Annotated in this window: 43 protein-coding genes (2 of these 43 running past the window's edge); 23 read left to right on the top strand and 20 right to left on the bottom strand. The window is 71.8% G+C overall.

The genetic code is table 11. The features are described from left to right. Positions 1-7,783 carry the 5' portion of a non-ribosomal peptide synthetase gene (locus HFV08_RS16840; protein WP_168540323.1) on the bottom strand. 5,696 nt of this gene lie to the left of the window's left edge, so 7,783 of the gene's 13,479 nt are visible here — the first part of the coding sequence; the start codon lies at positions 7,781-7,783; its stop codon lies off the left edge, out of view. Positions 7,784-8,660: 877 nt separating this feature from the next. Between HFV08_RS16840 and HFV08_RS16835 the strand changes: the two genes are divergently transcribed. From HFV08_RS16835 to HFV08_RS16810, 6 genes are all read left to right on the top strand, one after another. After that, entirely contained in the window at positions 8,661-9,152 is a 492-nt protein-coding gene (locus HFV08_RS16835; RefSeq protein WP_168540321.1) for a hypothetical protein, read from the top strand. 382 nt (positions 9,153-9,534) lie between these two features. Then, positions 9,535-9,744 (top strand): hypothetical protein, encoded by a 210-nt coding sequence (locus HFV08_RS16830; protein ID WP_168540319.1) that lies wholly within the window; start codon positions 9,535-9,537, stop codon positions 9,742-9,744. Positions 9,745-9,919: 175 nt separating this feature from the next. After that, the gene (locus tag HFV08_RS16825; RefSeq protein WP_376770647.1) at positions 9,920-10,939 is read left to right on the top strand and encodes an acyl-CoA dehydrogenase family protein; all 1,020 of its coding nucleotides are present in this window, start codon (positions 9,920-9,922) and stop codon (positions 10,937-10,939) included. Continuing rightward, positions 10,936-11,721, top strand: coding sequence for a PIG-L deacetylase family protein (locus HFV08_RS16820; RefSeq protein ID WP_168540315.1), 786 nt, complete (start codon positions 10,936-10,938; stop codon positions 11,719-11,721). Before HFV08_RS16825 ends, HFV08_RS16820 begins: the two co-directional genes overlap by 4 nt. Further along, the gene (locus HFV08_RS16815) at positions 11,721-12,344 is read left to right on the top strand and encodes a class I SAM-dependent DNA methyltransferase (protein ID WP_168540313.1); all 624 of its coding nucleotides are present in this window, start codon (positions 11,721-11,723) and stop codon (positions 12,342-12,344) included. Before HFV08_RS16820 ends, HFV08_RS16815 begins: the two co-directional genes overlap by 1 nt. Then, on the top strand, positions 12,341-13,075 hold the full coding sequence (locus HFV08_RS16810) for a glycosyltransferase family 2 protein (protein ID WP_168540311.1): 735 nt from the start codon (positions 12,341-12,343) through the stop codon (positions 13,073-13,075). Before HFV08_RS16815 ends, HFV08_RS16810 begins: the two co-directional genes overlap by 4 nt. 73 nt (positions 13,076-13,148) lie before the next feature. On the opposite strand, the gene HFV08_RS16805 is transcribed toward HFV08_RS16810, so the two are convergent. Continuing rightward, positions 13,149-14,348 carry a PP2C family protein-serine/threonine phosphatase gene (locus HFV08_RS16805; RefSeq protein WP_168540309.1) on the bottom strand — a complete coding sequence of 400 codons (1,200 nt, stop codon included), beginning with the start codon at positions 14,346-14,348 and terminating at the stop codon, positions 13,149-13,151. 401 nt (positions 14,349-14,749) lie between these two features. On the opposite strand from HFV08_RS16805, the gene HFV08_RS16800 reads away from it, so the two are divergent. After that, the gene (locus tag HFV08_RS16800; RefSeq protein WP_168540307.1) at positions 14,750-16,225 is read left to right on the top strand and encodes an FG-GAP-like repeat-containing protein; all 1,476 of its coding nucleotides are present in this window, start codon (positions 14,750-14,752) and stop codon (positions 16,223-16,225) included. Between the two features lie 27 nt (positions 16,226-16,252). Here HFV08_RS16800 and HFV08_RS31665 read toward each other — a convergent pair whose 3' ends face one another. Next, positions 16,253-16,525 (bottom strand): DUF3253 domain-containing protein, encoded by a 273-nt coding sequence (locus HFV08_RS31665; RefSeq protein ID WP_312885656.1) that lies wholly within the window; start codon positions 16,523-16,525, stop codon positions 16,253-16,255. 569 nt (positions 16,526-17,094) lie between these two features. On the opposite strand from HFV08_RS31665, the gene HFV08_RS16790 reads away from it, so the two are divergent. From HFV08_RS16790 to HFV08_RS16780, 3 genes are all read left to right on the top strand, one after another. After that, positions 17,095-17,274: an FDLD family class I lanthipeptide gene (locus HFV08_RS16790; RefSeq protein WP_040246880.1), complete on the top strand. Its 180-nt coding sequence runs from the start codon at positions 17,095-17,097 to the stop codon at positions 17,272-17,274. Between the two features lie 107 nt (positions 17,275-17,381). Next, positions 17,382-20,495 (top strand): lantibiotic dehydratase, encoded by a 3,114-nt coding sequence (locus HFV08_RS16785; protein ID WP_168540303.1) that lies wholly within the window; start codon positions 17,382-17,384, stop codon positions 20,493-20,495. Further along, positions 20,492-21,808 (top strand): lanthionine synthetase C family protein, encoded by a 1,317-nt coding sequence (locus tag HFV08_RS16780; RefSeq protein WP_168540302.1) that lies wholly within the window; start codon positions 20,492-20,494, stop codon positions 21,806-21,808. The genes HFV08_RS16785 and HFV08_RS16780 overlap by 4 nt, the downstream gene beginning before the upstream one ends. A gap of 145 nt (positions 21,809-21,953) precedes the next feature. Here HFV08_RS16780 and HFV08_RS16775 read toward each other — a convergent pair whose 3' ends face one another. Beyond that, the gene (locus tag HFV08_RS16775) at positions 21,954-23,591 is read right to left on the bottom strand and encodes a serine/threonine-protein kinase (protein ID WP_168540300.1); all 1,638 of its coding nucleotides are present in this window, start codon (positions 23,589-23,591) and stop codon (positions 21,954-21,956) included. A gap of 758 nt (positions 23,592-24,349) precedes the next feature. Here HFV08_RS16775 and HFV08_RS16770 point away from each other — a divergent pair. Then, complete coding sequence (locus tag HFV08_RS16770) at positions 24,350-25,228, top strand: universal stress protein (RefSeq protein ID WP_168540298.1); 879 nt, start codon at positions 24,350-24,352, stop codon at positions 25,226-25,228. A gap of 147 nt (positions 25,229-25,375) precedes the next feature. Here the strand turns inward: HFV08_RS16770 and HFV08_RS16765 are convergent, their stop codons facing one another. Next, on the bottom strand, positions 25,376-26,311 hold the full coding sequence (locus HFV08_RS16765; RefSeq protein ID WP_168540296.1) for an NADP-dependent oxidoreductase: 936 nt from the start codon (positions 26,309-26,311) through the stop codon (positions 25,376-25,378). Positions 26,312-26,361: 50 nt separating this feature from the next. Here HFV08_RS16765 and HFV08_RS16760 point away from each other — a divergent pair, with 50 nt between their 5' ends. Beyond that, on the top strand, positions 26,362-26,994 hold the full coding sequence (locus HFV08_RS16760) for a TetR/AcrR family transcriptional regulator (protein ID WP_168540294.1): 633 nt from the start codon (positions 26,362-26,364) through the stop codon (positions 26,992-26,994). A 145-nt stretch (positions 26,995-27,139) separates the two neighbouring features. Here HFV08_RS16760 and HFV08_RS16755 read toward each other — a convergent pair whose 3' ends face one another. After that, positions 27,140-28,789, bottom strand: a complete 1,650-nt coding sequence (locus HFV08_RS16755; RefSeq protein WP_168540292.1) for an MFS transporter — start codon at positions 28,787-28,789, stop codon at positions 27,140-27,142. Between the two features lie 445 nt (positions 28,790-29,234). On the opposite strand from HFV08_RS16755, the gene HFV08_RS16750 reads away from it, so the two are divergent. Next, on the top strand, positions 29,235-32,369 hold the full coding sequence (locus HFV08_RS16750) for a discoidin domain-containing protein (RefSeq protein WP_168540290.1): 3,135 nt from the start codon (positions 29,235-29,237) through the stop codon (positions 32,367-32,369). Here HFV08_RS16750 and HFV08_RS16745 read toward each other — a convergent pair. Next, a complete protein-coding gene (locus HFV08_RS16745) occupies positions 32,300-32,590 on the bottom strand; it encodes a hypothetical protein (RefSeq protein ID WP_168540288.1) in 291 nt (96 codons plus the stop codon). The genes HFV08_RS16750 and HFV08_RS16745 overlap by 70 nt on opposite strands. A gap of 902 nt (positions 32,591-33,492) precedes the next feature. On the opposite strand from HFV08_RS16745, the gene HFV08_RS16740 reads away from it, so the two are divergent. The 7 genes from HFV08_RS16740 (at position 33,493) to HFV08_RS31655 (ending at position 40,605) form a co-directional block, all read left to right on the top strand. Beyond that, complete coding sequence (locus HFV08_RS16740) at positions 33,493-33,984, top strand: Pycsar system effector family protein (RefSeq protein WP_168540286.1); 492 nt, start codon at positions 33,493-33,495, stop codon at positions 33,982-33,984. Positions 33,985-34,027: 43 nt separating this feature from the next. Continuing rightward, positions 34,028-34,687: a Crp/Fnr family transcriptional regulator gene (locus HFV08_RS16735; RefSeq protein ID WP_168540284.1), complete on the top strand. Its 660-nt coding sequence runs from the start codon at positions 34,028-34,030 to the stop codon at positions 34,685-34,687. 102 nt (positions 34,688-34,789) lie between these two features. Next, positions 34,790-35,605 (top strand): hypothetical protein, encoded by an 816-nt coding sequence (locus HFV08_RS16730; protein ID WP_168540282.1) that lies wholly within the window; start codon positions 34,790-34,792, stop codon positions 35,603-35,605. 334 nt (positions 35,606-35,939) lie between these two features. Next, a complete protein-coding gene (locus tag HFV08_RS16725) occupies positions 35,940-37,913 on the top strand; it encodes a hypothetical protein (protein ID WP_312885655.1) in 1,974 nt (657 codons plus the stop codon). A gap of 89 nt (positions 37,914-38,002) precedes the next feature. Beyond that, positions 38,003-38,611 carry a hypothetical protein gene (locus tag HFV08_RS16720; protein ID WP_312885654.1) on the top strand — a complete coding sequence of 203 codons (609 nt, stop codon included), beginning with the start codon at positions 38,003-38,005 and terminating at the stop codon, positions 38,609-38,611. Between the two features lie 1,026 nt (positions 38,612-39,637). After that, positions 39,638-40,123, top strand: coding sequence for a hypothetical protein (locus HFV08_RS32650; protein WP_246341800.1), 486 nt, complete (start codon positions 39,638-39,640; stop codon positions 40,121-40,123). A 299-nt stretch (positions 40,124-40,422) separates the two neighbouring features. Continuing rightward, complete coding sequence (locus tag HFV08_RS31655; protein ID WP_246341799.1) at positions 40,423-40,605, top strand: TIGR02679 domain-containing protein; 183 nt, start codon at positions 40,423-40,425, stop codon at positions 40,603-40,605. A 454-nt stretch (positions 40,606-41,059) separates the two neighbouring features. Here the strand turns inward: HFV08_RS31655 and HFV08_RS16705 are convergent, their stop codons facing one another. Both HFV08_RS16705 and HFV08_RS16700 read right to left on the bottom strand, forming a co-directional pair. After that, entirely contained in the window at positions 41,060-42,388 is a 1,329-nt protein-coding gene (locus HFV08_RS16705) for a class I SAM-dependent RNA methyltransferase (protein ID WP_168540278.1), read from the bottom strand. Between the two features lie 160 nt (positions 42,389-42,548). Then, positions 42,549-44,609 carry an APC family permease gene (locus HFV08_RS16700; RefSeq protein WP_168540276.1) on the bottom strand — a complete coding sequence of 687 codons (2,061 nt, stop codon included), beginning with the start codon at positions 44,607-44,609 and terminating at the stop codon, positions 42,549-42,551. Positions 44,610-44,905: 296 nt separating this feature from the next. Between HFV08_RS16700 and HFV08_RS16695 the strand changes: the two genes are divergently transcribed. Both HFV08_RS16695 and HFV08_RS16690 read left to right on the top strand, forming a co-directional pair. Further along, entirely contained in the window at positions 44,906-45,574 is a 669-nt protein-coding gene (locus HFV08_RS16695) for a potassium channel family protein (RefSeq protein WP_040247302.1), read from the top strand. Then, positions 45,574-46,251, top strand: a complete 678-nt coding sequence (locus HFV08_RS16690) for a potassium channel family protein (protein WP_040247305.1) — start codon at positions 45,574-45,576, stop codon at positions 46,249-46,251. The genes HFV08_RS16695 and HFV08_RS16690 overlap by 1 nt, the downstream gene beginning before the upstream one ends. A 98-nt stretch (positions 46,252-46,349) precedes the next feature. Here the strand turns inward: HFV08_RS16690 and HFV08_RS16685 are convergent, their stop codons facing one another. From HFV08_RS16685 to HFV08_RS16650, 8 genes are all read right to left on the bottom strand, one after another. Then, complete coding sequence (locus tag HFV08_RS16685; protein WP_168540274.1) at positions 46,350-47,174, bottom strand: DUF3159 domain-containing protein; 825 nt, start codon at positions 47,172-47,174, stop codon at positions 46,350-46,352. Positions 47,175-47,177: 3 nt separating this feature from the next. Continuing rightward, a complete protein-coding gene (locus HFV08_RS16680) occupies positions 47,178-47,588 on the bottom strand; it encodes an OB-fold nucleic acid binding domain-containing protein (RefSeq protein ID WP_078844757.1) in 411 nt (136 codons plus the stop codon). Positions 47,589-47,700: 112 nt separating this feature from the next. Then, positions 47,701-48,420, bottom strand: coding sequence for a response regulator (locus HFV08_RS16675; RefSeq protein ID WP_168540272.1), 720 nt, complete (start codon positions 48,418-48,420; stop codon positions 47,701-47,703). A 94-nt stretch (positions 48,421-48,514) separates the two neighbouring features. Next, the gene (locus tag HFV08_RS16670; RefSeq protein WP_168540270.1) at positions 48,515-51,058 is read right to left on the bottom strand and encodes an ATP-binding protein; all 2,544 of its coding nucleotides are present in this window, start codon (positions 51,056-51,058) and stop codon (positions 48,515-48,517) included. 233 nt (positions 51,059-51,291) lie between these two features. Continuing rightward, positions 51,292-52,530 (bottom strand): alginate lyase family protein, encoded by a 1,239-nt coding sequence (locus HFV08_RS16665; RefSeq protein WP_168540268.1) that lies wholly within the window; start codon positions 52,528-52,530, stop codon positions 51,292-51,294. 296 nt (positions 52,531-52,826) lie between these two features. Beyond that, complete coding sequence (locus HFV08_RS16660; protein ID WP_040247319.1) at positions 52,827-53,588, bottom strand: DUF3710 domain-containing protein; 762 nt, start codon at positions 53,586-53,588, stop codon at positions 52,827-52,829. Between the two features lies 1 nt (position 53,589). Next, entirely contained in the window at positions 53,590-54,147 is a 558-nt protein-coding gene (gene dut, locus HFV08_RS16655) for a dUTP diphosphatase (RefSeq protein WP_168540266.1), read from the bottom strand. Beyond that, a complete protein-coding gene (locus HFV08_RS16650) occupies positions 54,144-54,728 on the bottom strand; it encodes a PaaI family thioesterase (protein WP_168540264.1) in 585 nt (194 codons plus the stop codon). Before HFV08_RS16650 ends, dut begins: the two co-directional genes overlap by 4 nt. A gap of 183 nt (positions 54,729-54,911) precedes the next feature. Between HFV08_RS16650 and HFV08_RS16645 the strand changes: the two genes are divergently transcribed. Next, positions 54,912-55,370, top strand: coding sequence for a DUF3093 domain-containing protein (locus tag HFV08_RS16645; RefSeq protein ID WP_168540262.1), 459 nt, complete (start codon positions 54,912-54,914; stop codon positions 55,368-55,370). 18 nt (positions 55,371-55,388) lie between these two features. On the opposite strand, the gene HFV08_RS16640 is transcribed toward HFV08_RS16645, so the two are convergent. The 3 genes from HFV08_RS16640 to HFV08_RS16630 form a co-directional block, all read right to left on the bottom strand. Next, positions 55,389-56,318, bottom strand: a complete 930-nt coding sequence (locus tag HFV08_RS16640) for a hypothetical protein (protein WP_168540260.1) — start codon at positions 56,316-56,318, stop codon at positions 55,389-55,391. Between the two features lie 17 nt (positions 56,319-56,335). Next, positions 56,336-56,632: a DUF4193 domain-containing protein gene (locus tag HFV08_RS16635; protein ID WP_003951337.1), complete on the bottom strand. Its 297-nt coding sequence runs from the start codon at positions 56,630-56,632 to the stop codon at positions 56,336-56,338. Between the two features lie 393 nt (positions 56,633-57,025). Next, positions 57,026-57,671: the 3' portion of a sensor histidine kinase gene (locus tag HFV08_RS16630; RefSeq protein ID WP_168540258.1), read on the bottom strand. It continues 635 nt past the right edge of the window; 646 of the gene's 1,281 nt are visible here — the last part of the coding sequence; its start codon lies beyond the right edge, outside the window; it ends in the stop codon at positions 57,026-57,028.

Genomic DNA, 57,671 nt, shown 5'->3' with positions numbered 1-57,671 from the left:
GCAGGCCCAGCGGGATGTGGTAGGCGGCGGTGGGGCCCTCCAACTGGTGGATGAACCAGAGCCGTTGCTGGGCGTAGGAGAGCGGGACGGCCTCTGGGCGCGGCCCCGGCCGCAGGGCGGGCCGGGCCCGGCCCGCCGTGTCCAGATGGGGGATCAGCCGGGAGACCGAGGGGGCGTCGAACAGGCGGTGGATCGGCAGTTCCACGCCGAGGACCGACCGGATGCGGCTGACGAGCCGGGTGGCCAGCAGCGAGTGGCCGCCGTGGGCGAAGAAGTCGTCGTCGGCACCGACCGAGGCCACGCCGAGGATCTCGGCGAACAGTCCGCAGAGGATCTCCTCGGTCGCGGTGGGCCGGCGCCCCCGCGGGCCCATGGCGAGCGGTTCGGCGTCGGGTGCCGGGAGCGCCTCGCGGTCCAGCTTGCCGTTGGCCGTCAGGGGGAAGGCGTCCACGGCCGCGAACGCCGAGGGCACCATGAACCCGGGCAGCCGCTCGGCGAGGTGGCGGCGCAGTCCGCGGGTGTCCCGCCCGCCGTCGGCGAGGACCACATGGGCGATCAGCCGCCGGTCCCCCGCGCCGTGCTCGCGCACCGTGGCCACGGCCTGCTCGACGCCCGGTGCGGCACGCAACACGGCCTCGATCTCGCCGAGTTCGATCCGGAAGCCGCGCAGCTTCACCTGGTCGTCGGCGCGTCCGAGGAACTCCAGCTCCCCCGCGCTGTCCCGGCGCACCACATCGCCGGTGCGGTACATCCGGGAACCGGGCGGGCCGAACGGGTCGGCCACGAAGCGCTCCGCCGTGAGCGCGGCTCGGGCGGCGTAGCCGCGGGCGAGTCCGCCGCCGGAGACGTACAGCTCACCGGGGACACCGGGCGGGACCTGCCCCAGGGCGCCGTCCAGGACGTAGGTGTCCAGATCGGCCAGGGGCACGCCGATGCGGCTGGGTCCCGCCACCGCCTGCGCGGCGTCCAGGGACCGGTGGGTGACATGCACCGTGGTCTCGGTGATGCCGTACATGTTGACCAGGGCGGGACCGCCGTCGGCGTGCCGCTCGTACCACTCGGCCAGCCGTGCGGGGTCCAGTGCCTCGCCGCCGAAGACGACGGCCCGCAGGGCGAGTTCGCGCTCCAGCCGGGGGTTCTCCCGGCCGGCGGCGACGAGCTGGTGGAAGGCGGAGGGGGTCTGGTTGAGGACGGTGACCCGCTCCCGGACCAGGAGGTCGAGGAAGGCCTCGGCGGAGCGGGTGACCGGGCGCGGCACCACCACGAGCCGCCCGCCGTACCGCAGCGCGCCCCACATCTCCCAGACCGAGAAGTCGAAGGCGTAGGAGTGGAAGAGGGTCCACACGTCCTCGGGGCCGAAGGCGAAGGCGGAACTCGCCTCGAAGAGCCTGACCACGTTCGCGTGGGTGACCAGGACCCCCTTGGGCGTCCCGGTCGAGCCGGAGGTGTAGATCAGATAGGCGCCGTTCCGCGGGGAGATACGCCGCGCGGGGTCGGTGGCGGGTGCGCTCTCCAGCTGCCTCCGGAGTTCCGGATCGTCCAGGGCGAGGCACGCGACGCCGGGGGCCGGGGCCTGTTCCGGACGGGTGTCGGCGATCAGGCAGGCGGGCCGCGCGTCGGCCAGGATGAACGAGACGCGTTCCGCGGGGTAGCCGGGGTCGATCGGCACATACACGCCGCCCGCCTTGAGCACCGCGAGCACCGCCACCACCAGGTCGGGGGTGCGCTCCAGCAGCAGCGCGACGGGGGTCTCGGGGCCGACACCGCGGTCGAGGAGCAGGTGCGCCAGGCGGTTCGCCCGTTCGTCGAGTTCGGCGTAGCCGAGGGTACGGTCGCCCTGGGAGACGGCCACGGCCCCCGGTGCCCGCCGCACCTGGGCGGCGAAGAGTTCCGGCAGCGTCGCCGAGGGCGCCTCGGGCAGGGCGGGGTTCCGGTGGGCGGCCAGCCGCTCCCGCTCCTCGCGGGTGAACAGGTCCAGTCCGCTCAGGCGCCGGGCGGGGTCGGCGGTCGCCGCGCGCAGCAGCAGGACGAGGCGGGCGGCGAGGGACTCCGCGGTGCGTGCCGTGAACAGGTCGGTGCTGTACTCCAGCGAGCCGGACAGCTCGGCGGGGTCGTGGGCCGTCCCGGACCGCGCGTTCAGATGGAAGGTCAGGTCGAACTTGGCGAAGTCGGTGGCCACCGGCTGCGGTTCGACCCGTACCCCGGCCAACTCGGGCCCCGCCGAAGGCGTGTTCTGGAAGGCCAGCATGACCTGGACCAGCGGCTGCCGCGCGAGCGAGCGCGCCGGGCGCACGGCCTCCACGAGCCGTTCGAAGGGCAGGTCCTGGTGGGCGTAGGCGGCGAGGTCCACCGCGCGTACCCGCTCCAGGAGTTCGGCGAAGCTCGGGTCGCCGGAGGTGTCCGTCCGCAGCACCAGGGTGTTCACGAAGAAGCCCACCAGCTCGTCGAGCGCCTCGTCGGTGCGACCGGCGACCGGCGAGCCGATCGGGATGTCGGTCCCCGACCCGGTCCGCGTCAGCAGCGCCGCCACGGCGGCGTGCACCACCATGAACTCGGTGACGTCGTGGGCGCGTGCCGTCTCCCGGATCCGCGCGTACAGCGCGGGGTCGATGCCGAGCGGCACCGTTCGGCCCCGGTAGGTGGCCCGCGCCGGCCTGGGGTGATCGGCGGGCAGCGGCAGCTCCGCCGGTACATCGGCCAACTGCTCGCGCCAATAGGCCAGTTGACTGCTGACCAGGCTGTCGGCCGCGGCCTCCTCGCCCAGCAGCTCCCGCTGCCAGTCCGCGTAGTCGGCGTACTGCACGCGCAGCGGTGACCACGGGGGCTCGCCGCCCTGCCACCGCGCCGCGTAGGCGGTGCCCAGATCCCGCTGCAAGGGGCCGAGGGACCAGCCGTCGGCGGCGATGTGATGGAGCATCAGCAGCAGTACGTGCTCCTGTGCCCCCAGGCGGAAGAGCGTGGCGCGCAGCGGGAGTCCGGTGGCCAGGTCGAAGCCCTCGCCCGCCGCCTCGGCGAGCTGTTCCGCCAACGCGCCTTCGTCGGTGGGTACTTCGCGCAGGCCGAGGGCGGCGGCCGCCGCGGCGGGGTCCAGTACGCGGTACCGGGGGTCCCCGTCCTGCTCCTCGAAGAGGGTCCGCAGGCTCTCGTGCCGGGTGACGACGTCCTCCAGGGCGGCGCCCAGGGCCGGTACGTCCAGCGGGCCGTGCAGCCGGAAAGCGAGGGGCAGCGTATAGGTGGAGCTCTCGCCCTCCAGGCGGTGCAGGAACCACAACCGCTGCTGGGCGAAGGAGAGTTGCGCGTCCCCCGGGCGCGGCCGGGGCTCCAGGGCGGGGCGGGCGGGCGCCGCCGTGCCGAGCCGGCCGGCCAGACCGGCGACCGTCGGGGTGTCGAAGAAGACGCGGATCGGCAGGTCCAGACCCAGCGCGGAGCGCACCCGGGTCAGCAGCCTGGTCGCGAGGAGCGAGTGGCCGCCCAGGGCGAAGAAGTCGTCGTCGAGACCGACCTCCTGCCGCCCGAGCACCTCGGCGAAGAGATGGCACAGCATCTCCTCCTGCGCGGTCCTGGGCGCCCGCGACCGGCCGGAGGAGTGCGCCTCCGGTGCCGGAAGCGCCCTGCGGTCCAGCTTTCCGCTGGAGGTCCAGGGCAGCTCCCGCATCGGCACGAACGCGGCGGGCACCAGATAGCCGGGCAGCTGCTCCCTGGCGTAGGAGTGGAGCGCGTGGACCAGCTCGCCCCCGGCGTCGGCGGAGGACGGACTGTTCGTCAGCGGAGCCGAGGTGAAGCCCTCGGCGGGCAGATAGGTGTCCGTCCAGGGCGCCTCCCGGTCGGCCGCGCCGCTCACCAGGACCGCGTCGAAGCAGTCGTCCGCTCCCCGTGCGGACCAGGTGGCCGCGACCCGGTAGCCCTGGGCGGCGCCGAGTCGGTGGAGCGCCTCCGGGTCGACCGCGGCGGCGAGGGCCTCCTCGCCGCTCAGGTGGCCGAGGGCCGCCCGGACCGAACCGCTCACCCGCAGTTCGCGTGCCGCGCCCGCCTCCTGGACGAGCCGCCCGTTGGGGATGCCGACGAGACGCAGACAGGCGGGCCGCTCCCGCTCCAGCAGTCGGGCGATCTCGTCGAGGCCGCCGCTCCCGCCGGAACCGGTGAGTTCGCTCCACCGCCGTACGGGCACCTCGCGCAGTGAACGGAGCCGCCGGTCGGGGGACTTGTGCAGCACCACCTCGTACCGGTAGCGGGTCAGCTCGTTGTGGTAGTCGCCGCGCTTGAGCCTGATGTCGACACCGTCGACGCCCTCGACGGTCCCCACCAGGCCCGCGAAGAAGTCGGGGTCGACGAGCAGTTCCTTCTCCACCGTGAGCGCGTGGTCGATCCGTGCGCTCACCCCGGCCGGGTCCGCGCCGGTCTCCAGCCGGGTCAGTTCGACGGCCGAGTGCAGCGTGCGCAGCAGCCGCAGATTGCGGATGTCGCCCAGGAAGATCCGCCCGCCCGGGCGGAGCAGCCGCACCGCCTTGCGCACCACGTCCAGCAGGTAGTCGGCGCTGGGGAAGTACTGGGCCACGGAGTTGACGACGACGGTGTCGAAGTCCGCCGGCAGGCCGGTCGTGTCATGGGCGGGCCGGCAGCTGAACTCCACCCGCCCCGCCAGCTCGGGCATCCCGGCCACCCGCGCGCGCTGGGCGTCGACGGCGGCGGCCGAGAAGTCGGTCCCCCAGTAGAGCTCGCACTCGGGCGCCAGCTGCGAGACGATCAGGCCGCTGCCGACGCCGATCTCCAGGACGCGGCGCGGACCCAGGGCCCGGATCGCCTCCACGGCGGCGGCGCGCCACTTCTCCATCTGCGCCACCGGCAGCGGACGGCCGTCGTAGGAGCTGTTCCAGCCGGAGAAGTCCGTCACGAAGCCGCGGTCCCCCCGCGCCGCACTGCCCTCGTAGACCGACTCGTAGATGCTCCGCCACTCGTCGACGTGCCGGTCCTCCTGGCCCTCGTCCCGTGCGGTGCCGTCCTCGGCGCGCGGGACGACGTAGGCCACCAGCCGCCGTTCGCCGGACTCCTCCCGCCGCGCGACCACGGCCGCGCGGGCGACACCGGGATGCCGGGAGAGCGTGGCCTCGACCTCACCGGGTTCGATACGGAAGCCGCGGATCTTGACCTGGTCGTCCGCGCGCCCGAGGAACTCCAGGTTCCCGTCCGGGCACCGCCGCACCAGGTCGCCGGTCCGGTACATCCGCGCGCCGGGCGCCCCGTACGGGTCCGCCACGAAGCGTTCGCCGGTGAGCGCGGCCCGGCCGAGGTACCCGCGCGCCAGTCCGGTGCCCGACACGTACAGCTCGCCGGAGGTGCCCGGGTCGACCGGATGCAGATGCGGGTCGAGTACGTACAGACCGGTGTGCGCGAGGGGGTGTCCGAGGGGAGGCGCGGCTCCCGGGGACAGCGGCGCGCTCATCGTCACACAGGCGGTGCTCTCGGTGGGCCCGTAGGCGTTGACGAGGCGCAGGCGCCCGGCCCAGGTCTCCACCAGCTCCGGCGGGCACGGCTCACCGCCCACGACCAGGGTGCGCAGCCGCGGGAAGGCGGTGCCGGTGACGCTCGCCCACACCGTCGGCGGGATCAGCGCGTGGGTGACGCGCTCGCGCAGCAGGACCTCGGCGAGCGCGTCCCCGACCAGCGGCCCAGCGGGCGGCACCACCAGTGCCGCCCCCGCGGCGAAGGCCATCAGGGCCTCCATCACCGAGGCGTCGAAGCTCGGGGAGGCGAACTGGAGCACCCTGGCCTCGGCGCTGAGGGCGAAGTGCTCCAGCTGCGCGGCCGCCAGACCGGCGATCCCGGCGTGCGTGACGACGACGGCCTTGGGGCGGCCGGTCGAGCCGGAGGTGTAGATCACGTACGCGGGCGCGGAGGGGGTGAGCGGGGCCCGGCGCTCGGCGTCGGTCAGGTCCGCGTCCGGGTGCGGGTGCGGGTCAGGTGCGCCGCTCCTCTTCGGGTCCGTTGCGCCGTTCCCGTCCGGGTTCGGTACGTCGTCCCTGGCCGGGCCCGCCGCGTCGTCCATCAGGAGCAGGCGGGAGCGTACGTCGTCGTCCACCAGCTCGGCGGCCACCGCGGCGGACGAGACGAGGAGTGCGGGGGACGCGTCCGCGAGGAGGTAGCGGACGCGGTCCGCCGGAAGGCCCGGCTCGATCGACAGATACGCCGCTCCGGCCTTGGCCACCGCCAGCTGGGCGACCACGAGTTCCGGCGAACGCGGCAGGATCAGGGCCACGATGCGCTCCGGTCCGGCTCCCTCCGCGACCAGGCGGCGGGCCAGGCGGTTCGCGCGTGCGTTGAGCGCGGCGTAGGTCAGCTGCTCGCCGCCGCCGTCCAGGGCGAGGGCAGAGGGGTGGCGGGCGGCGGTGGCCTGGAACAGCTCGGGCAGGGTGGTGGGAGCGGTGGCCTCGTCCGCGTCCGGGCCGGCTGTCCCCTCGGCCGAGGTGGCGGCCTGCTGCGGCGCCCGCCTCTTGCCGCCGGTTCCGGTGAGGGCGACCCGGCCCAGCTTGCGGTGGGGGTCGGCGGCCATGACCGAGAGCAGCTCGGCGAACCGCTGCTGGTGCCGGACCAGGTCCGAGGCGGAGTAGAGCGTGGGGTTCGCGTCGAGGTCCAGGCGCAGCCCGCGCGGATCCGGTCGGTCGTAGAGCAGGATCGACAGATCGTCCGTGAGCCCCGCCGACATGTTGTGCGCCGTGGTCCGGCAATCGCCGAAACGTATGTCGTAGTCGAATGTGGTGATGTTGATGACCGGTCCGACGTACCGCCGGATGTCGTCCCGCAACGCCAGCCCCCGCGCCAGGTCTTCACCTCGGTAGCGCTGGTGCTCCAGCACTTCCCGGGTCCGGTGGGAGACCTCCGCGGCAAGATCCACAAGAGCCGTGTCAGGGCTGACGGACACCCGCAGCGGCAGAATGTTCGACATCATGGCGGGAATCCGCCTGCTCAACTCGGTGACCCGGGCCAGCGCGGGCAGACCGAGAATCACGTCCCGTTCACCGGTACCGCGGTGCACATAGCCCGCGGCGGCGGCGATCAGGAGGCGCGACCACCGGATACCGGCCTTGTCGGCGACGTCGCGGAGCCCGGCGACGACATCCCGGTCCAGATAGGCGGTATGCCGCAGCACCTGCCGAGGACGGATTTCGGGCCGCCCCGCGAGCCGGGGCGGGACAGGCCGGTCGGAGAAGGCCGAGGACCAGAATTCTCCGTCCCGCGTGAAATCCTTCGAGGACCGGTACCGGGAATCCTCTTCGAGCAACTCGGAGAACGCGGGAAGACTCACGTCTCCCGGACCGCCCCGAAGCAGGTCCGAGTAGACCTCGGCGACCTGACGGGCGATCAGCGAGAAACCGTACCCGTCCACGACGATGTGGTGGTAGGCCTGGAACCAGTAGAACTTCTCCTCGGACACGGTGAACAGCGCGTGGGTGAACAGCCGCTCGCCCAACAGGTCGACCGGCCGCGCCAGTTCCCGGCGCATCCAGGACTCGGCCGCCGCCCGCGGGTCGGCCTCACCCGAGACATCGACGACCGGAAGAGTCCAGCCCCTTTCCGTCTCGACACTCTGCCGCGGCCCCCCGGAGGTTTCCGCAATACGGATCCACAGCGAGTCGACGCCCTCGCACACCCCGCGCACAGCACGTGCGAACAGGGCCACATCAATGGCCCCGTGAATCTCCAGATACTCGCCGATCTTGTAGGCCGGGCTCGCCGCGTCGATCTGCTGCGCGTACCACACACCGAGCTGCGCAGCCGACAAGGGCATGGTCATACGATCGCGCATTGCTCCCCCTGGACCCGTCTCGCGGTTCATATCGTCTCTGGATGAACAACTCGGCTACGAGCGCATGGGGTCAGGCATGCACAACGACCGCGCAACCCAGTCTTCAAGAAACCGTAATCGCGCACGCTAGCAGGGCAGTTGCGACCCATCCGGCCCGTACGGGGAATGCGTAACAAGCACCCTTGTCCCACTGAAACCTGTAGCGCACAATCGATTACCCTGGGTGTCGCCGTCGGCTTATCGCGAACGGACGAACACGTCAAAGGGGATGCAATCGGCGGGTAAAGCGGGGCCCGCCGCTTCGGCAACCCCTAGACAGCCCTCTTTTCTTAGGGGTCGGCCCACTCGAAAGAAGGGTCACTATGAGAAAAGGCGTCAGCGAGAAAGGGCAGGACCGGCATTCAGCTGCCGCGGCCCGGGTGACACGTGTGTATACCGTGAAAGAGCTTCGCGAGCGCCGGCCGTTCCAAAGGGCGGACGCCTGACCAGGGCCGCCAACAGCACTGGTGCGAGAGCGAGTTCACCGAACTCCCCGAGTCCCCGAGGTTGAACGCGCCGTACTCCCGGGGAAGTCGACGCCCGTAGAGGGATCGGCCCCTCGGCCGACACGCTCATGCCGCCACGGCCTCACTCCGGTGTCTCCCCATGATTTTTTGCGTATGCGTAGTGCTCACCCTCCGGATGGGCGCGGGAGTTGACGGGGTCATAGCTTCCTGGCGATCGGCCGGTCGAAGCCTCACCTTCGTGGCCGGACAGCCGGAACGCCCCCTTCGTTCCCGGCCGGCGTGCGGTGGCCCGCAGTCTCCCGGACCGCGGGCGCCGGACGTGATTCCCCCCACCAGAACAAGGAGAACTTCTCATGATCAAAAGGCTCGGTACGGCCTTCGGGACGGCACTCGTCGCCGCGGTGGCATTCACGGCCCCGGCTTCGGCGGCCGAGGCCCCGGCCGACCACCAGGCACTGACGTCGCGGCCGGGAACCGCAGCCGAGTCCGCCGCGGACTGGAGTTACGACATCGACGGCTCGTGCGACGGCTACGAGGACTCGATCCGCGAGGGCGCGAACTACTGGGAAAGCGCCTCCGAAGGCGACGGCACCCCGGTCGACTGCGTCTCCGGCTACGTCGAGGGCTGCGAGGACAGTCGTGGCGGCGAGCCGGTGTACCAGGCCGGTGGAGTCATAGGCTGCAACTGGGGCCGGGGCGACAAGATCACATTGTCCACGGACGCGCGCGACTTCGCGCTGATCGCCGCCCACGAATTCGGCCACAACTGGTGGGACCACTCCGACTACGACTGCATGAGCTGGGACAGCCAGGACGAGGTCATGGCGCCGACCATGTGTGACTGACCACCACTCGTGCCGACCGCACCGGCCGAAGCCGTGAGGACGACGGACGGTGTGGCCGGGTATCGGCCGTCGGCCGTGGGGGCCATGGCGGATACGATCCGGCGTCCTCGCACATGCCCCCTGCGGAAATCCACTCGCAGGGGGCATGTGCACGCCTGGGATGCCGACAGAATTCCCCAGAAGGTTTTCCGGCTCGCTTCCCTTCGGGACGGTCGGAGCGCGGTACGCCCGAAGGGGATGTGTCACGGGCGGCGACATGGGCACCCGGATTCTCGCTCACCCGTGGGGCCATACGAAGGCCAAGATCACCCATGGGATTCGACAGGGTCGGTACACGGTAAGTGCATGGCCTTCAGCGACCCCGAAAGAGGGAGAGAGAACGGTGTCCGGATTCAACGGTTCCCCATCCGACAGGCAGCAGTCCGACAAGCAGCGGCCCGACAAGCAGCAGAGCAAGGAAAAGGCCGAGGACGAGCAGCATCCCCACACCGCGGACCGGGAGCCGGACGGGGACCGCGCTCCGCGAACGGAGGACGACGTGATCACCGAGGATTCGGAGGGTGCGGCCGAAGGCGAGGGGATGGAGCCGTAGCTCTCCGCCGCGGGGGCCGGACGCGCGCGGAAAGGCGAGGAGGACGGCGCAGGAATCCGGGCGCGAGGGAGCGGAAAGCCCTTGCGGCATCTGCTGCGGCGCCCGGGAAGAATCAGATTTCGACGTACCCCATTGACTCACCCATACGAAGAGGACGGGCACTGGAGCTGTGAAGATCGCAAGGCCCGATGACGCCTCGCCCGACGGCCGTCTGCTGCGGAGTACCGCTTCCGCACGGTTCGCCGCCTGGGTGGCGGACGAGGCCCGGGAGATGCCGCTGCCCGGTTCGGGCGCGACGCGGGAGCGCTTCGCCCTCCTGCACGATCTCGGTCGTACGGACCTTTCCCTGACCCGGCTGGCCGAAGGCCACGCCGACGCGACAGCGATCCTCCATGAGCTGGGCGCACCACCGCCCGCGCCGGAGGAACGCTGGGGTGTCTGGGCGGCCCAGCCACCCGGTGCCGTCCTGAAGGCCACGCAGGAAGGGAGAGGGGCGTGGCGCCTGGACGGGGTCAAGGCGTTCTGCTCCGGTGCCGGCAGCTGCACGCACGCCCTGGTGACGGCCGAGACCGACGCGGGACGGCGGCTCTTCGTCGTGGACACCGGGCACCCCGGCTGTGCGGCGGTGGCCGGGTCCTGGCAGGCGGTGGGCATGGCCGGCAGCGACACCCCCGACGTGACCTTCGCCGCGGTACCCGCCCTGCCCCTCGGTGAGGTGGAGGCGTATACGCAGCGCCCGGGTTTCTGGCACGGCGGTGTCGGGGTGGCCGCCTGCTGGCTCGGTGGCGCACGCGGCGTCGCCGAAACCTTGGTGCGTGCCGTACGGCGCCGAGAGCCCGATCAGCTGACAGCCGCGCATCTGGGGGCGGTGGACTCGGCTCTGTACAGCGCCGAGTGCGTCCTGGAGAGGGCGGCGGGTGAGATCGACGCCGACCCCGCGGACACCGGTGCGCAGGCGCTCGTGCGCGCGGCCAGGACCCGTGCCGTGGTGGCCGATGTCTGTGCGCGGGTACTGGACGTGGTCGGACGGGCTCTGGGTGCCGGGCCCCTGTGCCACGACGGTGAGCACGCCCAGCGCGTCGCGGACCTGGGCGTGTACATCCGCCAGCACCACGCGGAACGGGACCTCGCGGCTCTGGGGTCCGAACTGGCCGGGCGCCACGACCTGTTGAGCAGCTCCGAAGGGGCACGATGAGCGCGCGGGAGACCTCCCCCGGCGACCGCGAACGGGCAGCCGCGGCCATCGGCGCGGAGGGCACCGGCGAGGAGCTGTGGGCCTCGCGGTCGGTCTGGGACCACTGGCCCGAGCCATCCCTTCCCGACGGCCCCGTCCTCCTCGTGGCCGCACATCCCGACGACGAAGTCCTGGGATTCGGCGGCATGTTGGCCCAGCTCGCCCCCGACCGCGAGGTACACGTCCTCACCCTGACCGACGGGGAGGCCTCCCACCCGGGCAGTCGGCTGATGCCGCCTCCCGCGCTGGCCCGGGCCCGCAGGACCGAGCTGGAAGAGGCCCTGGACATCCTCGGTGTGGAGCGCACGGCGCGCCACCGGCTCGGACTGCCCGACACGCAGCTCGGCACGCACGAGGCCACCGCCACCGAGTGGATCGAGGAACTGCTGCGCACCCTCGGGGCACCTCTGTGTGTGGCGCCCTGGCGGGGCGATCTGCACGCGGACCACGAGGCGGCCGGCCGGGCGGCCCGGTCGGCCGCGGCCTCGACCGGCGCCGACCTGTGGCAGTACCCCATCTGGATGTGGCACTGGGCGAACCCGGACGATGTGCGGGTGCCCTGGGGGGCCTGCCGGCGTCTGCCGCTGACCGCCGCGGCACGCCTCCGCAAGGAGGAGGCCCTGCGCTGCTTCCGCACCCAGATCGCGCCGCTGGCCGATCACACCGCCGTGATCCTCCCGCCCGGCGAACTCGCCCACCACCGGCGCTCCTTCGAGACCGTGATCACCGAGAGGGACGCCTGATGGACACCCCCACGCCCAGCACGTACTTCGACGCGATGTACGCCCGTGCCGCGGACCCCTGGGACCTTGCGGGGCGCTGGTACGAGCAGCGCAAGTACGCGCTGACCCTGGCCGCCCTGCCGCGCCCGCGCTACCGACGCGCCTTCGAACCGGGCTGCTCGGTCGGGGTGTTGACCCGGCTGCTGGCCGACCGCTGCGACTCGCTGCTCGCCTCCGACCGGGTCCCGCGTGCGGTCGAGGAGGCGGCCGCACGCAACCGCGGCCTCCCCCATGTCCGTACCGAGCACCTCGTCGTCCCGGAGCAGTGGCCCGAGGGGACCTTCGACCTGGTGGTGCTGTCCGAACTCCTCTACTACTTCGACGAGGACGGACTGCGGGAGGTCCTCGACCGCACCGCGCGCTGCCTGGAGCCCGGCGGCACCCTCGTGACCGTTCACTGGGACCACCCGGTCGCCGAGCACCGCCTCACCGGCTCCCAACTCGCCTCCCGCCTGCGGCAGACGAACGGGCTGATCGAGGGATTCGGATTCCGCGATCCCGACTTCGTCCTGGGGACCTTCACCCGCCCCCTGCCGGACGGGGTGCTGCCGCCGACCCCCGCGGCCGCCGAAGGCCTGCTGTGACCACGGCGATCGACGCCCTCGTCGTCGCCGTCCCCGCGCACAACGAGGCGGCAAGCCTGCCCGGCGTCCTCCGTACCCTGAGGCGGGCGCAGGAGCACTGCCGCCGTGCCCTTCCCACCGCTCCCCCGCTGACGCTGGTGGTGGCCGCCGACTCCTGCACCGACGGCTCCAGGGCCGTCGCGGAAAGCTTCGGCGCCGACGTGGTGGAGGTCGGGCAGCGCTCCGCGGGCGGCGCCCGGGCCGCCGCCGTGTCCCGGGGCCTGGCCTCCTGCGGCGCGTCCTCGGAGACCACGTGGATCGCCACCACCGACGCCGACTGCCGGGTCCACCCCTCCTGGCTCCTGCACCAGCTCACCTGCGCCCGCGATAACTGGCAGTGCGTGCTCGGCACCGTCCGGCTCTCCGCCACTCCCCGGGTGAAACCGGCCGTACGGGCCCTGCACGACGCCCACTACTTCGCCGGACGCACCGGCCCCCGCTGGCACCACCCGCACGTCCACGGCGCCAACTTCGGCATCCGCGCCGACACCTATCTGCAAGCAGGTGGCTTTCCCGCCGTCCCGCACAGCGAGGACCACGCACTCGTCGACGCCCTGCCCCCGCACACCCGCATCCTGCGCACCGACGCCTGTCCCGTGGTGACCTCGGGCCGCACGAGCCACCGGGCACCCCACGGCTTCGGTGCCTTCCTGCACCACCTGGAGGGGCGTTCCCCGAAGGCCGAGCGGTAGCCGGGACGGCGACCAGGAGCGCGGCCCGGAGATCCGGTCAGGGGGACAGGCCCGGGCCCCGGCCCCGGGCGGGTCAGGTGCCAATGCCGCCGAAGGTGTCGCGGCCTTCGGTGTCGGGGCCGTGCCAGTCCAGGCAGATGACGGTGGCGTCGTCGACGAGGTCCTGGTCGGTGGCGTCGAGGACGGCGGCGACCAGGGTCCGGACGACTTCGCGCGGGTGCTCGTCGAGGGTGGCCTGGATCAGCCCGGGCAGATCGACCGAGGCCGCCAGCCGGTCCTGCATCCCGTCGGTGTAGAAGACGAACCGGTCACCGGGGCGGCAGTCCACGTCCTGTACGTGGAAGGGCCCGGGTGAGGCGACTCCGAAAGGGGTGTTGACCTTCAGTTCCACCTGGTGCACCTTGCCGTCGCGCAGGCGCAGGGGCCAGGGGTGGCCCGCGTTGACGAGCTGGGCACCGGAGCCGTCCAGGGCGATGCGTACGAGCTGGCCGGTGACGAAGACCGGATTCTCGCGGTACGCGAAGGCCTGATGGGTCTGATGGGCCTGCTCGGCGAGGTCGACGTGGTCGCGGCGGGCGCGGCGGGACGCGTTGACGGCAAGGGTGGCCAGAAGGGCGGAGTCGGTGTCGTGGCCCATGGCGTCGGTGATCGACAGATGCAGGGTGTCGTGGTCCAGGGCGTAGTCGTAGCTGTCACCGGCCACCACTCCGGCCGGGGCCAGGGCGCAGGCGAGGGTGAACTCGGCGGCTTCGCAGGAGGGGGCGGTGGGCAGGAGCTGGCGCTGGATCTCGCCCGCCAGGCTGACCGGGGTGGTGCGCTGGCCCCAGTGGTAGAGGTCGGTGAAGCGCCGGTCGGTGACGATGATGTACGCCAGCGCGTGCGCGGCCTCCTCCACCTGCTCCAGGATGCCGGCGGTGGCCTCGGACAGGAACAGCTCCAGCACTCCGATGGGGTCGCCCCGGTTGGTGACCGGGGCCAGCACCCGCCACCCGGAACCGCCGTCGGCGACGTGGACCAGCTCCTGGGTCCGCAGCACCCGGTCGTAGACGCTGCCGGCCAGCGGGATCTGCTCGGCCCGGCGCCCCTGGTAGGTGTCGGTCTCCTCGGTGACCCGCACCACCTTCCGGCCCACCACATCCGTGAACAAGAACGACACGTACCGGGCCCCGAACCGCTCCCGCAGGTTGTGTGCCACCACGTCGATCGACGCCACCGGCGAAGCGTTCTCCGCAGCGTCCAACAGGTCGGCCAACCCGAGTCGATCACCCGTCATCCTGTCCCCCTTAGGTTCCTGATCGCCTTCCCCGGCTCACCATCCACATCACAAGTCACCTCGACGCACTCACCTTCCGACGGCCCGCATACGGCCCCGGACCGCCTCCGCCCACGGCGGAAACGGTCACGTTCCCTCGCATGGGCACGGTGAAGTACGCGGAGGGCCGGGCCCGTTGAGGCGGTCCCCGGGGAAGGCGGGGAGGAGGCCGAGGGACGGGGTTCTCTGCCCGCCCGGCCAATGCCGCCTCCCCGCACGCCCGTTGCAGAGTGCGCGAGGCCGCGGCACATCCTTCGACCCGGCCCGGGAGTCCTCTCTGCGAAGGTGCGCGCCCGACGAGCGCACCACGGCGGGTTCCTGACCGAGGCCCGCGCGATCCCGGGTACGAGGAGGAGAACCCTGTGGCAGGCAAGGAACCGCGGCACACCGCACGACGACGCCGGTGGGGCCTGTGCGGCGCCGCCGTGCTGGTGGCCGGGACGGTGACCGGCGCCGGAGCGGCGAGTGCGGCACCGGCTGACCAGGCGCGGCAGTTGGCGCCCGCCGCCGTACCGGACTTCAACGGCGACGGCTACGGAGATCTCGCCGTCGGGGTACCGGCGGCCCGGGTCGGCGGGGCCGCGGAAGCCGGGCAGGTGGTCATCCACTGGGGCGGCCCCGACGGCCCGACCACCGGCGAGCGGACCACCGTACGGCAGGGCGCGGGCGGCGTGCCGGGCACCGCCGAGAAGGGGGACCGGTTCGGTGCCTCGGTGGACGCGGCCGATGTCGACGGCGACGGCCGCACCGACCTGGTCGTCGGAAGCCCCGGGGAGGACCACGGCGCCGAGGGACGCGGCATCGTCACCGTCGTCTGGGGCGGCGACGGCGCGCTGGACGGGGCGAGCACCCTCACCAAGGATGTCGCCCCCTACGGGCGGTTGGGCGCCTCCGTGATCGCCCGCGACTTCGACGGCGACGGCGCGGTGGACATCGCCTTCGACTCGCACACCGAGGAGAGCGGCGGACTCGCCTACGTACCGGGGCCGTTCGGGCCGGGCGACGCCGCACGTCCGGCGGAGAAGATCGTCCGGCTGTCGATGGGCGGCGGGGTGGCGCGGCTCGCCGCCGGGGACTTCGACGGGGACGGGGTCCAGGAGCTGGCCGCGACCGCCTCCGCGATGGACGTCCCCATCACCGCCGTCTACGACTGGAGGAGCGGCGCACCCGAGCGGCTCTGGGGCATGGCCAACCACGGCCTGTCGGTGGCCGCCGGGGACTTCGACGGCGACGGGCTGGACGACCTGGCGGTGGGCGGCTGCCGGGTGAGTGAGCAACCCGGGCTCTGCGGCGAGGGGGAGTCCACGGGCGGCCGGGTACATGTGCTGTACGGCGCGCGGGGGACCTTCGGCGAGCGGACCCAGACCGTGGACCAGAACACCCCCGGCCTGCCCGGCGACGGAAACGCGGACGACGACTTCGGCGCCGCGCTGGCCGCCGCGGACACCGACGGGGACGGCCGCGCCGAACTCGCCGTCGGAACCCCGGCCAAGGCGATCGGCAGCCAGCGCGCGGCCGGCCGGGTCGTCCTGCTGCACGGCGGTGCGGACGGTCTCCTGGACCCCACCGGCACCGCCCGAGCCGCCTTCTTCCACCAGGACACCCACCCGGTGCCCGGCAACGCCGAGGCCGGGGACGTGTTCGGCACGGCGGTACGCCTGCGTGACCTGAACCGGGACGGCGCCCCCGAACTGCTGATCGGCTCCCCCGGCGAGAACGAGGACTCCGGCGGCGTCTGGGTCCTCCCGGGAAGCAGCCGGGGCCCGGTCACCGAGGGGTCGGCGGCGCTGCACCCCGCGGCCGGCGCGGTCCGCTTCGGAGAGGTACTGGGAGGCTGAGTCCGGGGACGCGGGGCCGGGCGGGAGTCAGCGAAGGCGCCGGATGCGGATCGGACCGCGGGCTTCGGCCGACCTGACGGGGCAGCCGCCCTGGGTGATCTCCACCTCGCCCGCTTCGGCCAGCCGCTGGGCCGCGCGACGGGCTGGTTCCATCAGGGAACGCCAGCCGTCGTCGTCGCCCTGGTACACCTCGCGTGCCGCTTCCGAGGGGCAGATGGTGGCCGTGGGGCTCCGGCGCTCCAGGAGGTCGCGGATCGTCTGCTCCAAGCGCCTGTCGGTTCGCTGCTCGCCGCCGGTCACCCTGCCAGGATGACATCGGCGACCGGCCTGCGAAACCGGCGGATACCGGGCCCACTCGCGGCGAGCTGCCGGGACGAGCCCTGCTGTCCATTCCGGAGGTCCCGCCATTGCGGCCTGGATATTCCGGGCCTTCGCACAGGTCTGAGGGTGCGGCGATCAGGTCTGATGGTGCGGCGATCGGCAATCGGCAATCGGCAATCGGCAATCGGCAATCGGCAATCGGCAAAGCCGTATCGGAAAGGAAAACCAGAAAGAAGAAGACGTGCCACAATGCCGGATTCAGAAGGCGAATACGATGACACCGCGGTGCTTCTCGCCGACATCACCTGCCGCCACTTCCCCCGGTCCACCCAAGCGGGAAGCGACAAAACGGCACGCATCACGCACAGATGGGCGACAGCGAAAAGAAATTGAGGCTACTCATGGACAACCTGCCTGTCCAGTAGGCGAGTTGCGAACTAGAGCTTCTCTCAGGTACCACTCGCGCGTCTTTTGACGAGACACCCCTTGAGGTCAGACTGCTTGCCGCACGATTCACCAGACAAGGCATGTCGACCAGAGGAGGCCCCGTGCCCGGTATCGCGCTCGTAGAGCAGTGCGAGGACAGTGCGCTGCAGGAATTCGATCTGGATATCAAGGTGGAAGTCGCCGGTATCGGTGGAGCGCCCGCGTCCAGTGACCTTTCGGCTATCTGCTGGCTCACCACGGAACACTGTCCCACCGGTATCAGCGGCTGCTACTGCTCCTGATCCCGATTGATCCACTACGGGGCCCGGTATCCGGCCGGGCCCCGTCCTCGCGACCGTGGTACCGGCAGTCCCCCTCGGGACCGCACCGCGCTGACAGGGGAAGGCACATGCAGGTGGAGGCTTCGGGTTTCCGTGCGGAGCACACGGCGATGCTGCGGATGCCGTTGCTGCCGAAGACAAGCGCCGCGGCGACGTATGTGGACATCGGTTCGTTCGACCGCGCACGGACGGTGGCCTATCTCGACGAGCTGACCGCCGACAAGGGCTTCGCGGAGGCTCTCGCGGTTTCCAGCCCCTCCTTGCACCATGCTCTCGACTCGGTCCGCCGCAAGGCCGGGGAGGCCAGGCCCAAGGCCCTGCGCAAGCTCGCGGTTTCGGTGACGCGCTATGCCCTGAGAGCGGCGGGCCGCCCCACCCCCTTCGGACTGCTCGCCGGGGTGGCGCCGGTGACTTTCGCGGACACCTGCCAGGTACGTCTGGGCTCGTCGCACAGCAAGTCGGTTCTGCCGGACGGCGGTTGGCTTCGGGGACTCGTCGCCGGCTGGGAGAGCGATCTCGCTGTGCTGGGCAAGCTGCGCGTCGTCACCAACGATCTCGTCTTCGCGCGGGCGGAACGCTGGGTGCTGCCGGCCGGTGTCGAGCAGGAGGATTCCGGCACCGCCTCCTCGACGCGATCCGGCGGCAGCGGCGGCCGGACGGTCCAGGAGGTGTCGGTCAAGAACACCGGGGCGGTGGGCGCCATTCTGGAGGCGGCGCAGCATCCGTGTCCCGTGGCGGACCTCTTGTCCCGTCTGGACGCGGCGTACCCGACCGTCCCCGCCACGGCGAAGGGGAAGCTGCTGCTGCGGCTGGTCCAGCAGGGTTTCCTGCTCACGGAGCTGCGGCCGCCGCTGTCCGCGGCCGACCCGCTGTCCCATGTGACCACCGTCCTGGAGAGCATCGGCGAGCCGGACGCGGCTGCCCGGCTCACCTCGCTGTCCGCCCTGGTCGACGACTACCGCGAGGCACCCGTCGGGACGGGACTGCACCGATGGCACACCGCGGTGGAGGCCGCCCGCGCTCTGCACCCCGGCGAGCACCCGCTCCAGGTCGACTTGCGCGTCGACGCGGAGGTCGTTCTGCCCCGCGAGGTGCTGCGCGATGCCGAGCGGGCGGCACACGTACTGCAGCTGGTCGCACCCGAGAGCGTGCCGCCCGCCGCGCTCCGCGAGTACCACGCCGCGTTCACCGAACGGTACGGAACCGGGCAGGCCGTACCGCTGGCCGATGTCCTGGACCCGCACCGGGGCCTGGGCGCACCGGCCGGATATCCCGGCAGCGAGCGGCGCCTGCCCGGTGCCGATGCCCCCGGCCCGGGCGAGCAGGACCGCGAGGCGGTCCTCGCGGACCTCGCCCTCGGCGCCATCGCCTCGGCCTCGCCCGAGGTCGTCCTCGACGACGCGACGCTGGATCGGCTGGGAGGCGGCCGCCCCGCGCCCTCGACCGGCGTCGAACTCTGTGTGCAGCTGACGGGAACCTCGGCCGAGGCGGTCGGCCGGGGCGACTTCGCCCTCGTGCTCTCCCCGGTGATGGGTTCGTTCTCGCCCGGTTCGCTCAGCGGTCGCTTCTCCCACCTCGTCGGCGGCACCGCCGCACTCGGTGAGACGCTGCGCCGGGCCGCCGAGGCCACGCCCGACCGCGACGCCCTCCACGCGGACCTCGCATTCGCCCCGCGTTCCGGGCGGGCCGTGAACGTCACCCGGGTCCCCCGCACCAGGGACGAGCTGATCGCCGTGGGCTGCTACGCGGATCGTTCCTCCCCCGCGGTGCGCGGCATGCGGGACCTGGCGCTCGCCGCGGACCGCGAGCGGCTGTACGTCGTGGACGCCACCACCGGGCGCCCGCTCGTGCCGGAGTTCCCCTGCATGCTGCTGCCGTCGATGTCCCCGGTCGCGGTGCGGCTGATACGCGAGGTGTCGACCATGTCGCACGACACCTGGCCGCTGTGGCGCTGGGGCAGTCTCACCGCGGCCCCTCGGCTGCCCAGGGTCCGGTACGGCCGTACGGTGCTCACCCCGGCTCGCTGGCACCTGTCCGACCCGGCTCTGCGGGACAGTTCGCTCGACGACGCCGCCTGGGCGGACCGGCTCGCCGCCTGGCGGGACCGCTGGCACCTGCCCGACCGCGTCATGGTCGGCGACGGAGACCGCAGGCTGGAACTGGACCTCTCGGCCGCGCTGCACCGGACGCTTCTGCGCCGGGAACTCGACCGCCACTCGGGCCTCACCCTGTTCGAGACAGCTGAGGACGCGGGACGCGGGCAGGGGTGGCTGAACTCGGACGGGAAGCCCTTCAGCGGCGAGCTGGTGCTCTCACTGCTTCCCGCGCGCCCCGCCCCCGAGCCGTCCCGCACGCCTTCGTTCCGCGCGGCCACGGCGCCCCCGCCACGCCACGACCGCCACTGGCTGTACGGCAGGCTGTACGTCGCCACGAGCCGCCACAACGAGCTGCTGACCGAGCAGCTGCCGCTCCTGCTGGCCGCGCTGCCGTCCGGAGTGGACCGGTGGTTCTTCATCCGCTACATCGACTCGGAACCGCATCTGAGACTGCGCTTCCACGCCGAACCCGACGTACTGGCAGGGCAGTTGACGCCGCTGATGCTGGACTGGGTGGCCCAGGTGCGCCGCGCCGGTATGGCGGGCGGCTTCGTCCTGGACGGTTACGAGCCCGAGGAGGCGCGGTACGGCGGCCGGGAAGCGATCGCGGCGGCCGAGGACCTCTTCCACCGCGACAGCGTCGCGGTACTCGAACAGCTGAGGCTGCTCGAAACCGAGGCCCTCGATGCCAGTCCGCAGGTGCTGGCCGCGGCCAACTACCTCGACCTGCTGCGACGGGCCCGCGGCGACGCCTGGACGGACTGGTGCCTGGAGCGTCCCAGGAACGACAGGGCTCACGCGTACTTCCGCGAGCACCGCGCCGAGGCCTTGCGCCTGCTGGACGGCGACGGCTTGCGCGCCGTACTCCGCGCGGCGGGCGCGACCGCGGCACTGAACGCCCTCGACGCCCGGGACGAGGCCCTGGACGCGTTTCCTGCCGTGCGGCTCCCGCGCGTTCTCGCCAGTGTGCTGCACATGCACCACAACCGGCTGATCGGTACCCAGCGCGCCTCGGAGGAGAACACCGAGGCGGTGACGCGCGCCCTCGCGCAGATCGCCCGGGGACGCAGGAGGTTCCCGCGGTGACGCCCTCCCGCCCCGGTCACCGGGACCCGGACGCCGTCGTGGCGGAGATCGCCCACCGCGTACGGGCATGGTCCGGCGAGCTGCCGTCTGCCACCGGCCCCGGCCTCGCGGAGGGGCACTGCGGAACGGCGCTGCTGTTCAGCGAGTTGGGCAAGGACAGGCCGGTACTGCGGCACACCGTCCACACCCTGCTGACCGCTCAGGCCCGGGCGGGCTTCGGCACCGGCGGCCACGGCCTCCTCTCGGGTTTGACGGGCCTGGGCTTCGTCAGCAAGCACGCCGCCCGCACCCCGACCGAGTACGCCACCTTGCGCCACCAGGTCGACGCGAGTGTGCGCGCCACTTTCGACTCCGTCCTGACGGCGGAGCGGCTCCGTATCGCCAACGGCGCGGCGCCCGCGCAGCGTTCGCACTTCGACGCCGTCTTCGGCGCCGCCGGTCTGGGCCGGTACTTCCTCGCGGAGCCCGGCCGCGATCCCCGGGCCGTACGCGAGATCCTCGGGTACCTCGTCGCCCTCACCGACCCCGTCCAGACGCCGAGCGGTCTGCTGCCCGGCTGGCTCGCCCCTCCCTGGCCGGGCCAAGGAGACCCCGACGAACACGAGGACCGGCTGCTCGACCTCGGTCTCGCGCACGGAGCGGCGGGGCCGCTCGCCCTGATGGCCCTCTGCTGGACGCAGGACATCCGCGTACCTGGTCAGGACGCGGCCATGCGCCGCTGCGCGCGCTGGCTGCTGAGCTGGCACCACGACGACGGCCAGGGGGGCGGCTGGTGGCCGCGCCTGGTCAGCGCCCGCCAGGAGCAGGCCCGACCGCGACCGAGGGCAGGAGCTCCGATGGCGGCCTGGTGCTACGGGACACCAGGCGTCGCCCGCGCCCTGCAACTGGCGGGCGATGCCCTCGGCGAGGAGGAATGGGTGGCGTGCGCGCGCAACTCCATGACGGCGCTGCTGCGTTCCCCGGACGCGCTCGCCGGAGTCGAGGAGCCCGGCCTGTGCCACGGACTCGCCGGGATCATGCAGATCACCGGACGGATGGCCACCGATCTCGACGACCCCTGGCTCGCCGCCCGGGCGGACGAACTCGCCGACCGGTTGTGCGCGCGGTTCGACCCCAAGACCGCCTTCGGCTTCCCCACCCGGGCACTGACACCACAGCGCCCGGATCCCCTGGACACACCGACGTTCTTGGAGGGGGCGGCCGGCGTCGCACTCGCCCTGCACGACCGGACACGCACGTCGGACAGCCAATCGGCGGTCGCTGATGGGGAGTCGGCATCCCTGCCCTGGGACGCGGCTCTGCTGCTTTCCTGAACTCGACGGGGACCGGCGGGAGATGTGCCCGGCGAGCAGTACCTCCCCGACCTGTCGGCGCCGGACCCGCCACCCGACGCCTGACACCCGACGCCCGACACCTGACGTACTGGAATTGCCACCCGCATCGCCTACGGAGCCCCCGTCAGGTCGGCGGAGACCAGCCGGATCGGTCACGGGTGTAGTCCAGGTACTTGCCGCTGTCGTCCGCCACCCTGCGCAGCTTGCCGTTGGGCAGCAGCGTGAGCGTGGTGGCTTTGCCTGGGTCGCAGTGGGAAGACGGCCCGCTGACGAGAGTGGTCGGGCCGAAGTGCACCGGCTCGTCGGAGTTCGACGCACCCGTCAAGTCGCCTTTCCAGACACAGTGGAAGGCGGTCTCGCCGTCCTTCTGGAGGTCGTCACGGACGAGCGAGAGGATCCGGTCGCCCACCTCTCCCTGACGGATGGTCAGCTGGCGGGTGCCTTGGCCTGCTTCTTCGTTGAACCATTGACCCAGGAACGCCGTCGGTACCGAGCCGTGGTTGTCGTCCTCCTTCAGCAAGAGGTAGAGCAGGCTTCCGGCGCTCAGTGCGGCGACCAGGGCGCCGATCAGCAGCGCGATGCGCCCGCGCTTGCGGGAGGGCGGGGGCTGGGGGAAGGGAGACGGCTGCGGCCGGTGCGGGCTCTGGTCCGCGGTGCAGGCGGTGGGAGTGGGCCGGCGCGGCAGGGTGGCGCCCGCGGCCGGGCCCGCCCTCCGCGGTTCAGGCTGCGGCGGCAGGAGAGGGGGCGACGACACGGGGGCCGATTCCCCCACCGAGGCCGCCTCCGGGGCCGGCGCCCTTGCCGGGGGAGTATCACGGGGGAGCGGCGGAGGCACCAAGGTCTCCGGGGTCTCGGTGTCCAGGAGACTCACGGCGTGCCTGCCCAGCTGGACCACCAGGGGGCCAGGTAGCCACTGCTCGTGCGAGCGGCCGTCGGCCAGCGTGTCCTGCACGCCTGTGCGGCCCAGGACCTCCGCGAGATCCAGACGCGCCGCGGGGTCCTTCTCCAGGCAGTCGCGTACGAGACTCACGAGGGTCCCCGGCACGCCCTCCAGGTCGGGCTCCTCCTGTGCGATACGGAACATGAGCACGTGTGCTCCGGTCTGGGCGGTGCCGAAGGGCATCTTGCCGGTGGCCGCGTAGACCAGGACCGAACCGAGGCAGAAGATGTCACAGGCGGGGGTGATCCGCTCGCCGCGGACCTGTTCGGGGGCCATGAACCCGGGTGAGCCCAGGAGCGCGCCGGTGCGGGTGAGGCCGCCGTCGGTGACTGTCTCCAGGGCGCGTGCGATACCGAAGTCGATGACGCGGGGGCCGTCGATGGTGATCAGGACGTTGGCGGGCTTGAGGTCGCGGTGGACGAGCCCGGCGCCGTGGATGTCCCGCAAGGCGTGGGCGAGGCCGGCGGCCAGTGTGCGTACCGAGCCCTCCGGCAGGGGGCCGTGGTCGCGTCCGACGACCTGGCGGAGACTGGGACCGGCGACGTAGCCGGTGGCGACCCACGGCACCGCGGCCTCGGTGTCGGCGTCCAGCACCGGCGCCGTCCAGTTCCCGCCGACCCGCCGCGCCGCCTCCACCTCGTACCGGAACCGTGCCCGGAACTCCTCCTGCGCGGCCAGTTCCTCGCGCACCAGCTTGATGGCGACCATCCGCCCCCGGTCCGAGCGGGCGAGGTGGACGTCGCCCATGCCGCCCGCTCCCAGCCGGCCCAGTAATCGGTACCCGCCGATCTGCCTCGGCTCTGCGTCACCAAGCCCCTGCAAGTCGCGCCGCCTTCCCCGCCCGTGAGTCCGCGTGAACAACACAGCGAGGTTACTGCGGCACGCTCGCGCCATGGGGTGAACCGGTCCACGGTTCAGCAACAGAGGCGTCCACTCCCCGCAACGGCGGTCCGCGCCTCCGCCCCATCCGCCCTCTCGCCGAATTCCCCGCACATCGACTGCAGACGCGACCCTCTTCCGTGCAGCACCCGGGTGCTCACCGCAAGTCCGGGCCGGTGCGCGGTGAGTTCGCGGGCCTGTGCCTCCAGCACCGCGTGCGCCGCTGCGGTGAGGCGCCCCACCGCATCGTCCGACTGCCCGGCCGGGAGCCGATCCCGCAGGGACGCGCACACCAGATGCGGCGGCTCCCCTCTGCGCACCGCCTCCTCGGCGGCCCACCGGGCGGCGCCCCGTCCGAGCCGTCGAGCGCCGCCACCACTGGAGACACCGTGCGGACCTCCCTCTGCCCTGCCCCCGTGCCGGTCGCGGAGGCCTCGCCGAGTGGACAGGGTGCCCGCCCGGGTGCGACAGGCCGGTCGGACCCCTCCGGTGCCCGCGGGCGCCCCGTCCGCCGCTCTCCCGCACGGTGCGGGAGAGCGGACGACGCCCCCGGAACCGGGACCACCGGACCCGGCAGGGGGCTACTCGGCCCGCGCCGGGACCGCCCGCGTGTGTGACCGTGGAAGGCACAGGAGACGCGGCAGCCCGCCCGTCCCCCAGGCACCCAGGCACCCAGGCACCCAGGCAGAAGGCACACCACCATGTCCGGCATCCTCACCGTCGGCCTCGACGGCTCCGAGCAGTCCCTCGCCGCCCTCGACTGGGCGGCGCACGAAGCGCTGCGCAGCGGGCAGGAGCTGCGGCTGCTGCACGCCTGCTTCTGGCAGCCCACGGATGTGGCGCCGGTGCTCGCCGGGCGCGCCGCGGAAGAGGAGTGGGCGCGCGGCGTCCTCGCCGAGGCGGCGGCCCGCGCCCGCGGGCTCGGCCCCGGTCTGACCGTTTCCACCGAGGTCGTCACCGCGCCGCCGGTCGACGCGCTCCTGACCGCCTCCGTCGACTCCGACCTGCTGGTCCTCGGTTCCCGCGCCCTGGGCGCCCTCGGCGGTTACCTCGTCGGCTCCGTCGCCCTGCACGTACTGCGCCAGGTCACCCGCCCGGTCGTCCTGGTGCGCCGGCCGCGCGCCGAAGGCAGGAACCGGCCGGCGGACGTGGTCGTCGTCGGCGTGGACGACACCGAGGCACCGGGCGAGGAGGTCCTGGAGTTCGCCTTCGCCGCCGCGGCCGCCCAGGGGCTCCCGCTGCGCGCGGTACGCGCCTGGGCGCTGCCCACGATGTTCAGCGCCGAGCCCCTGGTGGCCCCGGCGGTGGACGCCGCGGGCGGCCTGGAGGCCTGGCACCGCCAACTGCTCACCGAGGCGCTGCGGCCCCTGCGCGAGAAGTACCCGCAGGTGGAGGTGGCCGAGCATGTCGAGATCGGCTCGCCCTCCCAGGTACTGCTCTCCCAGAGCGGCGACGCCGCGCTCCTGGTCGTCGGACGGCACCTCGCCGCCCACCCGACCCCGCGCCGGATCGGCTCCACCACCCACGCCCTCCTCCACCACTCCACCGCCCCGGTGGCGGTCATCCCCCTGTCCGCCTGAGTCCCCGCCTCGCGAGCGCCCCCGCTTCCCCGCTGCCCGGGCCACGACCGGACGGGGCGCCTGACCCGCGGCCCGCGCGGGCGCTCCCGGCACCTCGGCCCGGAGCGCCCGACGGCGCGACGGGCGTTCAGCGCACGCGACGGGCCTTCAGTGCACCAGCACCACCTTGCCGCGGGCGTGGCCGCCCTCGCTGAGGGTGTGGGCGGCGGCGACCTCGGTGAGGTCGAAGGTCCCCGCGAGCGGGATGCGCAGCAGGCCCCGCTCCGCGAGGTCGGCCGCGATCGCCAGGCCGTATGCGGCGGGCCGGTCCGGCGGGCCCAGCAAGACGCCCGGGGTGGTGTGCGAGAGGTGCACGCCGTGCCGGGCCGCGGTGACATCGGCGACCGTGACCACCTGGGCCGGGCCACCGGCGAGGGAGACGAGTTCGGCGAGCGCACCCCCGGCGCAGTCGAACACCGCGTCCACCCCAGAGGGCGCGAGCGCGCGGACCCGCTCGGCCAAGCCCGGCCCGTACGTGGTCGGTTCGGCGCCGAGGGAGCGCAGGAAACGGTGGTTGTGCGCGCTCGCGGTGCCGATCACCCGGGCGCCCCGCGCCACCGCGAGCTGCACGGCGACGGAGCCGGTCCCGCCCGCCGCCCCCTGCACCAGCAGGGTCTGCCCCGCGGCCGTACCGAGCCGGTCCAGTACGCGGAAGGAGGTCTCGATCGCGCCCGCCGCCCCGGCGGCCTCCGCCCAGGTCCACGCCGCCGGTCTGGACGCCCAGAGGGCGAGCACCACGTGGTCGGCGTTGGACCCGCGGCCGGTGAGCGAGGTCGCGCCGAAGACCTCGTCCCCGACGCGCACCCCGCTGACGCCCTGCCCCACCTCGTCCACCACTCCGGCGGCGTCGTAGCCGGTCCGGAAGGGGAAGACCACCGGCAGGACGTCCCGCATCGCGCCGGAGCGGACGCGCACCTCGCCCGGCGATACGGACGAGGCGCGGGCCGCGACGCGGATCTCCCCGGGGCCCGCATGGGGCTCCGGCGCCTCGACGATCCGCAGGACGCCGGGCGGGCCGTACTCGCTGAACTGCACTGCTCTCATGGCCCCGACCGTAGGACGCCCCGGTCCTCTCCCTGGCTAAAGTGAGAGAGGTGGGAACCGAAGTGAGGCGTCCGCGCACGGATGCCGAGGACAACCGCGACCGCATCCTGGCGGCGGCCCTGCTGGTCTTCACCGCGGAGGGCTCCTCGGCGCCGGTACGGGAGGTCGCCCGCCGCGCCCGGGTCGGTGTCGCCACCGTCTACCGGCACTTCCCCACCAAGCAGGCGCTGTTCGACGCGGCCTTCACCGAGGACATGACGCTCTGCACGGCGATCGTCCAGGAGGGCCTGGCGGCACCGGATCCCTGGCAGGGGCTGGCCCTGGCGGTCGAGCGGCTGGTGACCACCCACGGCGGCGCCGATCCCCGGGTGGCCGCGGTCCACGCGCACCTCGCGCGGAGCGCCGCGTTCGCCCCCGCGCGCGAGCAGGCGGTACGCGACCTGCGTGAACTGATCCGCCGGGCCAAGGAGAGCGGCGCGCTGCGCGAGGACGTCGGCCTGGACGACGTCGTGCTCACCATGCAGGCCGGCCGCGGCATCCGCGCCGCCTCCCCCGCGGCACAGGCGGCGGCGACGCGGCGGCTCGCGGAGCTGATCCTCCAGTCGTTCCGGGCAGTCCCCAGGACGTCGCCGTCCTCCGCCCCCGGGCAGCCGGCGTCCGGGAGAGGTGTCCGTACGCCCTGATCCCGGGGGCCGGTTCTCCGGCGCGGGGCAGGCGTTCACCGGTGATCGCGCCCTCGGCGGACGGTGCCCTCGGCCGCTGACGCAGCGGCGCCGGACTCCCGTCGTGACGAACCGTCAGCCCCCCGCCTCACGGGCCCCCTCCGCCTCACGGACCCCCTTCGCCCGCGAACTCGCCGGGCTTCCGCTCCCGCGGCGGGTCCGCGTCCGGGCGGGACGGAGCTGCCGCCGTGCCGGGTGCGCGGGCAGGCGGCTCCTGCTGCCCCGGTTCGGTCCGCGGCGGTGCCCCGGTGCGGGGCGGGAGTCCGCGCAGTACGACGGCGACCACCAGCACGACGGCTGCGACGCATCCGGCGGCGACCAGCATGCTGACCGTCTGCGCGTCGGCGAAGGCGGCGCGCGCCGCGTCGGCCAGCGCGCGCCGGTCGCCGGGGGCCAGCGACTCGCTGTGGCCGAGGGTCGCCGCCAGTCCCCCGCGGGCGTCCTCGGGGAGCCCGCCGGGCAGACCGGAGCGGTAGACGAAGGCCAGCAGGCTGCCGAGGCAGGCGACCCCGAGGGCATAGCCGAACTGCTGGTGGGTGTCGTTCAGGGCCGAGCCGGTGCCCGCCCGGTCCCGGGGCACCGCGCCCAGGACGGTGCTGGTCACCGCCGGTCCGGCGAGGCCGTTGCCGCCGCCCACCAGGAAGAGCCCCGCGGCGATGAGGAGATAGCTGTCGTCCAGGGCAGACGCGGCCAGGCAGAGGAACCCCGCGGCCGTACCGGTGAATCCGAGGACCGCGGACCGGCGGGGCCCGATACGGGCGGGGGCCCGGCCTCCCGCGACGGAGCCGAGCACCACCCCGGCCGCCATCGGCGAGGACGCCAGTCCCGCCTCCAACGGGCTCATCCCGCGCACCAGTTGCAGGTACTGGGTCAGGATGAAGAGCGTGCTCGCGGTCCCCAGGGAGAGCAGGGTGACCGCCGCGCTGCCGCCCGCGAACTCCCGGTTGCGGTAGAGGGACAGGTCGATCATCGGTGCCGCCGCACGCCGCTGGCGCCGCAGGAAGGCCGCGAGGGCGAGCAGGGCGAGCAGGCCGCTCTCCGGTACGGGTGAGCGGGTCGCGCCGCCCTCACCCGCGAGGATCACCGCGGTGGTCAGCGCCACCATGCCCAGGGTGAGCAGGAGCGCGCTCAGCGGATCGATGGGGCGGCCCCGGCCGTCCCGCGACTCGGGGACCAGCCGGAGGATCGCCAGTACGGCGGCGCCTGCCACCGGCACATTGATCAGGAACGCACCGGCCCAGCTCCACACGGCCACGAGCGCTCCGCCGAGCACCGGCCCCACCGCCATCGCCACCGAGGCGACGGCGCCCCAGACCGCGAACGCCCGGGGCCTTTCACGGGCGGGGAAGACCTCCATCAGCAGGGCCAGCGTGGCGGGCATGACGAGCGCGGCGCCCACCCCCATCAGCGCCCGCATCGCCACCAGCCACCAGACCGACCAGGCGAGAGCGGCCGCCGCCGAGGCCAGGCCGAGGACGGTGAGGCCCGCGACCATCGCCCGTCTGCGCCCCCAGCGGTCCGAGAAGGCGCCCGCGGTGATCAGCAGTCCGGAGAAGACCACGGCGTAGGCGTCGAGGACCGCCTGCTGCCCGGCGGTCGAGGCACCGAACTCCGCCGCGATCGACGGCAGCGCCACGTTGAGCACCGTATTGTCCACGACGATCACCAGCAGCGCGGCGCAGATGGCCACCAGGATCGCCCAGCGCCGCGGATGCCCCTGGTCGTCGCCCTCGCCGGTCGGCGGGCCGCCCGTCACCGGGTCCCCACCGGGGTCCGCGACCGCCGGGGCGGGGCGGGACGGGGGCCGGTCCGGTGTGCTGCGGTCATCACCCCTCCGCGGTGCCGGTGAACTGCGCAGAGCAGGAGCACGTCACTGCACGGCACTTCACCCCGAGCGAGGACGAAGACTCAGCGTAGCGAAGGGGGACGGCTCCCGGGCAGCCGCCTTTCCGCCCCGTGCCCGGCCGGGGGACATCGCCCGGGCGCGGCGGGCGGGCCCGGCCGGGGCACCCGCCCCGCGCGCCGCGAAGCAGGTCCGGTCCCGCTCGCAGCGGCGGGACGAGGGGCCTCCTCGCCCGCCTCGCCGCCGCCGGGCGGCAAGGGGCGTGCGCTTTCCCTTGACGGGACGCGTTCCGGCGGCGAAGGGTGACCCCAGGACATTGTGACAACGTTGTCCGACCGACCGTAAGAGGAGCGCCACTGTGGGTCCGACTTCCCTCTCCCTCGGCCGTCGCCGCCTGTTGCAGGCCCTCGGCGCCTCGGGGGCCGCGGCCGTCCTCGCGACGGGATCCCCGGCCGCGGCGGCGACCGCCCGCCCCACCGCCGCGAAGGGCCCGGCCGAGGACGACGTCGCCGCCACGTACTACCGGGTGCTGCTGCGGCACACCCGCTGGACCGAGACCCAGTGGGACCCGGCGCGCGGCATCTACACCGACGCCTTCTTCGGCTTCGCCGTCGTCCTCGGGCACGCGGTGCTGCTGACCCGGGGCACGTACGACGAGCAGCTGGCCGGGATCGACCGGGCGACGCTCAAGCGCCGGACCCTCGCCACGCTGCGGCACTTCGCGGGGTCGAACCGGCTGACCGGGGGCACCCAGTGGGGCCGCACCCTGTTCTTCGACACCACCTTCCAGTCGTACTTCGTCCTCGCCGCCCGGCTGCTCTGGGAGGAACTGGACGCCACGACCCGCTCCCGGGTGGACCGGATCGTGCGGGAGCAGGCGGCCTACACCCACTCCCTCGGCAGCGGCGACGACCCGGCCTCCGGGGACTGGACGCCCAACGGCCTGGAGGGCGGACACGTCGGCGACACCAAGCTGGAGGAGATGGGCCTCTACGCCCAGACCCTCGCCCCGGCCCTGGCCTGGGCCCCGGACGACCGGCGGCGCTCCGAGTGGGCCACCGCCTTCGGTATCTGGTCGCGCAACGAGGCCGGGCTGCCGCAGGCCGACCTGGCCAATCCGGCGCGGGTGGACGGGGTCCCGGTCTCGCGCAACACCGCCCGCAACGTCTACGACACCTTCCTGGTGGAGAACCACGGCTCCTTCGGACCGCACTACCAGGCGGAGTTGTGGCGCACCTCGGGCCGCAACGCCGCGCACTTCCTGGCTGCGGGCGAACCGCTGCCCGAGGTGCTGACCCGGCAGCCCAACGCCGGCCCCCTGTGGCACACCCTGCTGGGCGTGATGTCGGACGCGGGCGAACCGCTGATGCCGATGGTGAACGACCGCGAACACCTCTACGGCCGGGACGTGCTCCCGCTGGCCTTCCTCGCGCAGGTGGCAGGCGACCGGGCGGCGGCCCGGGCGGAGCGGGAGCTGGCCGCCCGGCTGGAGGCCTACCAGGCGTATCCGCCGGAGCACCGGCTGGCGAAGTTCTCCGGCGAGCCCAAGTACGAGCCCGAGGCCCGTGCCGAGCTGGCCATCAGCTGTCTGCTGCACCTGTGGCCGCGCGCGGGCGGGCGGGTGACGCCCCTGTCGCGGGAGGAGCTGTTCGCCGCCGCCTCCGGGGCCACCGACTTCGGGAGCGGGCCAGGGCTGGTCTCCCACCAGTCCCCCGCCGCCTGGGCGGGCGCGGTCTCCAAGGCCGGTTTCGTCAAGTTCGCCTGGCAGCCCGGCCACGACGACTGGCTCTTCCGGATCAGCGGCAGCACCCCGATGTTCCTGCCCTCCACCAAGGCGGAGGTCACCGGCCGGTCGGTGCGTACGCACACGCGGCTGCGGGACGGCTTCACCGGCAGCGCGACACTGCTCCGCCTGAAGAACGGCTTCGCCGGGCTGACGACACTGCCCACGGGAGCGGTGGTCTATGCCGCCGCGGGACCGGACACCCATGGGGCGCGCCTGGAGGTGCACAACCTCACCATGCCGGGCGTGGCCGGCCTGGACGGCCGCCGCACCTACCGCTTCGCCGAGGGCACGGCCGCGGTCGACGCCCAGGACGCCTCCGGCGGGCCCGCGGGCCGCGTCGACGAGGTGGTCTTCGACCGGGCGACCGTACGGCACCTGCGGATCCTGGGCGTGCGGCCCGATCCGGCGTACGGCTACTCGCTGTTCGCCGTGGAGGCCCGCGACGGAGCGGGTGGCGAGGACCTGGCGCGCGGCCACGAGGCCACGGCCTCCTCGTACGCGCCGGGCCGCGGTCCCGAGCTGGCCGTGGACGGCGACGGCGCGACCCGCTGGGCGGTGTCCGCCGCCGACCGGCCGCGGGCCGACAGCTGGCTGGCGGTGGACCTCGGCGCGGCGCGCGCCCTGGACCGGGTCACCCTGCGCTGGGAGTCGGCGGCGGGCCGCGCCTACCGGGTGCAGGGCTCGGACGACAACGAGCACTGGACGGACCTGGCGAGCGGGCCCGCCCCCGCGCTGCGCAGCACGGGCGGCTGGCTCGACGTCGACGGCCGCGCGGGCCTCGTGCAGCGCGGCCCGCGGCGGCCGATCGCGGTGTACGGGGACACCATCGTCCTGGCCGACGGCGCCGAGGAGGCCGCGGGCCCGCTGGTCGTCGAGGGACACTGCGGCGTGCCGGCCGGGGAGTTGCGCGCCCTCGCCCTGCGCCCCGCACCCGCGGCCGAGGACGAGCGGCTCCGCGCGGCGCTCACGGACGGGCACCTGAGCCTCTTCAACCTCTCCGCGCAGGCGGTCCGTTCACGGGTGACCCTGGCACAGGAGGGCCGGACCCGGGAGGTCTACGAGGGCACGCAGACGGTGACCCGCGGCGGCCTGAGCTACGAGGCGCGGCTCGACGCCGCCTCGGCACTGCTGCTGCCGCCGAGGTTCACCCTGGCCCCGCTCTCGGGGCGCGCGCTGCCGACCGGGCTGCGGGTGCGGGTGGTCGACGCGGCGACCCTGCGCCTGAGCGGTCCGGGCTGCCGACTGCGGGTGACGGCCCAGGGGCAGAGCGAGGTGGCGGTCGTACGACCGGGCCGGGAGACCGAGGTCACGGTGCACGGGGCCCGGCCGTACCCGACCGAGGACCACGCGCTGGACCGGACCGTCTTCCCTCTCGCACCGCTGCCCTCGGGCATGTCGGAGCCGGGGGCGGCGGTGGACGGGGATCCGGGCACCGCGTGGCGGCCTGGCCGCGGGGGACGCATGGTCGTGGACCTCGGCGCCGCGCGGGCGGTGCGCCGGGTGGAGGCCGAGTGGAGCGCGGGGCACGCGCCGACGGCTCAGGTGGAGTTCAGCGACGACGGGGTGCGCTACACCCGCGCCGGCACCCTGCCGGGCCACGGCCGGCTCCGCCGCCTGCACCACTCCGGCTCGCCGCGCTACGTGGCACTGCGGATCTCCGGCACACCGAGCGAAGGCACCGGCCTCGTACGGCTGTCGGTGTACTGAGCGCGGGCCCCCGCCGGAGTCGGCACCGGTGGGTTGCGGTCCAGCTCGTCCAGGACGAACGCCCGGTACTCGATGGTGGGCTGTCCGCCGTGGCGGCAGATGACCAGCGAGTCCCGGGCGATCTGCCGCGGGTCGAGGCCGTTGGCGACTGCCCGGGAGCACGGCGCTTCCCAGTGCCGCTCGATGTCCGCTGCGGTGATGACTGTGTGCTGGGGGCTCACTGGTTCCACCCTCCAGGCTGCTCGGCTGCCGTGAGTCTGCTGCGGCACGGGCCGCACAGGCCGCGACTGTGCTGCGGCATCGTCGAAGTCGACGACACCGGCAACCGGTTCGCGTCCACTCAGCAGTTGGCCGACTACGAGGAGACTCATGGTCCGGAGAGCTGTGGGAGGTGGGGCTCACCGCCTCCACGGGTTCTCGCCCATGGGCGTGGCGGCGAGGCGGTACCCGAAAGCCTGTGGCGCGAGCGCGTCGAGCAGCAGCATCTGGACGGACCCCCGGGGACAGTACCCCCGACCACAGGGGCAATCCGACCAGGACTGAGCCGGTCTGCCCCCAGCGCCACCTACCCTCGTCACACCAGCGGCGCTCGGCACCCTGACGAGGGTTGACCTGCCCGACAAGACGCCTGACACCTCATCAGGACGAGCATCAGATAAGCGTCATCTCGGCGTCAGGATATCGCCCGCAACGCCCACACCGCGCACAATGCGCACGATCAAAACCGCAGGTCAGGCACCTTCGCGGCAGGCTCCAGAATCGCCACGCACTCCACATGATGCGTCATCGGAAAGACATCAGATGGGGAGGGATCTGACGTATCCCCAGGTCAGATGCCATTCATAGCCCAGCCGTAGGACCCTACCGACGCTCGGAGCGTCAAACGAGCGTCAGACGAGACACGAGCTGACCTTCACCCCCATAAGGCCCAGCCAGCAGTAGACGCTCGCTCCGCCCACCAGTGCCGACCTACATCCCAGCGACCGCGGAGCCACGGAACGCCGCGGAGTGAGGAACCTACCGCTCCTCATGCCCTGCGATAGGCATCACTCCTCGACAGATGAGAGCAAGCTGGCAACTGCCCTAACAAGCAGGCGACGGCCACAGAGGGATGTGAGACGGCATGCACGAGCCAGGCAATATTCCGGCCGAGACGGAGTGGTTGCAAGGACACGCTCAACGCGCCTTCGTCGAGGTACAGCGGGCTGATACGAAAGCAACGGCCTTATGCGGAATAGCCGGTGGCCTGCTGGCTGCAGGGGTTGCCGTGCTGTCGAGTGCACACGGCATGGCCCCCATCGCGGTGTTCTTCCTGGTCCTGATGTGCCTCTTGCTGATGGCCGCCATCGGGGCTGCGCTGCTCGCGCTGCGGCCCGTGGTCCCAAGCGCGGGACTGCATACCGAATTGATGGGCGAAGCGCTCGTACACCACCGGGTCGGTGTGAGTACGACTGCGCATTGGGAGCTTGAACGGCATATCGAGGGCCGCCGACTGCGGGTGCTGGCCTGGCTGGCGGACAGGAAGCTGCGAGCAGCCCGCCTGTCCGTCGACTTTGCCCTGGCAGCACTCCCGATGGCTGGAATGTGCCTATTGAGCAACATTCTGATTAGTTGAGACGATCACCTAAGCGTGTCGGGCCGCATAGCAGGGGGGACGCATGTATCAGCCGCATGCCACGGTGATCGGCGACAAGTTATGGGCACGTTTGGAGGAGCTAGCACCGCAGCGCGTCAGGCCCGCCCGGAGTGTGCTGCTCCGCCAGGGAGATCCAGCAACTCATGTGATCGTGCTGGAGTCCGGGTCAACGTTGATCACCCTGGCCGGGGCCTGCGGAGAAAGGACGCTTCTTGCCGTGCGCGGCGCCGGTGAGTTACTCGGCGAGCTGGCCGTGTTGGACTCCCAGCCGCGCACCGCCACGGTCATCGCCGCCGAGACCTGCCAGATCCGCATCATCCCGGCTGACTCCTTCCTCACGTTCGTTGAGGAGCACGATCTGCTGGCCCCACTCCTGCGCCATGCCATCGCCCGGGTCAGGGAATCGGAGGCCGTTCGGCTCGAACTGGCCACCGCATCTGTGCCGCTGCGTCTGGCATCGGCTCTGTCGCGACTGGTCGAGGCCGCATCCACTTCGGCTTCGGATCTCGCCGTGCGTCTGACCCAGACGGAGCTGTCTCAGATGATTGGCGCTTCCCGCAACGCGGTGGTCAACGCGCTCAAACCCTGGCGCGAGCAGGACTGGGTCCGCACCACCTCCAGTGGCGGGCTCCTCGTTCGCGACATCCATTCGATTCAATCGCACGCGCGTACGCAGGCGTGACGGGCCACACTTCAGGCGTGCCCACTACTGGGCAGCGGCGACCGTCCCGCCCGATCAGCATGGGCACTTCCCTGACCGCCTGTGCTGAAAGGACGGTGCCCGATGGATGCGCCGCTGCACGCAGAGCCCTCGGATGTGCCCGCCGAACTCGCCCTCGTGGCGATCGACATGGAAAAGTACAGCCAGATCCCCGAGGCGAATATGGCCGCCGCCCGGTGCGACGTGGACGACATCGTGGCGACCGTGCTCGCCGATTGCCAGCTGCCCGACCCGCAGCAACTTCACGGTGGCTATAAGGACAGTGGCGATGGGGCGATCCTTCTGTTCCCGCCCTCAGTGCTGGCACGACTCGTGGACCCACTGCTGGACCGGCTCAATGCGGCTCTGATGCGCTACGAGCGGCAGCGGCTGGCCAGTAGTCCCGTCCTTCGGCTGCGAGCCAGTGTGCACATCGGTCCGCTGTCCCTGCCCGACCACCGCGGTAACGCCATCAACGACACCACCCGACTGCTCGACAGCCAGGCAAACCGCCAAGCGCTGTCCGCCGCGAAGGACAATGGCGGCTTCCTTGCTGCCGCGCTCTCCGAGATCGTCTACCAGCGCACCGTGCACTCGGGACGCACGCAGGACCTGGGCTCACATCACTTTCTCAAGGCGGTTGCCCGCGTCAGCGACAAGCCCGGCTTCGAGCAGCCCTGCCGGATTCATGTACCGGGCCTGACCGGTCCGGCCGTACACCCCTATGTCACAGACGCCGCATCGTCGGCTTCTGCGCCGTCCTCCACCGCGCAGCAGAACGCGGCGTCGGAGGCGCCTGCTGCCAGCAGCGGCGGCACGTTTCAGTTCCACGCTCAGGTCAGCGACGCCACGATCGCCAACAGCATCGGAACCGTGCGAATCGATCGCCGCCAGCGGTGAGGCCTCCAACCTTCCGCCCCAGCTGCCTTTCCCGCACACACCCTGGAGCTCCGGTATGACTGACGTACCGTTCGACCCTACTCGCTCCGACGCCACCCCACCGAACAACGAGGGTGCCGAGAGCCAGTCCAATGGCTCCGGCAGCTGGCTGCATCGCTTGCGTCCCGGAACCGGCTCCGCCGATCAACCGGGCGCGAACCCTGACGACCCGTCCCCCTCTCCAGTTCACCCACAGCCAGGCGCTTTGCCACCCGCGCCCCGCGTACACGAAACCGACGGTGCAGCGACACACGTATACGGGGACCCCGAAGTTGTCGCCCACCACATCGAGCAGGTGATCCTGGAGACTCGAAAACGGGACCTGCTGGAGGGCGTGGAACAGAACCGTGAGCGGTTGCGCGGCCAGCCGTTCGTACGGGGCCCGCACTGGGACCTGGTCTGGCAGCAGATCATCAATGCTGTCACCGGCCGTCCCTGCCAGCCGATCACCGTCATTGTGGCACCGCGTTCATGCGGCTCCACCACCTTCGCGCTGCGACTGCTGGCCGAGCACACTGCTGACGAAACCACCGTGGTCCAGCTGGACGCGGACTGGGACACTCCCCGCCAGGGGCGCCTGCCTCTGGAGAGGGCGCACGCATACCAGCTCGATCTCAAGCATCCAGAGAACGACCAAGTCTCCGCCGACTTCCTGAACGCCTTGTCAAAACACGCCTCCCACCTGCGCGACTGCCGCTCCTACCTCGCGCTGACCGTCGCACAGGACCTGTGGAAGGATCACCGCCTCAGCGATCGTGACGGCATCCGAGTCGTTCACCTGCACGAGGCGCCCGATGCCCAGAGCATGGTCGAGGCGCACCTAACTGCCCACGGCTACGACCAACTCGTCACGTCACTTCGCTCCTTCTCCAAAACCACGACGCCTTTGCGGGGACTGACAGCGGTGGCCGCTGTGCGGGCCGCGCACACCGTCGTGATGGCCTGGGAGGAGCACAGCCGCACCAGCTCCCAGCAGTCGTTCGCGCAGTCCGAGGGCGAGGGTGAAACCCGGAGCACCCTCGAAGACCGCATCGTCGCAGCGTTGACCGACTGGCGCGGTGAACTCGACAGCCGATTCGGCGAGCTGAACAGCCTGCACGCGCACGACAACCCGTCACTTACCGTGGATGACCGTTGCCTGCTCATGGCCTTGGCCGTGCAGCAGTCTGCGCCCATGCCCATCGTCGCGCGCAGTGCAGCCGCTCTGCTCGCAGCCATCGGAGACGCGCCCGGCGCCGCCGACACAGCACCAGGGTTGTCGCCGCCCCGCAGTGCCCTGGCAGGACGAGGAATGCGTCGGCGTATCCAGGACGTCGGGGGTCGAGTCGACCTACAGGACACAGTGGTCTTCGACCGGCCCGCCTACGGACGCGCGGTGCTGGAGTATGTCTGGGACAACTACGACGTCATGCGCAAACCCTTGCTGACCTGGCTTGTCGCGACAGCCCAGAGCGCCGATCCGGAAGACCACGCCGTCGCGGCGCTGGCCGAACTCACCGTGCGGCACGGAACGGTGGGCTATCTCGCCGAGTTGGGTGAACTCGTCAGCAGCAGCCGGCCAGAGGTACTCGGTGCGGTCCTGGACAAGGCCGTGCGCAACGAACACGTCGGCCGCATGGCGTGGGCAGCGCTATACGGGTGGGCGGAACAGAGGAGTTACGCGCCCGCTGTAATTGCGCTGTGTCAACGGATCCTGGAGGACTCCTCCGCCGCCACGTCTCTGACCAAGCGGGCCATGGTGCGCCTGCGTCGCGTCGCGCACAAGAACGCCGACGTAGCGGTCCAAGTCCTGGCTACCTACGACGATCTTGTCCAACACCCCACCGTGGCAGAGCGACTGGTCGCTGAGGTTCAGGGCTGGCAAAAGGGCAAGGTCTCGGCGCGTGGCGGTGCAATGGCCTTCCTCGCGCTGATGACTGCCCGCCGTGACGGCACGCCGTGGCTCGTGTGCGCGCCTCCCCCGGACATCGACGTACAGCGAGCTCTCAACAACCTGCTCTCTTCATCGGACACTGCTGCCCAGGTCATTTCGCGTCTGACGGACTGGATTCGCTCGTGCGCCAGCGATCCCAGTGCCTACACACAGTTGCGCAACCAGCTCCTGCCTGCGCTACGCGGCCACAACATGTTCGAGGCTGGCATGAAGCTCATGAACGAGTTGCGTGGCATCTCCACCGTTGAGGGCGTCAGTGTGGCTGACGACTTCTACAACCACCTCGTCGACAGCCGTCTGCACACGGTCTTTCCGCTTGAAGAGAGTCTTCCGTGAGGTGGCCATGGAGGCGTGCAGTCCGGAAGAGTACGTCTGTCCAGCCGCGTCTGCTGCCGAGTGCCTCGGACGACATCGCGTTCGAAGCCGTGTACACGATCACCTGGCGACCACTGTGGCGTGTACCTCCCAATGTGGAGGAGACAGTACGCGCCGCCGTGCATGCCAGGGCCTCCGCGACAGCGGCACGCCTGGCGGCCTCGGACGTACCCGCTGCCCAAGACGCCGTCAACGCCGCCCTCAGCTGTATGCCCCACCGCGCCTCGAACTACTGCCTGTTGAACGTCTACGCGGCTCTCGGTCTGTCCAGCATTGCGAAGGAGCAACTGGCACAGCGGGCAGCGGACGAGCAGCGCGTTCGCCGGCTGCGTTTCTTGAAGGACAACCTCTACGATCACCCGGACCTCGTCGTCCTGGACCAACTTGAGCACCACACCCCCGGTGCCCTGACTGAAGAGCATGTTGCCGAACTCCAGCGCCTCGCTCGCCTGATCTACTCCTGCAACCGCTGGTGGTTCCCACTCCTGCAGCAATGGGAGCAGGTGGGCCAAGGGTTCACAGACGTCGAAAAGCGACAGCAGGCAATGGTCGTGCTGTCCGACTCCCTCAAGGCGCTCAACGGCGGCAGCCTGCCCAGCAGCATCGGGCCGGTGGACATACCCGGGGCCGACACGACAGCTCGAAGGGCACATCCATGAAGCTCGTCTTGTGGCGAGCGCTGTTGGCCCCAATGACCAGCCTCCGAGCCCTCCTCGCTCAACGGCGCAGCGCAACGCCTTTGTCCTACGACGCTGCCTGGCGTCGAGCCCGCCTAGACCGTTGTCCAGATGAAATGGTCTATCGACTCCACGGCCACCAAGCCTCCCACCCCTCCGATCAAGCGACCGGCGCTCAGGCACCCTACGGTCCACCCAAGAGCGACGAGCCCACCGACCGACGCCCGTAACTCGAGCGTCCCGGGAGCGGACAACTCCTTCGCCGTGTCGCAGATACCCCCGACCCTGGTTCGGAGCCCTGGCCCACGTCCTGCATAGACGCTTCTTTGCCTCATCGTTCAAGGACGAAGCAAAGAGACGTCTATGCGGCGATCGTCAGTGGAACGTCCAGGCTCTCTCAGGCCCCAAGAACCGCCTTGTGAGCATCCGACTGTAGGTGGGCGTACCGCTTCGTGGTCTGGAAGCGAGGAGGGGCCGAACCTCGTAGAGCAAGACTCCTACTTGTCTCGGTGGGTATCGGACCACTCGAAGGCGCAGTCGAACAGGCTCACATCACCCTCGGCCACGCCGTTCCGGTCCGTGGGGGCTCCATCCCTTGCGGTGTGGTTCGAGCTCCTCCGATGTGGGTTCGCGTGTGCGGGGCATGCCGGGAAGTCCACTCAGAGGGTCTATCGACTGCGCATATGCCCTTGCCCACTCCAGCCAGCGTCGGGCTGAGTCCAGTGCCGGCACTTCACTCGGACGGAGTACCCCCTCGACCAGGGTGACCAGGAAGGGGTACACCGAGCGACTGCCGCCCGCCCGCTGGCGTATCCAATCCAATAGCGAGAGAACTTGCCTCTCGGAAAGTATCCATTCCTCATCCAAAGCATCGGCCAGCACAGCAGTGAACTCTTTACGGGAATAGGACCCAGTCACCCATTTCCCCACCAGCCACAGCATCCCCCCGACCACCTAACGAGCTCATGCCTGGTTAGCGATAACGCGTCGAGACCTTGATCGTTGATCATGATCCGTGTGGCAAAGGACTGGGCGTGTGCAGCACTCATCCGTAGCGAGCGGATCGCCGGGCTGACACCCGCTGTGATCGCTGAACTCGGCCCGTTTGCACACGAGCGGCACCAGGCCGTGTTGAATTCACACCCCCGCCGGACCATCGGTGCCGGAGCCCAGCACAAGCAGATCTTCATTGACCGCCTGTTGGCCACGCTCGTGTGCTCCGCCATGCAACGGCGCACGATGTCCTGGCCTGCTGGTTCGGCGTGGACCGCTCCACCATTACGCGTGCGATCGGTGAAATGCGGCTCCTGCTCGCCGAGCGGGGCTGCACCGTCGCGCCCGACGTCCAATCTGCGCACACTCGCCGAGTTCATCGACCATCTCGGTGCGAGCGGGCAGGCCAGAGTCATCAACGCCACCGAGGTCCAGGCACATCGTCCAGCGGCCGGGCGCAAGAACCATGAGAAGTTCGTCTCCAGGAGAAAAACACGATGAGCATGGTGTCCCTGGCGAACCTCTTGTCGTCTCATCTTGATCATGCGGCCGGACCGTCAGCCTCTGACTGTCCCGTCAATAATCTCCGGGTTGCCTCCGACGTGGCTGCGCCGGACTGCGGAACAGCAGCCTTCCTGCGGCGTCTGTGACGACCATGGACACCTGCACAGCCGACCAAGCGACGCTCCACCGATCATGCTGCCCACCTTGACCGACGGCCGACGCCGCCACAGGAGACGCCAAGGTTCTCAATCCCTGCCGCGGCTCTGTGCCGACACTGGCTCCTGCGCGCCTTGGCCATGTCACGCGGAGTCCCACTGGGATCAGGAGCCGAAAGCCGGCGCGAGTTGTGGGACGCCTTCGACGTCATCGTCGACGACTTAGCCAGCCGCGTCCTCGTCCTCAACCTCCCCGGGCCCCGGCCAGGGGCTGGGCCAGTGGCTCACCGACGCCGCCCGCTACGGCACTCCGGCAGCAGTTGACTGCATGCATGAAACCCCCGGCACCGAGCCTCCGTCCCGCGTAACCGTCGCGAGACCGGAGCGCACGCGTCTGCACAGCCCATACAAGGGGGAAAGATCATCCGCTGGCGCTGGGAGTCTCCTGGGACTTTCGACTGCATCAACAGGCAAGAGCGCGAAAGGACCGAAAGGTCATTTCCGCAGTTCAGCGCTCCCTGAACACCCATCGCCGCAGGTCACAAAGCTGGCCGTCCTCTTCCGGAACATCTGATCTGCACGACCCGGTGGGTCCCGCATTGAGCGTCACCAGCCCTTGGCGCCACATCGCCGCTCGCAGCTTTGATGCCACCCGACCTCCCCAATGCACACCTGACGACCGATCAGAACGAGCGTCAGATGAGCGTCAAAACATCACGGAGAGCGTCATTTGAGCGTCAAGATAGCGCCCATCATGCACATCGATTAAAGCCGCAGGTCAACGGCCTTTTTCGGCGGGCTCAAGGATCGCGACACATTCGACATGATGCGTCATAGGAAACAAATCAAACACCCGCAAAGTCCGCACCCGGTACCCCTCTTCCCCGAAATAGCCGAGGTCGCGGGCCAGGGCTGCCGGGTCGCAGGCGATGTAGGCGATGCGGCGGGGGGTGAGGGTGGTGAGGAGGTGGACGGTGGGGCGGCCGGCGCCGGAGCGGGGTGGGTCGAGGAGGATGAGGTCGGCCTCGGTGATGCCGGTGCGGGGGAGGACGGACTCGACCTTGCCGTGTTCGATGCGTACGCGGTCGAAGTCGCGGAGGTTGTGGCGGGCGTCCTCGGCGGCGCGCTTGGAGGATTCGATACCGAGGACGGCGCCCTTGTCGCCGAGGCGGTCGGCGAGGGCTCCGGCGAACAGGCCGACTCCGCAGTAGAGGTCGAGCGCGGTTTCGCCCTTGCGGGGCATCAGGCCCTGCATCGCCGCCTCGACGAGCAGGTCCGCGGCCTTCGGGTGGACCTGCCAGAAGCCGCCGTTGCCGACCCGCCAGGTGTGCTCGGCGGCGCGTTCGCGGACGAAGGGGCGGCCGTGCACGCGGTGCACGCTGCCGTCGCCCTCGTGGACCCGCAACACCGAGACGGGGCGGTCGAGTTCGATGAGCGGAAGACGTCCGCCGGGGCGCGGGGTGAGGATGACCTGGCGGTCCTGGGAGCCGGTCGCCGCGATCGCCTCGACGGTGGCCATGCCGGGCCATTCGCGCTGCTCGACGCCGAGTTCACTCACACCCGGGGCCGCGATCAGGCACCGGTCGACGACCTCGACCTCGTGGGAGCGGTGGCGGCGCAGTCCCGCCCGGCCCTCGGCGTCGATCGCGTACTGGACCCGGGTGCGCCAGGCCGGGACCTCGCCCGCGGGGAGCTTGTCGCCGGGGGCGGGGACGACCGTACCGTCCCAGCCGGCCTCCTCGGGGGTGAGCCCGGCGAGGCGCTGGAGCTGTTCGGCGACGACCTCGCCCTTCAGCCGGCGCTGGGCGCCCGGCTTGGCGTGCTGCCAGTCGCAGCCGCCGCAGCGGCCGGGCCCCGCGTACGGGCAGGGGGCCTCGACGCGGTCCTTGGCGGGGTCGAGGATCTCCACGGCGTCCGCGCGCAGGTAGCGGGCGCCCTCCTCGCCCTCGGTCACCCGCGCAACGATCCGTTCGCCGGGCAGGGTGTGCCGGACGAAGAGCACCTGTCCCTCGTCGGTACGGGCGATGCAGTGGCCGCCGTGGGCGACCGGGCCGACCTCGACCTCGTACTCCTGTCCCACCAGCGATTTCTTGGGTTCTGACGACATGCGGGGGACTCCAGGGTGAGGGTGGGGGCGCCGGGCCCCGGCGGGGCGGTTCGCCGGAGCGGCGATGGCCGGGCGGCGCAGCCCACCAGTCTAGGTGCGCGCGGCGGTACCGTTCACCACCCCCGGTCGGAGCCCGGTGGAGCCCCTGCCCCGGCGGGCATCAGCGCCTGCCGCCGCCCGGCTTCGAGGTGTCCTTCGGGCGCTTCTCGACGGGGCCCCGGCGGACCGAGCCCGGCGCGTTCCAGTCGGCGCGCTTGCGGGCGCGCTTCTTTGCGGCCTCGGAGGACTCCAGCTGGTAGGGCACCGAGGTGACCATCACGCCGTTGGTGAACAGGAGCCTGCCCTTGAGGCGCAGCGCGCTCTGGTTGTGCAGCAGGTGCTCGTACCAGTGGCCGACCACGTACTCGGGGATGATCACGCTCACCGCGTCGCGCGGGGACTCGCGGCGGCGGCTCTTGACGTACTCGATGATCGGGCGGGTGATCTCGCGGTACGGCGAGTCCAGGACCTTGAGCGGGACGTCTATGCCGCGGCGGTCCCACTCGGCCTTCAGGGCCTTGGTCTCCTCCGGGTCGACGTTGACGCTCAGCGCCTCCAGGGTGTCCGAGCGCATCAGCTTGGCGTAGGCGAGGGCGCGCAGGGTCGGGCGGTGGATCTTGGAGACGAGCACGATGGAGTGCACCCGGGAGGGGCGGACGATGTCGTCGGCGGGTTCCTCGGGGGCCGAGATCTCCTCGGAGACGCGGTCGTAGTGGCGGCGGATCGCGCTCATCGTGACGTAGAAGATCACCATGCCGAGCAGGGCGACCCAGGCGCCGTGGGTGAACTTGGTGACCAGGACGACGACCAGGACCAGGCCGGTGAAGAAGGCGCCGAAGGCGTTGATGACGCGGGAGCGCAGCATGTGGCGGCGCTTGGCCTGGTCGCGCTCGCTGCGCAGATGGCGGTTCCAGTGCCGGACCATGCCGATCTGGCTGAGGGTGAAGGAGACGAAGACGCCGACGATGTAGAGCTGGATCAGCCGGGTCGAGTCGGCGCCGTAGACGACGACCAGGAGGGCCGCGGCCCCGGCGAGCAGCACGATGCCGTTGGAGAAGGCGAGCCGGTCGCCGCGGGTGTGCAGCTGGCGCGGCAGGTAGCGGTCCTGGGCGAGGATCGAGCCGAGCAGCGGGAAGCCGTTGTAGGCGGTGTTCGCGGCGAGGAAGAGGACCAGGGCGGTGGCCGCGGCGAGGACGATGAAGAAGAACGTTCCGTCACCGAAGACGGCGGCGGCGACCTGTGAGATCACCGGGTCCTGGACATAGCCCTCGCCGACCGGGACGCCGTCCTTGAAGAGGTCCTTGGCCGGGTTCTCGGCCATCCGCACCTTGGAGGCGGCGGCCAGCGCGATGATCCCGCAGAACATGGTGACGGCGAGCAGGCCCATCATCGCCAGCGTGGTGGCGGCGTTCCTGCTCTTGGGCTTGCGGAAGGCGGGGACGCCGTTGCTGATGGCCTCGACGCCGGTGAGCGCGGCGCAGCCGGAGGAGAAGGCGCGCAGCAGCAGGAAGACCAGCGCGAAGCCGGCGAGGCCCTGGTGCTCGGGCTTGATCTCGTAGACCGAGGTGGGGGCGCGCAGCGTCTCGTCCATGAGGAGGCCCTTGACGGCGCCCCAGACGATCATCAGGAAGACACCGGCGACGAAGACGTACGTGGGGATCGCGAAGAGCTTGCCGGACTCCTTGACCCCGCGGAGGTTCATCAGGGTCAGCAGGACGATGATCGCGACGGCGCAGAGGACCTTGTTCTCCACGACGAAGGGGATCGCCGAGCCGAGGTTCTCCACCCCGGAGGAGATGGACACCGCGACGGTGAGCACGTAGTCGACGAGCAGGGCGCTGGCCACCGTGAGGCCCGCCTTGGGGCCGAGGTTGGTGTTGGCCACCTCGTAGTCGCCGCCGCCGCTCGGGTAGGCGTGGACGTTCTGCCGGTAGGAGGCGACGACGGTGAACATCAGCACCACGACCGCGACCGCGATCCAGGGGCTGAAGTGGTAGGCCGAGACACCCGCGATGGACAGGACCAGGAGCACTTCTCCCGGCGCGTACGCCACGGACGACAGGGGGTCCGAGGCGAACACGGGGAGGGCGATGCGCTTGGACAGGAGGGTCTCCCCCAGCCGGTCGCTGCGCAGTGCGCGCCCGATCAGGATCCGCTTGGGCACGTCGGTCAGTTTGGACACGCAGAGGATCGTATGCGTTGGGCAGAGGCCCTGCCTATCCGCCACCTGCCCGCGACCCGGGCAGCCACCTGACCGTCAGGAAGTGGCCAGCCCCCACACCTTGCGCCCCGCCTCCCCCAGGGGCCCCGCCCGGCCGTACGGTACGGGGAGGGCGGCGGTGTGCGGCCCGCGGCATAAGCTCGGCTGCGGGGCACCGGCACGAGTCCGTGGCCCGCTGTAGCCGCTCGGACCGGGAAAGAAGTGTGAGCAGGGTGTATTCGCAGGTCAACGGCGCGACCAGGACGGGGTACAGGTAGGTGCACATCGTCATCATGGGTTGCGGCCGGGTGGGCTCCGCCCTCGCGCAGACCCTGGAACAGCAAGGGCACACGGTCGCGGTGGTCGACCAGGACCCGACCGCCTTCCGGCGCCTCGGTGCCGGTTTCGGCGGGCGCCGGGTCACCGGTGTCGGCTTCGACCAGGACACCCTGCGGGAGGCGGGCATCGAGGAGGCCGGCGCCTTCGCCGCGGTCTCCAGCGGCGACAACTCCAACATCATCGCCGCCCGCGTGGCCCGCGAGATGTTCGGTGTGGAGAACGTCGCGGCCCGCATCTACGACCCCCGCCGCGCCGAGGTCTACCAGCGCCTCGGCATCCCGACCGTGGCGACCGTGCGGTGGACCGCCGACCAGATGCTGCGCCGCCTGCTGCCCTCGGGCGCCGAGCCGCTGTGGCGGGACCCGACCGGCGGCGTACAGCTCGCCGAGGTGCACGCGGACGACTCCTGGGTGGGCCAGCGGATCAGCCGCCTCCAGGAGGAGACGGGGGTACGGGTGGCCTTCCTCACCCGGCTCGGCGAGGCGGTCCTGCCGACCTCCCAGACGGTGCTGCAGGAGGGCGACCTGGTGCACGTGATGATGCGTACGGACGATGTCGAGAAGGTCGAGGCGGCCTTCGCCGAGGGCCCCGAGGAGGGCGGTCACTGATGAGGGTCGCCATTGCCGGAGCCGGGGCGGTGGGCCGTTCCATCGCGGGCGAGCTGCTTGAGAACGGCCACGAGGTCCTGCTCATCGACAAGGCGCCGACCGCGATCTCGGTCGAGCGCGTACCGCAGGCGGAGTGGCTGCTCGCCGACGCCTGCGAGATCACCTCCCTCGACGAGGCCGCGCTGCAGCGCTGCAACGTCGTGATCGCCGCGACCGGCGACGACAAGGTCAACCTGGTCGTCTCGCTGCTGGCGAAGACGGAGTACGGGGTGCCGCGGGTGGTGGCCCGGGTGAACAACCCGAAGAACGAGTGGCTGTTCAACGAGTCCTGGGGCGTGGACGTCGCGGTCTCCACCCCGCGCCTGATGTCCGCCCTCGTGGAGGAGGCGGTCAGCGTCGGCGACCTGGTGCGGCTGCTGCGCTTCAGCCACGGGGACGCCAACCTGGTCGAGCTGACGCTGCCGCCGCAGTCCGCGATCGCGGGCACCCGGGTCGGCGAGGTCCAGTGGCCCGAGGACACCTCGCTGGTCACCATCATCCGCGGGAACCGGGTGCTCGCCCCCTCCCCCGAGGACTCCCTGGAGGAGGGCGACGAACTCCTCTTCGTGGCCGCGCAGGCCCGCGAGGAGCAGCTGGAGGACCTGCTCTCGGTGCGCCGGGAGGACGTGGAGAGCTGAGCCGTACGGCCGGCCCGTACGGAAAGCGGGGCACCCCGGGTGTGGGGTGCCCCGCTCTCTTGCGTCTGTACGTGTCCGGGCGGGCCGGGACCGCCGCCTCAGGTGTCGCGGCGGTGGCGTGCGCCGGTGCTCTCCGCGGGCCCGGCGGCAGCGTCCTGTCCGGCGGCGCCCTCCCCGGCGGCCTCGGCCGCGCGGCGCTCCTTCTCCGCCTTCTCGGCGGCCTCCTCGGCCTCCATCTCGGCGAAGACGTCGATCGGCGGCGGGGCCTTGGCGAGGAAGAGCCAGGTGAGGTAGACCGCCAGCAGGAAGGGCGGGATCTTCAGGGCCACCAGGACCCAGCCGAGCTGGGTGGTGTCGGCCCACCAGTACAGCGGGAAGAGGATCGCGCACTTGGCGAGCAGGATCAGTCCCCAGGCCCAACTGGCCTTCGCGTACGCGGTCTTGCGGCCGGGGTTGCGGGTGCGCCAGGAGAGGTTCTCCTTGAACACCGGGCCGAGGATCAGGCCGATCAGCGGGACCCCGGCGAGCGTGGTGACGAGGTACGCGACGGCCAGGCCCAGGGTGTACAGCATGCCCGGCAGGTAGAAGTCCTTGGCGTTGCCGGTCATCATCGCGAAGACCACGCCGAAGGCGACCCCGAAGACGCCGCTGAAGGCGTGCTTGACGGTGTCCCGGCGCACCAGGCGGACCGCCACCAAGAGCAGCGAGACCGCGAGCGCCGCGATGGCGGAGCTGTGCAGGTCCTTGTTGACGGTGTAGATCGTCACGAAGAGCAGGCCGGGAAGGACGGTCTCCACCATGCCGCGCAGGCCGCCGAAGGCCTCGAAGAGGGCGGCCTCGGTCACGGCCCTGGAGTCGTCCTCACCGGCGGGCCCGCCTTCGTGCGGCTCCCGTTGTGCGGTCGGCTTGTCGAGGGACGTCAAGGGCTACTCCCGTCCGAGCGGTCTGAGTTCGTACTTGGGGTTGAACAGCACCCGGCGGCCGTGGCTCAGCGAGACACGGCCGGAGGCGATCAGCTTGCGCCCGGGTTCGATACCGACGATCGAGCGCCTGCCCAGCCAGACCACGTCCAGCGCGGCCGAACCGTCGAAGAGTTCCGCCTCCAGAGCCGGGACTCCGGCCCGCGGCCGCAGGGTCACCGTGCGCAAGGTACCAGTCACGGTGACGATCTGACGGTCCCGGCAGTCGTTGATCCGGGTGCAGCCGGCGGTCTCGGCGGCGTCCTCGCGCAGTTCCTCGGACTCCAGGTCCTCCTGGGACGCGGAGATGTCCGCGAACCGGTCGAGCATGCGCCGGAACCGGCCACCCGGCCTGGCGGGACGCGAAGAGGCACTCATAAGGGGAAGCGTACCCGCGCGGGCCGGACTCAAGTGAGCGGGTGCGCGCTACTGTGCCGCTTCTCGCACCCGGGCTCCTGGGGCCGGTGGACCGCGCACCGCCGGCCGCGCCTCAGGCGTCGAAGCGGTAGCCCATGCCCGGCTCGGTGACGAAGTGCCGCGGGTGCGCGGGGTCGGCCTCCAGCTTGCGGCGCAGCTGGGCCATGTAGACCCGCAGATAGTTGGTCTCGGTGCCGTACGAGGGGCCCCAGACCTCCTGGAGCAGCTGCTTCTGGCTGACCAGGCGGCCGGAGTTGCGGACCAGGACCTCCAGGAGGTGCCACTCGGTCGGGGTCAGGCGTACGTCGCGGCCGTCCCGGTTGACCTTCTTGGCGGCCAGGTCGACGGTGAAGGTCTGCGCGGTGACGGTGACCGGCTCCTCGCCGGTGCCGGTGGGCTCCGCCCGGCGGACAGCGGCGCGCAGCCGGGCCAGGAGTTCGTCCATGCCGAAGGGCTTGGTGACGTAGTCGTCGGCGCCCGCGTCCAGGGCCTCGACCTTCTCGTCGGAGCTGTGCCGGGCGGAGAGGACCAGGACCGGCACCCGGGTCCAGCCGCGCAGGCCGCGGATGACCTCGACGCCGTCCATGTCGGGCAGGCCGAGGTCGAGGACGACGACGTCCGGGTGGCGGGCGGCGGCGAGCCGCAGCGCCTCGGCGCCGTCGGCGGCCGCGTCGACCTCGTAGCCGCGGGCGCGGAGGTTGATCACCAGGGCCCGGACGATCTGGGGCTCGTCGTCGACCACGAGCACCCGCGTGCCCGCGGTGGCTCCCGTACCGGTGGAGGGCTTCGGCATCTGCGCCCGCCTTTCTGTTTCCGTGGTCACGGGGTGACCTCCTGCGGTGATCCGGCGGCGGCCGGGCGGCCGGTCCCGGTGCCGGGGCGGACGCTCACCGGGCCGCCCGTCCGGAGGGTTCGGCCGCGGCGGGGGGCCGCGGTGCGGGGGCGCGCAGGGTCAGCACCATGGTGAGCCCGCCGCCGGGGGTGTCCTCGGCGGCGAGGGTGCCGCCCATCGCCTCGGCGAAGCCCCGGGCGACCGCGAGGCCGAGGCCGACGCCCGCGCCCCGGGGGGCGTCGCCGTGCCGCTGGAAGGGCTCGAAGATGCGGTCCTTGGCCTCCTCGGGGACACCGGGGCCCCGGTCCACGACCCGCAGTTCCACCCGGTCCCCGAGCGCGCTGGCGGCGACCAGGACCCGGGAGGCGCCGGTGCTGTACTTCACCGCGTTCTCGACCACGTTGGCCACCGCCCGTTCCAGGAGCCCGGGGTCGACCGCGACCATCGGCAGCGACTCGGGGATGTCCAGGGCGACGCTGCCCTCGGGTACGCCGCCGAGCGCCATCGGCACCACCTCGTCGAGGTCGATCTCGCGGATCAGCGGGGTGACCGTGCCGGTCTGCAGCCGGGACATGTCGAGCAGGTTGCCGACCAGGTGGTCCAGGCGGTCCGCGCCGTCCTCGATGCCTTCGAGCAGGTCGGCCTGGTCCTGCTCGGACCAGGCGATGTCGTCCGAGCGCAGCGAGCTGACCGCGGCCTTGATCGCGGAGAGCGGGGTGCGCAGGTCGTGGCTGACCGCGGCGAGCAGCGCGGTGCGGATCCGGTTGCCCTCGGCGAGGGCGCGGGCCTGCTCGGCCTCGGACTGCAGGCGCTGGCGGTCCAGGACGACCGCGGCCTGGGCGGCGAAGGCGGCGAGCACCCGGCGGTCCTCGGCGGGCAGTACCCGGCCGGACAGGGCGAGCGCCATGGTGTCGCGTACCGGCATGTCCACATCGGCGTCCTCGGGGCGGACGCAGGGGTTGGGCCCGACGCTGCCCGCGCTGGTCCAGGGGGCGATGTCGCTCTCGCGCTCCAGGAGGGCCACCGAGTCCATGGCGAAGGTCTCCCGTACGCGTTCGAGCAGGGCGTCGAGGGTGGTCTCGCCGCGCAGCACGCTGCCCGCGAGGAAGGAGAGGATCTCGGACTCGGCGCGCAGCCGGGCGGCCTGGTGGGTGCGCCGGGCCGCGAGGTCGACCACCGAGGCGACCGCCACCGCGACCGCGATGAAGACGACGAGGGCGACGATATTGCTCGGGTCGGCGATGGTGATCCGGCGTACCGGCGGGGTGAAGTACCAGTTCAGGAGCAGGGAGCCGACCGCCGCGGAGGCGAGGGCCGGCAGCAGTCCGCCGAGCAGGGCGGCGGCCACGGTCAGGCTGAGGAAGAGCAGGACGTCGTTGGCGAGGCCCAGGTCGGAGTCGAACTCGTGCAGCAGCAGGGCGAGCAGGGCGGGGCCGCCGACGCCGACGATCCACCCGGCGATCAGGCGCGGGCGCCCGAGCCGGGCGCCCCGGGTGACCGGGAGCCCGCGGCCCTTGGCGGCCTCCTCGTGGGTGACGATGTGCACGTCGAGGTCGGGCCCCGAGTCGCGGGCCACCGTCATGCCGACCCCGGGCCCGAAGACGTACTGCCAGGCCTTGCGGCGGCTGGAGCCGAGGACGATCTGGGTGGCGTTGACCCCGCGGGCGAACTCCAGGAGCGCGGAGGGGATGTCGTCGCCTATCACGTGGTGGAAGGTGCCGCCGAGGTCCTCCACCAGGGTGCGCTGGACGGCGAGTTCCTTCGGCGAGGCGGCGGTGAGACCGTCGCTGCGGGCGATGTAGACGGCGAGGATCTCGCTGCCGGAGCCCTTGGCGGCCATCCGGGAGGCGCGGCGGATCAGGGTGCGGCCCTCGGGTCCGCCGGTGAGGCCGACGACGATGCGTTCGCGGGCCTGCCAGGTGGAGCGGATGTCGTGTTCGCCGCGGTACTGCTGGAGGTATTCGTCGACCCGGTCGGCGACCCAGAGCAGGGCCAGCTCGCGCAGCGCGGTGAGGTTGCCGGGGCGGAAGTAGTTGGAGAGGGCGGCGTCGACCCGGTCCGGCTGGTAGATGTTGCCGTGCGCCATCCGGCGGCGCAGCGCCTGCGGCGACATGTCGACGAGCTCGATCTGGTCGGCGTGCCGGACCACCTCGTCCGGCACCGTCTCCTGCTGGCGCACCCCGGTGATCGACTCGACGACGTCGCCGAGCGACTCCAGGTGCTGGATGTTCACGGTGGAGACGACGTCGATCCCGGCGGCCAGGAGTTCCTCGACGTCCTGCCAGCGCTTGGCGTTGCGGGAGCCGGGGACGTTGGTGTGCGCGAGTTCGTCGACCAGGGCGACGGCGGGGCGGCGTTCGAGGGCCGCGTCCACGTCCATCTCGGTGAAGGCGGCGCCGCGGTGGCACAGCTCCCTGCGCGGCAGTTGTTCGAGCCCGTGCAGCAGGATCTCGGTGCGCGGCCGCTCGTGCGGCTCGGCGTAGGCGACCACGCAGTCGGTGCCGCGCTCCACCCTGCGGTGCGCCTCGGAGAGCATCGCGTACGTCTTGCCCACACCGGGTGCCGCACCGAGGTAGATGCGGAGCTTGCCTCGTCCCATGGGCCCCATTGTCTTCCCGTGACCACCGCGAACCGTGTGCGGACGGTGCCGACGTTACAGCGGCCAAACCGGACAAAGACCGGCAGGGGCGGGATGCGCGGGACTCTTTGACGCAACTCTGATGGGCCTCGCGGGGGCGCCCGGGCGGGGGTACGCGACGGCCGGGCACGCGCGGGGGCCGGGGCCCGGCGGACGATCGCCGGCCGGGCCCCGGCCCCCGCGCGTGCCCCCGCTCAGGCGGTGTTCTCCGCGTGGGTCAGGGTCTCCCAGGCGACGAAGAGGTTGTTGGAACCGGCCGGGCGGTTCTGCTCGGTGAGCCGCTGGGTGTTGGTCATCGGGATGCCGAGCCGCCCGTGCAGGGCGTTGTAGCCGACCTCGGTGACGGGACCGAGGCCGCGCTCGACTCCCCCGCCGCACAGCCAGCCGGGGGGCGCCTCGCCGAGTTCGTACCGGGACTGGAAGCCGAGGGCCTGGCGCAGCCGCTCGCCGACGTCGGTGCCGTAGAGGTCCTCGCCCTGGATGCGGCTGGTCTCGGCGACATGCGCGATCGAGGAGATGCCGTATCCGGTGTGGACGAAGTCGCGGCAGGTCTCCTGGGTGAGCCCGGTGACGAAGGTGCCCTGCCCCTGCCAGTAGGAGACGATCTTCTCCCGGGTGTCGAGGTGCTGGCTGGGCACCGTCTTCGGCAGCTCGCCGTCGGACTCCAGGTAGACATAGGCGGCGGTACGGGTGCGGAAGAGGCCCATCGCCTTGTCGTAGGCGCCCTTGTCCTCCAGGAAGACGGCGATGCCGATGGCGGCCTCGGTCATGGTCAGCTCCCAGTTCCCGTTGGAATTGGAGCCGTTGATGACCTTGGGCAGGTAGACCTCGCGCAGCATGGTGGCGAAGCGCCCGGAGTTCGCCCAGTCACCGGTGTAGGTGTACTTGATGATCTCGGCGGCCCGCGGCCAGACCGAACCGGCCCAGCCGGTCTGCAGCGGGGCGTTGCTGTTGGTGTGGTCCTTGATCGTGGCGGACCAGGCGTCCATCAGCTCGATGGCCTTCCGCGCGTGCCGCTCGTCGCGGGTCAGGTACCAGGCGAGCGCCTGGGTGTACGCGGCGATCGCGTCCTCCCGCTCGTCCGTACAGCCGTAGTTGGGATCCGAGTACGAGCCGCACTCGACGATCTCGCGGGGCTTGGCGGTCCGGGAGAGCGAGGCGTACTTGCTCGCCATCATCTGGTCGAAGGCGGACTTCCAGGGCTGGGCGCCGGAGCCGACCTTCTCGCGGGCGAGGTCCAGCTGGCCCTTGGAGACCAGGACGCCGGGGTGGGCGAAGTCCGCGGGGGCGGCCTCGGCCCGCTGGGCGCCGGGCAGGCCGAGGAGTCCGGCGGCGAGGGCGAGCAGCAGCGCGGCCGCGGTGGCGAGGAAGGCGGGGCGGCGGACGCGGCGATTACGGCGGGGGGCGGGCGCGGAAACGGGGTCGCCTGGCATGTGGGGGCCAATCCGTTCTCGTAGGGGAACAGCATCTGATGGGTGAACACCGTGCTGGCTCGTGAACCTAGGGAGGCGGCCCGGGGGCGTCAAGAGATGAAGGGGCGTTCACAGCCGGGCCGCTTTTCACATTCGAGAAGTGGAGGCGCGGGGAGGGCGGGAACGGGCGGCGGACAGGGAGCGGGCACACGAGAGGGCCGCACCCCGGCTGCGGGGTACGGCCCTCTCCTGGTCCCCGGGCGGCGCGGGGCCGGACCGGGGACGGTGCCTCTGCGGACCTCGGTGGTCTCCGGGTCTCAGCGGACCTCGGTGATCTCCGGGCCGCGGGCCAGCTGGCCCATGCCGCCGGAGAAGCGCGAGGTCGCCTGGTCCTCCTGCTGCACGCCGCCCTCGGCCACCATCTGCGCGTCCTCGGGCAGCTTCAGGACGATCGGGTCGCGGGGCGCCATCGGGCCCTCGCCGCGGACCACCACGGTGTCCCGGAAGATCTGCTCCAGGAGCCCGGCGGCCTGCGGCTGGACCGCTCCCTGACCGGAGATCACCCCGCGCAGGAACCAGCGCGGGCCGTCCACGCCCACGAAGCGCACGACCTGGAAGCCGCCGGTGCCGTCCGGCAGCTTGACCGGGACCTGCGCGCGCAGCTCCCAGCCGAGCGGGCCCTCGACCTCGTCGATCACGCCGCCCTGCTGGGTGATGCCGGTGGCGATCTCCTCGCGCACCTCGCCCCAGATGCCCTCGCGCTTGGGAGCGGCGAAGCCCTGGAGCTGGATGGCGCTGTCGCGCAGTACGACGGTGGCCGCCACGATGGCGTCCCCGGCGACCTCGACCCGCAGCTCCATGCCCTCGACCCCGGGCACGAAGAGACCGCCGAGATCGACCCGGCCCTCGGCGGGGCTGGTCACCTCGGTGCTGTCCCAGGGCCCGTCGGGGCGGGGCTCCGGCTCCAGCCGGACCCGTTCCTCGGCCTCGTCCGCCGCGACGTCGTCGACGTCGACCTGCTCGGCCTCGCTCGCCGCCTCCGCCTCAGCGGACTCCTTCTTGTTGCGACGTCCGAACACGTCACTGTCCTTCCCGGTCGGATACGACCGACGCGTATCGATTCCCGCCCTCTTGCCCGCCGTCTCCCGGCAGGACCTCGGTCCGGCCCGGGTGAGCCCCCACGCCCACGGCGGCGTGACCGCCGGTGGACCCGAAGCCCCCTTCGGCCCGTACCGATCCGGGAAGTTCCGCCACCTCGTGGAAGCGGACCCTCTCGACCTGCTGGACGACCAGTTGGGCAATCCGGTCGAACCGCTCGAACCGCACGCTCTCGCGCGGATCGAGATTCACCACGATCACCTTGATCTCCCCACGGTACCCGGCATCAATCGTCCCCGGGGCATTCACCATGGCGACTCCGCAGCGGGCGGCCAGACCGGAGCGGGGGTGCACGAAGGCCGCGTACCCCTCGGGCAGCGCGATCGCCACCCCGGTGGGCAGCACCGCGCGCTCCCCGGGCGCCAGTTCACAGGGCTCGGTGGTGCGCAGATCGGCGCCGGCGTCACCGGGCAGCGCGTAGGCGGGCAGCGGCACCTCCGGGTCGACGCGGCGGAGGCGCACCTCTAGGCCGGCGCTCACGGGTTCACCTCGAAGGCGCGGGCCCGGCGGACCTGGTCGGGGTCGTTCATGGCGGCGTTGATCTCCTCGGAGCGGCCGTTGTCGATGAAGTGCTCGACCTTCACCTGGATGAAAAGGGCGTCCGCGCGGACCGCGACGGGCCCCTCGGGGCCGCCGATCCGGCCGGTGGCGGTCGAGTAGATCTTGCGTCCGGCGACCGCCTTGATCTCGGCCTCCAGGTGCAGCACCGAGCCGACCGGGACGGGCAGCTTGAAGTCGGTCTCCAGCCGGCCGGTGACGGCGATGGCGCGCAGCAGCCAGTTCAGGGAGCCGAGGGTCTCGTCGAGCGCGGTGGCGAGGACCCCGCCGTGCGCGAGCCCGGGGGCGCCCTGGTGGACCTCGCGGACGGTGAACTCCGCGCTCACGCGCAGGCCTTCACCCGCCCGTGCCTCCAGGTGCAGACCGTGCGGCTGGCCCGTACCGCAGCCGAAACACTGGCCGTAGTGGGAACCGAGCAGCTCACCGGGGGCGGGCGCCTCGGGGTGGCGGTCGGGGACGACGGCGTAGGAGGGCGGGGTAAGGGCTGAAGTTGTACCACTCACAGGCCGAGACCTTACCCCGCGGCGGACGCCGGGCGTCGCCCCGCCCGGCCCCGCATTCCGCGCCGTGGGCAGGGGACTTCGGGCCGCCGCCGCGTGCCCGCTCCGGCACCGCGCTCCCGCCCGGCCCGGGCGCCGCGGGGACCTCGCCAGCGCCGCCGTCCGGCCGCGTGCCAAGCTTGGCCCATGCAGCCTGCCGCCACGCCCTACGAAGAACGTCTGACCGCGCCCCGCTCGTGGTGGGCGATCGCGGCCCTGGTCGGGATCGCGGGCGGGCTGATCATGCTGCCCTTCGGTCCGCTGGCGCTGCTCGGCGGGCTGGTGGCGGGCGTGGCGGTGACGGCGGTGGTCGTCAGCTCCTACGGCGCGGTGCGCATCCGCGTCGTCCAGGGCTCGCTGATCGCGGGCGAGGCCCGCATCCCGCTGACCGCCCTCGGCGAGAGCCATGTCATGGACGCCGCGGAGTGCCAGGCCTGGCGCACGCACAAGGCGGATCCGCGGGCCTTCATGCTGCTGCGCGCCTATGTCCGCACCGGCCTGCGGGTCGAGGTGACCGATCCCGAGGACCCGACGCCGTACCTCTATCTCTCCACCCGCCACCCCGAGCGGCTGGCGGCGGCGCTCGGCGAGGTCCGCGCCTCCTGAGGGGCGGGGTGCCGGGCGTCAGCCGCCGAGTTCGGGCGGCAGGTCGGTGAGGTCGAGGGCCGCGGGCGGCTGCTCCAGCGGGTCGAGTCCGGCCAGCGCCTCCCAGGGGACCTGGCGGCGGCGGAGGTCCTTGCGGATGCGCTCGGCGAGCTTGCGGGTGTCGCGGCGGTTCATCATCGCGCCGACGGTGGCGCCCACCATGAAGGGCATCAGGTTCGGCAGATTGCGCACCATGCGCTTCATGATCTGCTGGCGCAGCTCACGCTTCATCTGGCCGCCGAGGGCGGCGTTGAAGGTCGACGGCTTGGTGACGTCGATGCCGCGCTCCTCGGACCAGGAGTTCAGGTAGGTCACGCTGCGCTCCTTGAGGTTGCCCTCCGGGCGCTGGCCGTAGACCTCGTACAGCTCGGCGATGAGCTTCAGCTCGATGAGGGCGACACCGCTGACCTCGGCCGCGAGTTCCGCGGGCATCGCGGGCGGCACCGGCAGCATCGCCGCGGCCCCGATTCCGGCGCCCACGGTGGAGGTGCCGTTGGCCGCGCCGGCGACGAGCTTGTCGGCGATCTCCTCGGGGCCGAGCCCGGGGAAGTGCCGGCGCAGGGTCGCCAGGTCGCGTACAGGGATGCGCGGGGCGGTCTCGATGAGGCGGTCCGCGAGGTGGCCGATGCCCGCCTTGGCGAGGCTGCCTCCTCTGCGTACCCCCTTCTTCACGGCCGCGCCGCGGCCGCCGGACCCGGATGGTCGGTCCAGGTCTGCTCTCTCGTCCGCCACGCGCTCCAGGGCGGCCCCCGTGCCGCTGTCCGGGGAGTCCCCGGAGGCGGCGGATGGTGCAGGCGCGAGCGAGGCCTCCTGGCCCCGCTCGTCGTCACGTGCGCCGCCGGACTGGTCGCCCTCTGCCTCCTGCCTTCCGCGGAAGAAGCGCTTGCGGGGCGGGGTCGAACCGGTCACGGCATGTCCTTCGCGTATCAGTCGCAGTCCCGGCAGATGGGCTGGCCGTTCTTCTCCCGCGCGAGCTGGCTGCGGTGGTGCACCAGGAAGCAGCTCATGCAGGTGAACTCGTCCTGCTGCTTGGGCAGGACGCGGACGGCCAGCTCCTCGTTGGACAGGTCCGCGCCGGGGAGTTCGAGCCCCTCGGCGGCCTCGAACTCGTCGACGTCGACGGTCGAGGTGGACTTGTCGTTCCGCCGCGCCTTGAGCTCCTCGATGCTGTCCTCGTTGAGGTCGTCATCGGTCTTGCGTGGCGTGTCGTAGTCGGTTGCCATATCGCTCTCCCCCTCTGGGTGTCTGCGGTGTCTCCAGCGCACGTAACGCGTGAGAGGCCGGACTTGTGCCCGACCTGAGGCGGAGATTTTGCCTCACATCAAGGTCTGTTACTCAATCGACACCCGACCGGACTCCCCGAGGGTGATCGGCTTGGGTGGCGAACGGGACCGTACACGGTCGCGATCTCGCACTTCACAGGGGCCACCCCCGTGTACTTCCCGTGATGAGGACCCCCGGAAACCCGGATCTTCCAGGCCTTCCGGCCCGGTGAGCGCACACGGAGAGTACAGGTGAACTCCGCTCTGTTGTGAGCGATCACACAGAATCCGGAAAGGTTGCCAGGCGCGAAGATTTCGCCGAAAGCGAAAGATGTCCCCCGGGAGCCGCGCCGCTCACAGCGGCAACGTGACGCGCATCACCAGTCCTCCGCCCTCCCTCGGCTCCGCGAAGATCTGCCCGCCGTGGGCCCGGGTGACCGAGCGGACGATGGACAGGCCGAGCCCCACCCCCTTGTCGCTGCCGGTCCGCTCGGTGCGCAGCCGCCGGAAGGGCTCGAAGAGGTTGTCGATCTCGTACGCCGGGACCACCGGGCCGGTGTTGGCGACCACGAGCACGGCCTGCCCCTGGGCGGCCTCGGTGGCGACCTCCACCCAGCCCGGCTCCGCGGTCTTCGCCTCGCCCCGCGGATCGGCCGGGACGTTGTAGCGCACGGCGTTCTGCACGAGGTTCAGCGCGATCCGCTCCAGCAGGACGCCGTTGCCCTGCACGATCACCGGCTCGCGGCTGCCGCGCAGCTCGATGTCCTTCTCCTCGGCCTCCGCGCGCACCTGGTCGATGGCCCGGGAGGCGACCTCGGCCAGGTCCACCGGCTTGCGCTCGACGATCTGGTTGTCGCTGCGGGCGAGCAGCAGCAGCCCCTCCACGAGCTGCTCGCTGCGCTCGTTGGTGGCGAGGAGGGTCTTGCCGAGCTGCCGCAGCTCCGGCGGCGCGGAGGGATCGGAGAGCTGCACCTCCAGGAGAGTGCGGCTGATCGCGAGC

The organism is Streptomyces physcomitrii (assembly GCF_012273655.1).
Lineage (GTDB): Bacteria > Actinomycetota > Actinomycetes > Streptomycetales > Streptomycetaceae > Streptomyces > Streptomyces physcomitrii.
This window is presented reverse-complemented; position numbering and strand designations above follow the sequence as displayed.

Coding starts and splice junctions, on each gene's coding strand:
- HFV08_RS16815 (WP_168540313.1), top strand. CDS start 11,721: ATGGACACCCCCACGCCCAGCACGTACTTCGACGCGATGTACGCCCGT.
- HFV08_RS16645 (WP_168540262.1), top strand. CDS start 54,912: ATGCAGCCTGCCGCCACGCCCTACGAAGAACGTCTGACCGCGCCCCGC.
- HFV08_RS32650 (WP_246341800.1), top strand. CDS start 39,638: ATGATCCGTGTGGCAAAGGACTGGGCGTGTGCAGCACTCATCCGTAGC.
- HFV08_RS16820 (WP_168540315.1), top strand. CDS start 10,936: ATGAGCGCGCGGGAGACCTCCCCCGGCGACCGCGAACGGGCAGCCGCG.
- HFV08_RS16835 (WP_168540321.1), top strand. CDS start 8,661: ATGATCAAAAGGCTCGGTACGGCCTTCGGGACGGCACTCGTCGCCGCG.
- HFV08_RS31655 (WP_246341799.1), top strand. CDS start 40,423: ATGTCACGCGGAGTCCCACTGGGATCAGGAGCCGAAAGCCGGCGCGAG.
- HFV08_RS16665 (WP_168540268.1), bottom strand. CDS start 52,530: ATGCCAGGCGACCCCGTTTCCGCGCCCGCCCCCCGCCGTAATCGCCGC.
- HFV08_RS16770 (WP_168540298.1), top strand. CDS start 24,350: ATGTCCGGCATCCTCACCGTCGGCCTCGACGGCTCCGAGCAGTCCCTC.
- HFV08_RS16690 (WP_040247305.1), top strand. CDS start 45,574: ATGAGGGTCGCCATTGCCGGAGCCGGGGCGGTGGGCCGTTCCATCGCG.
- HFV08_RS16635 (WP_003951337.1), bottom strand. CDS start 56,632: ATGGCAACCGACTACGACACGCCACGCAAGACCGATGACGACCTCAAC.
- HFV08_RS16740 (WP_168540286.1), top strand. CDS start 33,493: ATGCACGAGCCAGGCAATATTCCGGCCGAGACGGAGTGGTTGCAAGGA.
- HFV08_RS16680 (WP_078844757.1), bottom strand. CDS start 47,588: ATGAGTGCCTCTTCGCGTCCCGCCAGGCCGGGTGGCCGGTTCCGGCGC.
- HFV08_RS16670 (WP_168540270.1), bottom strand. CDS start 51,058: ATGGGACGAGGCAAGCTCCGCATCTACCTCGGTGCGGCACCCGGTGTG.
- HFV08_RS16705 (WP_168540278.1), bottom strand. CDS start 42,388: ATGTCGTCAGAACCCAAGAAATCGCTGGTGGGACAGGAGTACGAGGTC.
- HFV08_RS16785 (WP_168540303.1), top strand. CDS start 17,382: ATGCAGGTGGAGGCTTCGGGTTTCCGTGCGGAGCACACGGCGATGCTG.
- HFV08_RS16765 (WP_168540296.1), bottom strand. CDS start 26,311: ATGAGAGCAGTGCAGTTCAGCGAGTACGGCCCGCCCGGCGTCCTGCGG.
- HFV08_RS16805 (WP_168540309.1), bottom strand. CDS start 14,348: ATGACGGGTGATCGACTCGGGTTGGCCGACCTGTTGGACGCTGCGGAG.
- HFV08_RS16675 (WP_168540272.1), bottom strand. CDS start 48,420: ATGCCGAAGCCCTCCACCGGTACGGGAGCCACCGCGGGCACGCGGGTG.
- HFV08_RS16735 (WP_168540284.1), top strand. CDS start 34,028: ATGTATCAGCCGCATGCCACGGTGATCGGCGACAAGTTATGGGCACGT.
- HFV08_RS16730 (WP_168540282.1), top strand. CDS start 34,790: ATGGATGCGCCGCTGCACGCAGAGCCCTCGGATGTGCCCGCCGAACTC.